Here is a 57671-nt window from a genome sequence, read left to right as displayed (position 1 = left end):
CCGCGGCGCAGACGCTCACGGCGCTGCGGGAAGCGCACGGCGAGGCACTTCCGCTCCGCGGCATCGACACGGTCACCGTGCCGGGCGGCGTGTGCGGTTGGAACTCGCTCCACGAGTACGGGGCGACCCGGCCCTGGGCCGATCACTTCGCGGCCGCGATCCGCCTCGCCGAGGACGGCTTCCCGAACTCGCGCTCGGTCGCGGCCGCCCTGGTCGACGATCGGGCGACGCTCGAGCAGGATCCCGGCGCGCGCGCCGTCTTCTACCCCGGCGGCGAGCCGATCGCCGAGGGCGCGCCGCTCGTGCAGCCGGCGCTCGCCCGCACGCTGCGCCGCCTCGCCGCGGGCGGCTCCGGCGAGTTCTACGCGGGGGAGACTGCGGAGCGCTGGATCGCGGGCCTGCAGCGCCTGGGATCGAAGATCACCCTCCAGGACGCCGCCGACTACGAGGCCTACTGGGCCGAACCGCTTGAGGGCGAGTACGCCGGCCTCCGCGTGCTCACGGGGCCGCCGAACACCTCGGGCTTCATGCTCTTGCGCGCGCTCGAGGCGGTCGCCGCGGGCATCGAGGATCCCCTCGGCGCCGGGGCGGGCGCGCTCGCGAGCGCGTTCCACGACGCGAACGCGATCCGCGCGAGCCACCTCGCCGACCCGCGCTTCGGCGGCGCGACGGGCGCGGAGCTCGTTGGCATGGCGGCGCCCGCGTCGCCCGTTCCCGGGGCGGCGAAGGCGAGCGGCGACACGGTCGGCTTCGCCGCGGTGAGCGACGACGGCTGGGCGGTCTCCTGCATCAACTCCGTCTACTGGAGCTTCGGCGCGCACATCCTGGAGCCCGAGACCGGCATCCTGTTCCAGAACCGGGGCACCTCGTTCTCGCTCGACCCCGCGTCACCGAACGCCTTCGCCCCGGGCAAGCGCCCGCGCCACACGCTCATGCCCGTGCTCGTGCTGCGCGGCGACGAGCTGGCCTGGGTGCCCGCGACGATGGGCGGAGCCGCCCAGCCGCAGATCCACACCCAGCTGCTGCTCCGCTCGCTCGCGGGGGCCTCCCCGCACGAGGCCACCCACGCGCCGCGCTGGATGGTCGAGGAGTGGCGCGGCATCGGCCCCGTCTCGGTTATGGCGGAGTCGGACGTGCCCGCGGCCACGCGCGCCGCCCTCGCCGCCTCAGGCTTCGCCGTCACCGAGGTGCCCCCGCGCACGGAGGACCTCGGCCACTCGAACGTGATCCGCGTGACGCCGGACGGCTACGAGGCCGCGAGCGATCCGCGCTCCGACGGTTCCGCGATCGTCGTGCCGGCGCCGGGCTGAGCGAGCAGGCCGTCCGGCCTGCAGCACCCCACCGCACCCCGCACACGCTCTCCCAGAATCGACGCTCCATGACTCAGACTCCCCGCTCCAGCTTCATCGTCCTCGCCCTGCTCGGCGCCCTCACCGGACTCCTCTCCGGCGTCTTCGGGATCGGCGGCGGCGTGGTGCTCGTCCCGATGCTCGTGATGTTCCTCGGCTTCCAGCAGCGCCTCGCGGCCGGCACCTCGGTCGCCGCGATCCTGCCGGCCGCGGTCGTGGGCGGAATCGGCTACGCGGTGCAGGGGAACGTCGACTGGATCACCGCGATCGCGCTCGCGGCCGGGGTGATCGTGGGCGCGCAGATCGGCAGCTACCTGCTCTCGCGGGTGCCCACTGGCTTCCTGCGCTGGCTCTTCATGGGCTTCCTCGCCGCGGTCGTCGTGAGCCTGTGGTTCGTCGTGCCGCAGCGCGATGCCGAGATCGAGAAGAGCACGCTCATCATCGTGCTGCTCGTCGTCACGGGCCTCGTCACGGGCGTGCTCTCCGGGCTGCTCGGCGTCGGCGGCGGCGTGGTGGTCGTCCCGGTGCTCATGTTCTTCTTCGGGGCGAGCGACCTCATCGCGAAGGGCACCTCGCTCATCATGCTCATCCCCGGCTCGATCTCGGGCACGATCGGCAACGCGCGCCGCCGCAACGTCGACCTCCGGGCCGCCGCCATCCTCGGCATCGCGGCGAGCGTGCTCTCGCCGCTCGGCTCCGTGATCGCGACGCACATCCCGCCGTTCTGGTCGAACGTCGCGTTCTCGCTGCTCCTTGCCTTCGTGCTCGGGCAGATGCTCTGGAAGACGATCAAGAAGTAACCGGTCGCGGGGCCGGGGCGCTCAGCCCCGGCTGAGGAGCCGGCCGCCGCGCTTGCGCGCCTCGACGATGAGGTCGGTGCGCAGATGCGTGACGTCGCTCGACCACACGGGGTGCGCGAGGAGGGCGTAGAGCTCGGCGTGCGTGGCCGCCGTGAGGTTCAGCACGAGCTGGTAGTCGCCCGTGATCGCGGCGGCGTAGCGCACCTCGGGCCACGCACTGAGCTGCTGCCCGAGCGCCTCCACGCGGTGCGGGGGCACCTGCACCCAGAGCATCGACTCGACGGGGTAGCCGACGAGCGAGGGCTCGACGAGCGCTCGGATCGAGCACTGGCCCGATCCGAGCAGCCACTCGAGCCGGCGGGCCACCGAGGTCTCGCTCATCTTCGTGCGGCGGGCGAGCGCCTCGAGGCTCACGCGGCCGTCCTCCCGCAGCGCGCGCAGGATCTCGTCGTCCTTCGGCCCGCGGCTCTCGGGGAGGGTCCACTCCGTGCGGTCGTGTCCCGTGCGCGCGAGGAGCGTCTGCTCCTCGGCTGGTGTGAGCGCGCCGCTGCGCCAGCCGCGGATCGTCTTGAAGTACTTCAGCACGGGGAACGCCGCGAAGCTCCGCAGCCCGGCCGTCGCGGGGAGCTGGAGCGTGAGGAGCTCCCGGAGGTTGTCGTGGTAGCCGATCTCGGCAACGACCTCCGCCCGTCCCGTCGTGAGGTAGCAGAACGTTACGTCGTGTCGCTGCGCGAGCGCCTCGCTGCTGAGGAGCGCGGTGCCCGCGGTGCTCTCGCACGCGAGGATCATCTGGTGCTCGTAGTGCGTCACGGCGGCGACGACGACACGGCCGCTCTCCAGGAGATCCGAGCCGTGCCGCGCCACCGTGCGCTCGGGCTCGCCGAGCGCCTCAGCGATCTTCCGCCAGGAGGCCCGGCCGTCCACCTGGAGCGCGGCCACGATGCGCTGCTGCAGCGGATTGAGCCCGGGTGTGGCCATCTCGCAGTCCTCCTCGACCGGTCGTGCTCGGATCCGAGCAGCAGTAGTCTAGCGACGCTGCGCGACGTCCTCGGGGCGGAGCTTCGCGAAGCCCGTGGCCTGCTCGTACGCGGCCGCCCACTGCAGCAGCTGCGGGTCGCGGTAGTGATTCGCGGCGAGCTGCCACCCGACGGGAAGGCCCGCGGAGGTGAAGCCGCCGGGCATCGCGAGCACGGGCAGGCTCGTCGCCGACAGCACGCACGCGGAGCGCATCCAGTCGAGGTAGGTCTCGGCCGCGACGCCCGCGATCGTCTCGGGCCAGCGCCAGCTCGCATCGAACGGGAGCACCTGCGCCGCGGGGCTGAGGAAGGCGTCGAAGCGCGAGAAGAACGCCTGCACGGCGGCCTCCAGCCGGGTCCGGGCGGCCTGCGCCGAGATGAGCTCGGCGGCGCTCAGCCGCTGCCCGGTCTCCACGTTCCAGATCACCTCGGGCTTGATCACGTCGCGGTGCTCGGCGAGGAGCGGCCCGATCCCGGTCGCGAAATCGTAGGCGCGGGTCACCTGGAAGACCTCGTCGGCGTCTGAGAAGTCGATGCTCGCCTCCTCGAGGATCGCGCCGGCCTCCTCGAACACGCGCAGCTGTCCGCGCAGCACGTCGACGATCTCGGGCTCGACGGGCATGCCGATCCCGAAGTCGAAGCTGTAGCCGATGCGCACCCCGCGCAGATCGGGGAGCGGCGTGCCGAAGTCTGACGGCGTAAGTGGGCTCGGGTTCGGCAGCGCCGTCGGCCCCGTGCTCGCGCGCATGAAGAGCGCCAGGTCCTCCACGCTGCGCGCCATCGGGCCGGAGCGCGCGAGCCAGGTGTAGGCGTTCGTCGCGCCCTCCATCGGGATCACCCCGTAGGAGGGGCGCAGCCCGTAGACGTTGCAGAACGACGCCGGGATGCGGAGGGAACCGCCCATGTCCGAGCCGTCGCCGAACGCCTGGATGCGCGACGCCACGACCGCGGCGACGCCGCCCGAGGAACCGCCCGCCGAGCGATCCGGCGCGTAGGGGTTCGTGGTCGTGCCGAACAGATCGTTGAAGGTGTGCGATCCCGCGCCGAACTCGGGCACGTTCGTCTTCCCCGTGCGGATCGCCCCCGCTGCCGAGAGCCGCGCGATCTGCAGATCGTCGCGCTCGGGGGTGTGGTGCTCGAGCGCGAGGGAGCCCTGCGTGGAGCGCAGGCCGGCCGTGTTGAAGGTGTCCTTGTGTGTCATCGGGAGGCCGTGCAGGATCCCCGTCGGCTCCCCGCGCGCGGTGCGCTCGTCGGCCGCGGCCGCGAGCTCGGTAGCCCGCTCGAAATCGGTCGTGATCACGGCGTTCACGGGCGCGTTGCGCTGCTCGATCGCGGTGATGTGGCTCGCAAGCGCCTCCCGGGCGGAGAGATCGCGGCGGCGGATGAGGTGGGTGACCTCGACCGCGCTCAGGTTCTGGATGTCCATCGGTATCGGGTGCCTTTCGCCGTTGAAATGCGGATGCCCCCACCCTGCCGGAACTCGCACCGCCCACGAAGCGGAAAGCCGGGAAACCGCCGGAACGGGGGGACTCGCCACATCCGTGGCCGATTCGCCCAGGCTCTTGTCGGCGGGCAGGCTTCTCCCGCAGGGTGATCGGAAGATTTCTCGTCTTGATCGCATGAGATGCAAAGGAGCACAACATGCCGACAGCTGCGCCGTACCGATTTGCGGACCCCGGATCCACCGACATCTGGGCGATCGCGAACTCGCCGATCCTCTGGGTGTTCGCCCTCGGGGTCTTCGGGGTGATCTTCGTCCAGACCTTCCTTTACATCCGCGCCGCCCGCACGGCGGCCGCGGGGATTGACATGCCGCTCAAGGAGATCCGCGAGTCGTACCGGGCCGGCGCGGTCGCGTCGATCGGGCCCTCGCTCGCCGTCGTGCTCGTCGCGATCGCGCTGCTCGCGCTCTTCGGCACCCCCGCCGTGCTCGTGCGGATCGGGCTCATCGGCTCGGCCGCGACCGAGACGGCCTCCGCCGGGATCGCCGCGACGAGCATGGGCGCCGAGCTCGGCGCGGACAGCTACACCCAGCAGGTGTTCGCCGTCGCCTTCATGGCGATGAGCCTCTCGGGCGGCATGTGGATGCTCTGCACGCTGCTCCTCACCCCGATCCTGAAGCGCGGCTCGCAGACCCTCGGCAAGCGCAACCCCGCCGTCATGGCGCTCATCCCCGCCGCCGCGCTGCTCGGCGCCTTCTCGATGCTCGCCGTCGCGGAGACGGGCAAGTCGTCCCTGCACCTGCTCCTTGTGCTCATCTCGGCCGGGGTGATGGCGCTCTGCCTGCTCATCGCGAAGCTGCTGCAGCTCAAGTGGCTGAAGGAGTGGGCGCTCGGCTTCTCGATCCTCGTCGCCCTCTTCGTCGCCTTCCTCCTCCACACCCCCGTCGCCGCCTAAGCACTCAGGAGCATCGCCATGGAACTCACCACCGCCGACGCCGCGATGGACCGATTCGATCGCCAGACGAGCCGTTACGGCTCGGCGACGATGGTCCTCGGCCTGCTGCTCTCGCTCGCCGGCCCCTTCTACCTGTTCTTCTTCACCGACCTCGAGCTCAGCTGGCCCATGGTGCTCACCGCGTTCGTCGCGGTGGCCGCGACTTTCGGCGTGTTCTGGATCGTCGAGCCCGTCACCTACTACCCGATCCTCGGCTCGGCCGCGATGTACCAGGCCTTCATGATCGGCAACATCTCGAACAAGCTGCTGCCCGCAGCGATCGTCGCGCAGTCGAGCATCGGCGCGAAGCCCGGATCCCGCCGCGGCGACCTCGCCTCGGTCATGGCGATCTGCGGCGCGGCGACGGTGCACCTCGTCAGCCTGCTCCTCTTCGTCGGCGTGCTCGGCAGCTGGCTCGTCTCCGTGATCCCCGCGGAGCTCATCGAGGTGGCGCGACTCTACATCCTCCCCTCGCTCATGGGCGCCGTGCTCGTGCAGGCCATCGTCTCGATGAAGCAGCTGCGCCCCACGATCATCGCGATCGCCCTGGCGCTCCTCATGCAGTTCGTCGTGGTCCCCGTCGCCCCCGCGCTCGGCATGTTCGCGACCGCGATCGTCGTGCTGCTCTCCATCGTCCTCTCGCTCGTAATCCGGGACCGCGCGAGCACCCCGCCGGCCGAGGACGAGGCCCTCGTCAACTAGCGCGGCGTCGCGCCATCGAAAGGACCGCACCATGCTGACCACCCACCTCACCGCCGCAGAGCGCGAGCACCTCCACGAGAGCTACCGCCACCTGCACCGCACCCCCGAACTGTCGATGCAGGAGCACCGCACGGCGGAGTTCATCGAGGCCCGCCTCGCCGAGCTCGGCATCGAGCACTTCCGCTGCGGCGGCACGGGCGTCGTCGGGATCCTCCGCAACGGCGACGGGCCCGTCGTCGGCTTCCGTGCCGACACCGACGGCCTGCCCATCCAGGAGGACACGGGCGCCGACTACGGCTCGACCGCGACGGGCACCCTCGACGACGGCACCGTCGTGCCCGTGATGCACGGCTGCGGGCACGACACGCACGTCGCCGCGGCGCTCGCCGCAGCCGCGCTCCTCGCCCGCCAGCCGGGGGAGTGGAGCGGCACCGTCGTCTGGGTGTTCCAGCCGGGGGAGGAGACCGCCGCGGGGGCCGCCGCGATGGTCGCCGACGGGATCTGGGAGCGCGCGCCCCGCCCCACCGTCGTGCTCGGGCAGCACGTCTTCCCCGCGGCCCCCGCGGGCAGCGTCGCCCTCGCGACGGGCCCCGCGATGGCGATGGCCGACGCACTGCGCATCACCGTGCACGGCAAGCAGTCGCACGGCTCGCAGCCGCAGGACTCGATCGATCCCATCGTGCTCGGCGCCCACATGGTCACCCGGCTGCAGACGATCGTCTCGCGCGAGCTGCCGCCGCAGTCGCCCGCCGTGGTCACCTGCGGCACCTTCCACGCTGGGCTGAAGGAGAACATCATCCCCGCGGCGGCCGAGTTCACCCTGAACATCCGCACCCTCGGCACGGACATCCGCGCGCACGTGCTCGGCGCGATCACGCGGATCGTCAACGCCGAGGCCGAGGCCTCGGGTGCCCCGCGGCCCACGATCGAGGAGATCTACCGCTTCCCGCAGCTCACGAACGACGAGCGGGAGTCGGAGGCCGTGCGCGCCGTGCTCGAACGCGAGCTCGGCGCGGGGAACGTGCTGCGGATCCCGCCCGCCATGGGGTCCGAGGACTTCGGCACCCTGCCCGACAGCATCGGGGTGCCCGGCGTCTACTGGTTCTTCGGCGGCTTCGCCGAGGGCACGGTCGATCCGCCGGTGAATCACTCGCCCCACTTCCTCCCCGACCTCGAGCCGACGCTCAGCACGGGAGTGAGCGCGGCCGTCGCCGCCATCGGGCACTACCTCGCGCCCCGCGCGTGATCGACATCGTCAGCAGGAAGGAAGGGTCGGAGCTATGAACCAGGGATCGTTGGATGGGATGCTCGTGGTGGATCTGTCGCGCGCGCTCGCGGGCCCGCACGCCGGGCAGATGCTGGGGGACCTCGGCGCACGGGTCATCAAGGTGGAGGCGCCGGCCGGCGGCGACGATACGCGCTCCTGGGGGCCGCCCTTCGTGACGGGCGCCGACGGCGCCGACTACTCCACCTACTTCCTCTCCTGCAACCGCAACAAGGAATCGATCGCCCTCGACCTGAAGAGCGACGACGGCCGCGCCGTGCTCACCGAGCTCCTCGCCCGCGCCGACGTGCTCATCGAGAACTTCCGCACCGGGGTGATGGACCGCCTCGGCTTCTCCACCGCCCGCCTTGCAGCGCTCAACCCGCGCCTCGTGCAGCTCTCCATCACGGGCTTCGGGCACGACGGCCCCGAGGGCGGCCGCGCGGGGTACGACCAGATCGTGCAGGGGGAGGCCGGACTCATGTCGCTCACGGGCTCCCGCCCCGACGACCCGCAGCGGGTCGGCACGCCGATCGCCGACCTGCTCGGCGGGATCCACGGCGTCGTCGGCGTGCTCGCCGCCCTCGTCGAGCGGGCCCGCACGGGCGTCGGCCGCGTGGTGCGCACCTCGCTGCTCTCCTCGGTGATCGGCGTCCACGCGTTCCAGGGCACGCGCGCGACGGTCGCCGGCGAGCGGCCGCTCGCACAGGGTAACCACCACCCCTCGATCGCACCCTACGGGCTCTTCCACTGCCGCGACGGCGCGGTGCAGATGAGCGTCGGCAGCGAGCGCCTCTGGCAGGCATTCTGCGCCGAGTTCGGGATCGCCGCCGATGCTCCGGGCTTCGGCTCGAACGCGGAGCGGGTCGCCGCGCGCGCGGAGACGATCCGCACCGTCGAGGCCGCCTTCGCGGACAGCGACACGGAGCCGCTCCTCGCCCGGCTCGCGGCCGCGGGGATCCCCGCGGGCCGCGTGCGGAGCCTGCCCGAGGTGTACGCGTGGGATCAGGTGCGCTCGCAGGGGCTCGTCGTCGAGGTGGACCACGCCGCGCTCGGCGCGATCTCGCTGCCCGGGCCGGCGCTGCGCTTCTTCGATGTCGACGGCGACGGCGAGACGGAGCGCGCCCGCACGGCGCACACCGCCCCGCCCACGCTCGACCAGCACGGCGATGAGATCCGCGCCTGGCTCGCGGAGACCGCCGACCGAGCGCCCGCCGACCGAGCCCCCGCCGACCGGGCGCCCGCAGCGACGGGGGCGAGCGCGTGAGCGCCGAGCGGCGCTCCGCGCGCGAGCTGATCGAGCTCATCGCGGATCCGGGAAGCTACGTCAGCTGGGACACCCCGCCCGAGCAGCCGGAGCTCGGCGATGCGTACCGCGCCGAGCTCGCGGCCGCCGCGGAGCGGAGCGGGGCCGACGAGTCGATCCTCACGGGCGAGGCGCTCGTCGACGGGCGCCGCGTCGCACTCATCGCCTGTGAGTTCCGCTTCCTCGCGGGCTCCGTGGGCACCGCGGCCGCCGAGCGCTTCGTGCGCGCCCTGGAGCGGGCGACGGCCGAGCGGCTTCCCGTGCTGGCCTCGCCCGCATCGGGCGGCACCCGGATGCAGGAGGGCACGGTCGCCTTCGTCGCGATGGTGAAGATCGCCGCCGCGGTGGCCGCGCACAAGGCGGCGTGCTTGCCGTATCTCGTCTACCTGCGCCACCCCTCGACGGGCGGAGCCCTCGCCTCCTTCGGCTCACTCGGCCAGGTCACGGTCGCGGAGCCCGGGGCGCTCGTCGGCTTCCTGGGCCCGCGCGTCTACGAGGCGCTCACGGGGGAGGCGTTCCCCTCGGGCGTGCAGGCCGCGGAGAATCTCGCGCGCCTCGGGCTCATCGACGGCGTGCTCCCCGCGCGGGAGCTCCGCGACGTGGTGAGCCGCACGCTGCGGCTCCTCGAGCGGCCCACGCATCAGGAGCTCGTCGAGCTCGCGGAGACGCCGGGCGCCGCGCACGAGCTTGCGCAGGGGTCCGCAGACGCCTGGGCCTCGATCACCCGCACGCGCGATCCGCGCCGCCCCGGCCTCCGCGAGCTGCTCCGCACGGCCGCGACCGATGTCGTGCCGCTCTCGGGCACGGGACAGGGGGAGCGCGATCCCGGGCTCACGCTCTGCCTCGCGCGCTTCGGCGGCGTTCCCGCCGTCGTCGTGGGCCAGGACCGGCGCTCCCAGCGCACGCGCGCCCCGCTCGGCCCCGGGGCGCTGCGCGCCGCCCGCCGCGCGATGCGCCTCGCCGACGAGCTCCAGCTGCCGCTCATCACCGTGATCGACACGCCCGGCGCCGCGCTCTCGCAGGCGGCCGAGGAGGGCGGGCTCGCCGCCGAGATCGCGCACTGCCTCGCGGACCTCGCGAAGCACCGCGGGCCCACGCTCTCGATCCTGCTCGGCGAGGGCACGGGCGGCGGCGCGCTTGCGCTGCTCCCCGCGGACCGCACGCTCGCGGCGGAGCACGCCTGGCTCTCGCCGCTCCCGCCCGAGGGGGCCTCGGCCATCGTGCACCGGGACACGGCGCACGCGCCAGAGCTCGCGGCGCAGCAGGGCGTCGAGACCGGCAACCTCGTCGCGCACGGCATCGTGGACCGCGTGATCGCGGAGCACCCGGACGCGGCGGACGAGCCGGAGGCCTTCAGCCGCCGGATGGGCGACGCGATCGCGCAGGAGCTCGCGGGCCTGCAACTCCAGAACGAGGAGCACCGCCGGCTGCGCCGCCACGACCGCTACCGCCGCCTCGGGGCGTAGGGGAGGGAGCTCAGAACACCTGGGGTGCCGAGCGGGTGCCGAGCGGGGCTTCGAAGCGGGGCCGGTCGAGCCAGCGGCGGAGTTTGAGTCCCGCATGGAGCTCAAGCCGCACGAGCGGGTCCAGCGGATCCGCATCGATAATCGCGGCGATGCGCTGGAGATGGTTGTAGACGCTGGTGCGGTGCATGTGCAGTGCGTCCGCGACCCGCTGCATGGTGCCGGGAGAGTCGTAGACGCGTTCCAAGATCCGCAGCCGTTCCTCACCCTCGGGTGCGCTGGCGATGCGCTGGATCCGCTCGGGCACATGCGCCGTCACCGCGTGCGCGAGGAGCCGGTAGATGCCCACGTGGTCGAAGCGGTGCGTGGTGAGCGCGGGGTCGACGACGGACGCCTGGAGCGCCGTGACGGCCTGGCGGTAGGCCGGGCGCAGCTCCGAGGCTTCGCTGATGGGCGCGCTCACACCGTAGGCGACCTCGCGTTCCTGCCGCGCGGAGGTGCGCAGCTCGAGGGCGATGGACAGTCGCTCGGCGAACGGCTCGATGAGGCTCCGGTTCGGAATGAGGAACACGCCGTGCTGATCGGTGCTGAAACCGACGACCTCCGGGCCTTCGAGCGGAGAGGCCGCCGCGTGGACGGCCCGGGCAGCATCCTGCAGCGCGTGCGCGTAGGCCAGTGCGGGAAGGGTCTCAGCGTTCTTCTGCGCCGCGGCGCTCGAGAATACGATCAGGTGCGTGTCGTGATCGGGGCGCATGCGCTCGGCGAGCTCTTCATGGACGACGTCGCCCTGCCCGCTCACCAGATCCTGGAAGTCCCGATTCGCCGCCGAGGCGATTCCGCTCGGCGTGCCGAGTGCGAGGAGTACCCGTTCGGCGAGCCGCTCCGTCTCGCTGTGCCGCTGCTCCAGCTCGGCGAGCAGTGGCTCCAACGCGTCCTCGGCGCTGTTCGCCTGCACCCAGAGGTAGCCGACGCGCACCCCGCGCACGAGCAGCGGGATGCAGATCCGGGGCAGCAGGCCGTTCTCGGGATCGCCTGGCACGGTAAAGGGCCGCGTGCGCGTGCTGATGCCGTGCTTCGATTCCCAGATCTTTGCGTGGGAGGGCACTGACTTCGAGAGCACGGCGTCGATTCGCACGCGATCCGTGGTCGGCACGATCGTGCTGTACGCCACGACGCGACCCGCGACGTCGTCGAGCGAGACGTTTCTGCCGGTGCTCTCGGATACGAGGGAGACGACTTCGTCCAGTTCCCGCTGCTGCACGGCTGAGGCCCTTTCGTTGGGGAGGTGGTGGGGCACAGGCGGACCCCGTCCCATGCTTCGACAATTGTCGAACTTCCGGTGGTGAATCGTCAACACTTCTCGTGCGTTTCGCCGCGGCAACTTCCCTAATCTCAGAGGCGAACGGCCGCGACAGGACTCTGCAGGCCCAATTTTCAATGACGAAAGCGAGCACATCGTGGCAGGACAGCTGGGCTTCATCGGCCTCGGAAATATCGGCAGTCGGGTGGTTCCGCACCTGCTCGCGGCGGGGCATGGCGTGGCCGTGTCTGACCTCAACGCCGAAGCCGTTGCGGCGCTCGTCGCGCAGGGCGCGACCGCCGCGGAGTCCGCCGCGGAGGCAGCAGCGCAGGCGGAGATCGTGTTCCTGAGCCTGCCGTCGCCCGCGATCGTCCGCGCGGTCGTTGCGGGTGAGCGCGGCGTGCTGCAGGGTGCGCGTCCCGGCACCATCATCATTGATCACAGCACGATCGACCCCGAGACTTCTCGCGAACTCGCTGCGCGTGCCGCGGAGGCAGGAGTCACCTACCTCGATGCGCCGGTGAGCGGTGGAGTGCAGGGGGCTGAAGCGGGAACGCTTGCGGTGATGGCGGGAGGGAACGCCGAGGCGTTCGAGCGCGCGCGCCCGGTGATCGAGGCGTACGCGAGCAATGTGTTTCTGGTGGGGGAGACCGGGAGCGGCCAAGCGATCAAGCTCGCGAATAACATCATCACGGCGATCAACATCGCCGCGCTCGGCGAAGGCCTGAGCGCGGCGGTAGCGGCGGGCGTGGAACTCGATACGGCCGCCCGGGTCCTCTCGACCAGCTCGGCGAACAGCCACGTGCTGTCGAGCTACTTCCCCCGCACGCTCTTCACGGAGGACCGTCCCACTGGGTTCGCGCTCGACTTCATGCTGAAGGACATCAAGCTCTTCCTCACCTCTGCGGCGCGCACCGAATTGCCCACCCCCGTCTCGAACGTGGTGGGCGACCTCTTCCGCATCGGTCATCGCGACGGTCGTGGGGCGAAGGACTTCACCAGCGTGGTCGAGTTCTACGAGGACTTCACCGGCACTCGACTCCAGACGAAGGAAGCAGGCATCGCATGATTGTTCGGACCGCACTCGACGCGGACACCACGACCGCACCCGAGGTTCCGCAGCTGATCGGCGGTGAGTGGCGCGCGGCGCAGAGCGGCGCGTGGACCGCGGTCGAGAACCCGGGTCGCAAGCAGACTCTCGCCTTCGTCCCCGCCTCCGACGAGCGCGATGTCGACGCCGCGGTGAGCGCGGCGCAGGCGGCGTTCGCGACGTGGGGGCGCCTGCCCGCTCGCGATCGGGGCCGGATGCTGCTCGCGATCGGCGACCGGATCGCTGAGCAGCAGGAGGAGCTCGCGCGCCTCATCGCCTCGGAGACGGGCAACGCGCTGCGCACGCAGGCGCGAGGTGAGGCCGCCTCGGGCGCAGACATCTTCCGCTTCTACGGCGAAGTCGCCTCCCAGCAGAAGGGTGAGACTCTGCCGTTTGGGGACGGACTGCTGAGCTACACGGTGCGCGAACCGATCGGGGTGGTGGGCGGGATCGTGCCCTGGAACGCTCCGGTGACGCTGTCCTCGCTGAAGATCGCGATGGCCCTGATGACGGGCAACACGCTCGTCCTCAAGGCCGCGGACCTCGCGCCGCTCGCCGTGCTCCGCGTCGCGGAGTGGGCGAACGAGATCCTGCCCCCGGGAGTGCTCAACGTGCTGACGGGTTCCGGCAGCGTTGCGGGCGCGGCGCTCGCCCGCCATCCACGGGTCGCCAAGCTCACCTTCACCGGCTCCACCGGAGTCGGCAAGGACATCATCTCCGCCGCGGCAGACCGGATCGCCCCCGTGACGCTCGAGCTGGGTGGGAAGTCGCCCGCGATCGTGTTCCCCGACTCGAATGATGCCGAGACCGTGCAGCACGTCATCAATGCCATGCGCTTCACCCGTCAGGGGCAGTCGTGCACGGCGGGCTCGCGGCTGTACGTGCACGAGAGCATCATCGAGGACTTCGTGCCGAAGCTCGTCGAAGCCCTCGGGAAGCTGCGCGTCGGCGATCCGCTCGACGAGGCTTCGGACATCGGCGCGATCGTGAACGCGCACCAGCACGCTACCGTCCTGTCCTACATCGCCGGAGCGGTTGAAGCCGGCGGCGAGCTCGCCACCGGCGGAACGGCAAACCCCGCCGACCGGGAGGGGTATTACGTGGCCCCGACCGTGATCCTCGGGGCTCAGGCGGACTGGGCCGTCACCCGCGAGGAAGTCTTCGGACCCGTGCTGGTGGTCATTCCCTGGTCCGACGAGGAGCAGGTGATCGAGTGGGCGAACGACAGCGACTACGGTCTCGCCGGCTACGTGTTCACCCGCGACGTCTCGACAGCGCTCCGCACCGCCAACCGGCTCGAGGCCGGGTGGATCCAGGTGAACCGCGGCGGCGGGCAGCTGCCTGGAATGTCGTACGGCGGGAACAAGCAGAGCGGGCTCGGTCGGGAATACTCGGTCGATGGTGCGCTCGAGAGCTTCACCAACGTGAAGAACATCACTATCGCCATCTCGGCGTAGGCACCCGGCACGCTGCACCCGCACGTGCCACTCCGGTGGATCGGGCCCCACGGGCCCGATCCACCGGCACTGAGCAGCGCTGCTCAGCCCACGGTATGCAGGCGTTACAAGGAGGAAACGTGTTCGCAGACATTCGCACCGAGAACTCGACGGGGAGAATCTCATCATGACAGTCATCGATTGGGTCATCGTGGCCTGCTACCTGGTGATCATCGTGCTCATCGGGCTCGCCGGCTTGAAGAAGGTCAAGACCGGCCGCGACTTCGCCGTCGCAGGGTCTTCGCTTCCGGTCGGTATCGTGACCGCGACGCTCGCGGCGAGTTACATCGGCGGGTCCTTCGCCATCGGCGCCGCGGGGGCAACGTTCCGCGAGGGATACACCTACTTCTTCGCGCTGCTCGGATTCCCGCTCGCGACGATCGCGGTCGGCATCTGGGTCGCTCCGCGCCTGCGCCGCTACGCCGCCGAAACCGTCGGGGACGTGATGGAGCACCACTACGGCGTGGTGGCCCGGGTCTTCACCGGACTCATTTCGATGGTGGTCTGCGCAGCGATCCTCGGCGCGCAGATCCGCGCTCTCGGAACCATCCTCGAGGTGTTCACCGGAATCGACTTCACGGTCGGCGCGATCGTGCTCACGCTCATCGTCATCGTCTATTCGACCGCGGGCGGGCTCTGGTCCGACGTCCGAGCCGATGTGATCCACTTCGCCGTGCTCGCCGTCGCGATCCCCATCGCGATCCTGGTCGCGATCCGCAGCGTCGGCACCCCCGCGGAGATCGTCGCGAGTGTGCCGCCGGAGTTCTTCACGATCACCGGCGACAAGCCCATCGGGTTCTTCATCAGCCTGTTCATCGGCTTCGTCTTCGGCGAGACGCTTATCCAGCCCTACTCCCAGCGCGCCTTCGCCGGAGCGAACACGAAGACCGTGCGCAAGGCGTTCATCTACGCGGGCATCTTCGGCATCGTGTTCCTCTTCACGACCTCCTCGGGCGGAATCCTCGCGCGGGCCCTCGACCCCACGATCCCCTCCGACGCGGCCATGCCCGAGCTCATCAACCGCGTGATTCCTGCGGGCTTCACCGGCCTGCTCGTCGCTGGATTCATTGCCATCATCATGTCGAGCGCGTCCTCATTCCTGAATTCGACCACGGTCGTTGTGGTGCGCGATCTCTGGACTCTCGGCGGGCGGCGGAAGATCGAGGATCACACGCGCCTCCGTTTCCAGCGGGTCATGAATCTCGTGATCGGGGTGATCGCCCTCGTGGTCGGCCTTTCGTTCCCGAACATCATCGACATCCTGATGGTGTACTTCTCGACCTGGGCTCCCACGGTCATCGTGCCGCTGCTGCTCGGCGTGCTCTTCGACGTGCGGCACCGGCTCGCCGGCCCCATCGCCATGGTGGCCGGCCTGCTGTCGACCTGGCTCTGGAACGGCCCGCTCGGCGAGCCGTTCGGCATCCTCGGCCTCGCCGTCGGCCTCGTGACGAACCTCATCGTGTTCTTCCTGGTGGTGGCGCTTACGCCGAAGACCGGGATGGCCCCACGCGGCTTCGACATCGTCGCGCCCGACACCGCCGCGGTCGAGACCGTGTGGGATGAGACGAGCGGTGTCAGCGACGACTCGGACGCTGCGGGAGACGCAGCGCCTGCGACAGCAACGAAGGAAGGATAAATCATGTACGGAGTCATCCTCTACGGCGGCGTGATCCTCGCGATCGTCGTCGGTCTCGCGGTCACCGCCATGGGCCTTCCGCCCACTCTGCGCGACCTGCGTGACGCCTTCCGCGGCGAGTAGCCCCGCGGCACCGGGCGGCCACGCCCCTGTTCAGAAGAAGAGGAGAACCGTTGTGAGCGCACTGCTCGACACCCCCTTGATCCCCTGGGGAACAGCTCCCGTGCAGCGGCGCGCTGCGGAACTCGTGGCCGCTCACGCGGAGGCGGATGCGGACGCGGTGACGGGCGCCGTCACGGCCGCACAGGACGCGCAGCTGCGGCTCAGCGGCGGGGGCGGCTTGAACTTGTACGCGGGGAGCAACGTGCTGTCTCCCCGCGTGCGGGCCGCCCACACTGCGGATCTCGCCTCCCGCCCGGCGATCGGCTGGCCCGGAGAGAAGATCCAGCCCGCGCTCGGTCCCATCGAGGAACTCGAGGTGATCGTCGCGCAGCAGCTGCGGAACGGCTTCGGCGGACGATTCGCGGACGGACGATTCGTCACCGCAACGCTCGCGAATCTCGCCGCATACGCCGCCCTTGCCGCGCCCGGCGACACGATCGCGACCTTGCCGCCGAGCGCGGGGAGCCACACCAGTCACCTTGCAGACGGGACCGCCGGAGTCCGCGGCCTGCGGGGGAGCTTCCTCCCCGTCGACTCGCGAAGCGGTGAGATCCTCGATGCGGAACTCGTCGACTTCGTGCGCGATGTGCGCCCGCGGATCATTCTCGTCGGCGGGAGCGTGATCCAGTTCCCGACACGGATCGGGCCGTTGCGCGACGCCGCGGATCGCGTCGGAGCCCGGCTGATCTTCGACGCTTCCCATGTGGCGGGGCTGATCGCGGCGGGCGAGTTCCCGAACCCGCTCGCAGAGGGCGCGGATCTGCTCACCTTCTCCACCTACAAGACCCTGGCCGGGCCAGCGGGCGGGGCCGCGGTGACGAATGAGCCCGAAGTGGCGGAGCGCATGGGCGAAGCACTCGCGCCCGTGCTCTCATCGAACTACGATCCGGCGCGGCTCGGTCCGCTTGCGATCGCGACCGCGGAGGCCGTCGAACAGCGGCCGGCCTGGGCGAAGCGCACGATTGAACTTGCCGTGGCGCTGGGCGAGCGGCTCCACGCGCACGGGCTCACGCTCCTCGGGGCGGATCGCGGGATCACCGCGACCCACCAAGTCGTGGTCGACGCCGCCCCCTGGGGCGGAGGAGCCCGGGCGATGCGGGCACTCGAGGCCGGCGGAGTCTTCGTCGGCGCGTGCCGGCTGCCGCACCAGAGCGTGGGCGAGGAAGCCGGCGGGATCCGGCTCGGAACCCAGGAGATCGTGCGGCTCGGCGCGGGGTTCGAGCACGCCGAACCGATCGCAGCGCTCATCGCCGCGCTGCTGCGCGGGGACTTCGCTGACGCCGAGCGCTCGCGCGAGATCCGGCGCAGTTTCGGTTCCGACCTGTGGGGGAGGCCAGCCCCGTGCCCCTAGTCGCGGGGCAGCAGCTCCGCGACGGAGCCGAGCACCTCGTCCGGGCGGAAGGGGAAGCGCTCGATCTCGGAGCGGTCCGAGATGCCCGTCATCACGAGCACGGTGTGGAGGCCCGCCTCCATGCCGGCCACCACGTCGGTGTCCATGCGATCGCCGATCATGCCCGTGTTGTGCGAGTGCGCGCCGATTTTGTTGAGCGCCGAGCGGAACATCATCGGGTTCGGCTTGCCCACGATGTACGGCTCCATGCCCGTCGCCTTCGTGATGAGCGCGTTGATCGCGCCCGTCGCGGGGAGCGGGCCCTCGGGGCTCGGGCCGGTGGCGTCCGGGTTCGTCGAGATGAAGCGCGCGCCGCGGCTGATCAGCCGGATCGCCTTCGTGATGGCCTCGAACGAGTAGTTGCGGGTCTCGCCCACCACGACGAAGTCGGGATCCGACTCGGTCATCACGTAGCCCGCGTCGTGGAGCGCGGTGAGGATCCCGGCCTCGCCGATCACGAAGGCCGAGCCGCCGGGCTTCTGCTGCTTCAGGAAGGCGGCCGTCGCGAGCGCGCTCGTCCAGATCCGGTCCTCGGGGACGTCGATGCCGGAGGCCGCGAGGCGGGCGCTCAGATCGCGGGCCGTGAAGATCGAGTTGTTCGTGAGCACGAGGTAGGGCATCTCCTCCTCGCGCCAGTGCTCGAGCAGCTCGGCCGCTCCGGGGATCGCCCGGTTCTCGTGGACCAGGACACCGTCCATGTCCGTGAGCCAGCACTCGATATCGCTCCGACGGGGGTGGATCGCACGCTCGGTCATGGCAACAGGATAGACCGCGCCCATGAACGGGCGGTGAAGTTGGCACCCCACCGGCCACCCCACCCGCCGCCCCGCTCACCCACGGCCCCCTCGCCGGTCCGCCCCCGGATCGGGGTCACTCCGGCACTGTGTTGCGGACCCGCCCACCCGCAACACGGTGCCGGAGTGACCCCGAATCGGAGGAGTGGGTGGGGGAGGGGTGGCACACTGGGGGCATGCACGAACGCGCTGGCACCCCCGCACGCCCCGAAGACCTCGTCGACGTCGACGCCCTGCTCCTGGCCTACGCCGAGACGAGCCCCGACCTCGCGAATCCCGCCCAGCGCGTGGTGTTCGGCACCTCGGGGCACCGCGGCTCGGCGTTCACCGGTGCGTTCACCGACGCGCACATCGCGGCGATCAGCGCCGCCATCGCCGAGTACCGTGCGGCGCAGGGCATCGCCGGCCCGCTCTTCATCGGCGCGGACACCCACCCGCTCTCCGCGCCGGCCGAGCGCACGGCCGTCGAGGTGCTCCTCGCCGCGGGTGTCGACGCGCGCCCCTCCGCGGGCACGGGCGACGCCTGGTTTGTGCCCACCCCGGCGCTCAGCCACGCGATCCTCAGCTACAACCGTGGCCGCGCGGCCGACGACCCGGGCCGGGCCGACGGGATCGTCGTCACTCCGAGCCACAACCCGCCCGCAGACGGCGGCTTCAAGTACAACCCGCCGCACGGCGGCCCCGCGGACAGCGACGCGACGAACTGGATCGCGGCCCGCGCGAACGAGCTCCTCGCCGCGGGCGTCGCCGCGATCCCGCGCGCCGACGCCGACGCCCGCGCGGCCGCGCCGCACTTCGACTTCCTGGGCGCCTACGTCGACGCGCTCCCCGAGGCGATCGACCTCGCCGCGATCCGGGAGGCCGGCGTCTCGTTCGGCGCGCACCCGCTCGGCGGCGCGAGCGTCGCCTACTGGGCCGCGATCCGAGAGCGGCACGCGATCCCCCTCACGGTGCTCGGCCCGGGCGTCGACCCGCAGTGGGGGTTCATGCACCTCGACTGGGACGGCAAGGTCCGCATGGATCCGTCCTCCGCGCACGTGATGCGCACGGTCGACGCGTTCCGCAGCGAGTTCTCGCTCATCACGGGGAACGACGCGGACGCGGATCGGCACGGCATCGTCACGGCCGACGGCCTGATGAACCCGAACCACTTCCTCGCGGTCGCGATCGACTACCTGCTCACGCACCGGCCCGAGTGGCCGGCTGCGGCGGGCATCGGCAAGACGCTCGTCTCCTCGGGGATGATCGACCGCGTCGTCGCGGGCCACGGCCGCGCACTGCTCGAGGTGCCCGTCGGTTTCAAGTGGTTCGTGCCGGGGCTCTTCGACGGCTCGGTCGTGTTCGGCGGCGAGGAGAGCGCGGGCGCCTCCTTCCAGCGCTTCGACGGGAGCGCCTGGAGCACCGACAAGGACGGGATCCTGCTCGCGCTGCTCGCCGCGGAGATCCAGGCGGTCACGGGGCAGTCGCCCGCCGAGCGCTACCGCGAGCTCGTCGCGCAGTACGGGGAGCCGGCCTACGCGCGCATCGATGCGGCGGCGACGCCCGAGCAGAAGGCCGCGCTCGGGGCGCTTGCGCCGAGCGACGTGACCGACACCGAGCTCGCGGGGGATCCGATCACCGCGATCCTCACCCGCGCGCCCGGCAACGACGCGGCGATCGGCGGGCTCAAGGTGCAGACCGACCACGCCTGGTTCGCGGCCCGGCCCTCGGGCACGGAGGACGTCATGAAGATCTACGCGGAGTCGTTCCGCGGGCCGGAGCATCTCGCCCGGGTGCAGGAGGCCGCGCAGGCGCTCGTCGCCCGCGTGCTCCGCGCCGAGTGAGAGCGGGAGCCGGGAGCCAGGGGTCGGGAGCCGGGAGCGGCATCGGCCCGGCGCCTCGCGCGCGGTAGCCTAGGGGGCATGTCAGAGACCTCCGCATCCGCCCGCCGCTACTCCTACCTGGGGCCGGCCGGGACGTTTACGGAGGCCGCGCTCAAGCAGGTGCCCGAGGCCGCCGGCCAGGAGTGGCACCCCGTCGACAACCTCGGCGAGGCGCTCGGCGACGTCGTCTCGGGCCGCAGTGATGCCGCGATGATCGCGATCGAGAACTCGATCGACGGTGGCGTGACCGTCGCGCAGGATCTGCTCGCCACGATCCCGGGCCTCCGCATCGTCGGCGAGTACCTCGTGCCCGTGCGCTTCGTGCTCGTCGCGCGCCCCGGCACGACGCTCGACGAGGTCGCCGTCGTCTCCGGCCACCCGGTCGCGTACGGGCAGTGCCGGGCCTGGCTCGACGCGCACGCCCCGCAGCACCGCCACCTCATCGCCACCTCGAACGTGCAGGCGGCGGCCGATCTCTTCGACCCCGAGAAGGGGATCGACGCCGCGATCGCGCCGCCCGGGATCGAGGCGCACTACGACGTCGAGGTGCTTGCCGAGGGGATCGCCGAGAACCCCGACGCGGTGACGCGCTTCGTGCTCGTGAGCCGCACGGTTCCCGTGGGGGAGCCGAGCGGCGCCGACAAGACCTCGCTCATCGTCGAGCTCCCCGAGGACCGATCCGGCGCGCTCCTCGACCTACTCGAGCAGTTCGCCACCCGCGGGGTGAACCTCACCCTGCTCGCCTCCCGGCCGATCGGGGACCGGATGGGCCGCTACCGCTTCGTCATCGACGCGGAGGGGCACGTGAAGGATGCCCGCGTGGCCGATGCGCTGCTCGGCGTGAAGCGCTTCAGCCCGAACGTCGTCTTCCTCGGCTCGTACCCGCGCGCCGACCGGATCGCGGCCACCACGCGCGCCGCACACGACGACGACGCCTTCCGCGACGCCCGCGACTGGCTGCGCGGGGTCATCGAGGGCACCGCCGACGGCGAGAACTGAGTCGGCGGAGCTGAGCCGGCGGGGCTGAGCCGGCGGGGCTGATCCGGAAGGACTGATCCGGCGAGGGAGCCCCGGAGGGGCGGCCGTTCAGGACTGAGCGCGCCACTCCGGGAGCACCCGCACCACGAGCGCGCCGGGATCGACGACGCCGCTCACCGCGAGCGCGAGCCCGAAGTCGTCGCCGTCGAGCTGCACGGGCTCCGGCTCGGACACCGACAGCGCGTAGCGCCGCACCTGCGAGTAGTTCACCGCCTTCGTGTCGTTCACGAGGTCGATGATCCGGCGTCCCGCCCGCGTCTTCCTGAGCACCCCGTTCTCCCAGCCGATCTTGTTCCAGATCCGCAGCCACGAGAACGCGCCCAGGGGGCGGAGCGCCACGATGTCGAGCATCCCGTCGTCGAGCTTTGCGTCCGGGATGAGGAGCACCCCGCCCGGCATGAGCCCGCAGTTGCCGATCATCACGGTGTAGACCGAGAGCGGCTTGAGCGGCGAATTGTCGATCGAGTAGTGGATGTGCAGCGGGCCGTCACGCAGCATCGTGCGCACCCCGGCGTCCACATACGCGAGCCAGCCGAGCCGCTTCTTCAGGGTCGCCCGCGTCGCGGAGATCGCGCGCGCATCGAGCCCCATGCCCGCGAGCACGAGGAAGAGGTGCTCGTCCTCCGACTCGTCCGCGCGGGTGATCGTGAGGATCCCCACGTCCACCGCGCGATTGTCGCCCGTGAAGGCCGCGCGCACCGCCTCGTCGAGCCGGTTGAGCGGCACGCCCAGGTTCCTGGCGAGCAGGTTGCCGGTGCCCTGCGGGATGATCACGAGCGGGATCCCGGTGCCCCGCAGCGCCTCCGAGACGGCGCGGATCGTGCCGTCCCCACCGCTCGCGAGCACCACGCTCGCGCCGTTCGCGATCGCCGCGCGCGTGGCCGCTACCCCGGCGTCGGCCTCCTCCGTCTCGTACCAGCGCGTCGGCGCCCAGCTGAAGCGGTGCTCCTGCTCGCGCACGGCGCTCCGCAGCCCGGCGACGTCGGTCTTGAGCGGGTGGTAGACGACGGCCGCGCTCGGCTGAGGTCGCGCAGGGGAGTCGATCATGGGACCAGCGTAGTGCCCGGTCCCCGCCCACCCAGCTCGGCACGGGTAAGCTGGGCGGTGTGATCGATCCAGTACTCCTCCGCACCGATCCCGAGGCCGTCAAGCGTTCGCAGCGCGCGCGTGGAAACGACGAGGGGGTGGTCGACGAAGCGCTCGCCGCAGACGCCGCTCGTCGATCCGCGCTCACCGAGTTCGAGACGCTCCGCGCCGAACAGAAGGAGTTCGGCGGGAAGGTGAAAGCCGCCTCCAAGGAGGAGAAGCCCGCGCTCATCGCACAGGCGCAGGAGCTCGCCGCCGGCGTGAAGGCCGCCGAGGCGCGCGCCAAGGAAGCCGAGACCGCATTCGCCGCGCTCGCCTCTCGCATCGAGAACCTCGTGATCGACGGCGTCCCCGCGGGCGGCGAGGAGAACTTCGTCACCCTCCGCGAGGTCGGTACGAAGCCCGAGTTCGACTTCCCCGCGCGCGACCACCTCGAGCTCGGCGAGATGCTCGGCGCGATCGACATGGAGCGCGGCGCGAAGGTCTCCGGCGCGCGCTTCTACTTCCTCCGCGGCGTCGGCGCGCGCCTCGAGCTCGCACTCATGAACCTCGCGCTCGACCGGGCCCTCGCGCACGGCTTCACGCCCCTCATCACCCCGACGCTCGTGAAGCCCGAGATCATGCAGGGCACCGGATTCCTCGGCGAGCACGCCGACGAGGTCTACCACCTCCCCGCGCAGGACCTGTTCCTCACCGGCACGAGCGAGGTCGCGCTCGCCGGGTACCACGCCGACGAGATCGTGGATCTCGGGGGCGGCGCCATCCGCTACGCCGGCTGGTCGACGTGCTACCGCAGCGAGGCCGGATCGCACGGCAAGGACACCCGCGGGATCCTGCGCGTGCACCAGTTCAACAAGCTCGAGATGTTCGTCTACACCGACCCGGCCGACGCCGAGGCGGAGCACGACCGCCTCGTCGGCTGGCAGGAGGAGATGCTCCAGTCGCTCGGCCTCCACTACCGCGTGATCGATGTCGCGGCCGGTGACCTCGGGTCGAGCGCCGCCCGCAAGTTCGACATCGAGGCCTGGGTGCCCACGCAGGACGCGTACCGCGAGCTCACCTCGACCTCGAACTGCACGACGTACCAGTCGCGCCGCCTCGCCACCCGCTTCCGCACCGAGAGCGGCAAGACGGCCCCCGTCGCCACGCTCAACGGCACGCTCGCCACGACGCGCTGGCTCGTCGCGATCCTCGAGACCCACCAGCGCGCCGACGGCAGCGTCACCGTTCCTGAGGCGCTCCGTCCCTACCTCGGCGGCCTCGAGGTGCTGAGCCCGATCGCCGAAGGATAATTCATGACGACCCCCGCACTGCAGGCCGTGACCGCCGCCGACCGGCACCTCATCGCGCTCGACCTGGACGGAACCGTGCTGAGCCACGGCTTCGGTGAGGGGGCCGGTGACGATCCGAGCGGCGGGCACATCGATCCCGATCTCGCCGCCGCGATCCGCGCGCTCGACGCCGCCGGGCACGCCGTGATCGTCTCGACGGGCCGCTCCGTCGACGCCACGCTGCCGATCGTGGAGCGGCTCGGGATCCGCCCCGAGTGGATCGTCGCGGCGAACGGCGCGGTCACGCTGAAGCGGGACCCGCTCGCGCACCGCGCGTACCGGCGCGAGCGCGTCGAGGCGTTCGATCCGAGCGAGGCGCTGCAGAAGATTCGTACGCAGCTCGTCACGGCGCGCTTCGCGGTCGAGCTGGCCGACGGGGGCTTCCTCTACACGGAGCAGATCCCCACGGGCACGCTCCCCGCGGATCAGCGCCAGGTGCCGTTCGACGAGCTCCTCGGCGTGCAGGCCTCCCGCGTGGTCGTCGTGTCGCCCGATCATCGGCTCGAGGAGTTCGTCGGCGCCGTGCGCTCGCTCGGCCTCACCCACGTCTCCTACGCCGTCGGCACGACCTCCTGGCTCGACATCGCCCCCGACGGGGTGACGAAGGCGAGCGCCCTCGAAGTGGTGCGCGAGCACCTCGACATCCCGCGCTCGCGCGTGTTCGCGGCGGGCGACGGGCGCAACGACATCGACATGCTCGCCTGGGCCGCGCGCCGCGGCGACGGGGTCGCGATGGGGCAGGCGGTGCCCGATGTGCAGCGGGTCGCCTCGCGCGTGACCGGCACGATCGAGGAGAACGGCCTGCTCACGGCGCTGCGTGAGCGCTTCCCCCAGCTCGGCTGAGCGGAGCGGCGGGCCGCGTGCCCGGTCTCTGAGCCGTGCCCGTCCGTTGGTCCCGGTGCGGTTTGCTAGGCTCGTCGGCGGAGGGTTGTCCGAGCGGCCGAAGGAACTTGTCTTGAAAACAAGCAGGCGGTAACCCCGTCTCAGGGGTTCAAATCCCCTACCCTCCGCTCAGCGCTCAGCCCCCTACTCCGGTAGGGGGCTGAGCTGTTCTCGGTCGCGGAGTCGCGGCGGCCGGCCTCGGGGTGACCGGCCTCGGGGAGTCAGCTGAGCGGGTGCGGCACCATCCCGCCCTCGGCGACCTCGTCCTCCTCGGGCTTCGGATCCCGCGCATCGGCGTAGGCGAAGCCGAGCGACGCGATCGCCAGGGCGAAGGCGATGATCCCGAGCGGGTTGCACAGCGCGATCGACATCTCGACCGAGAACGCGGACCCCGATGCGAGGCCGAGGATCGACTGGAGCGTGCCGTCGGCGGAATCCGGAACCGTGAGGCCGAAGCCGATCGCGCACAGCCAGGCCAGCACGAGGGAGACGATCGTGCTGCGGCTCGTGCGCTTGCCGCGCTCGCGCGTCACCGTGAGGCGGCGGGCGAGCCAGAGCTGCAGGATCACGAAGACGAGTCCGATGGTCGGCACGTACCACCAGGACAGCGTGCCGCCGATCCCGAACAGCCACCGCCCGAGCGACATCCACAGGGCCAGGATGATTCCGACGATGGCAACGACGCGGCTGTTCACGCGCTCCTCTTTCCGTTGTAATTCTGCGCCGACATGCCCGGCGCGCATCACCTAGCCAAGCAGATTTCGCATCGGGATGCGAAAGGTGTTATTCTCAAACGGTTGTCGCCGCGAGGTGGCTTCGCCCCGATAGCTCAGTGGTAGAGCACTTCCATGGTAAGGAAGGGGTCCCCAGTTCAATCCTGGGTCGGGGCTCTGACTCTCTGGCTCGCACCTTGTGCGGGCCAGTTTGGCTGAGTAGCTCAGCTGGTTAGAGCGCACGACTCATAATCGTGAGGTCGCGGGATCGAGCCCCGCCTCAGCTACAGAGAGTCACTCAAAACCCCCGGTTCGCCCGGGGGTTTTGTTGTTCTGCGGATGCCTCCGCGCGCCTTAGGATAGCGCTTGAATGCGCTGTTTCGGGGGAGCGGGGAGTCACGCAATGGGGAGCACCATCAGGCAGGTTGTCGCCGGAGTCACGCTGGGCGCGCTCTGCGTGCTCGGCGTGCCGGGGGCCGGGGTCGCGGCACCCGCCCAGGCGATCACCGACGCCCCCGCTGCCCCTGCCGCTGCCCCCGGCCCCGGTGCCGAGGGCGGGCTCGCCGGCGGCGACACGGTGGAGTTCCCGCTGCCCGCGGCGGAGCCCATCACGCTCGCGGGGGTCGGTGCGGGCAACCATGCTTCACTCGGCCTCGCGGATGACGGCACGCTCTACGGCTGGGGTTCGAACGCCTACGGGGTGATCGGGGACGGGAGCGGGCTGAACGCCACGCGGCCCGTGCGAGTGCACACCCCGGAGCATGCCTCCATCGCGTCGGTCGCCGTCGGGACCTTCACCGCGTACGCGGTGGACGCGGACGGTCGGGGGTACTCGTGGGGCGACGGTGAGAGCGGTCTGCTGGGGGCGGGCGCCATCCCGGGACGCGACACCCCGGGACTGATCGACATGCCCGACGGAGTGCGCCTCACCCGGGTGGTCGCGGGAGAGGAGAACGGCTTCGCCCTCGACGTGGACGGGCGCGCCTGGGCCTGGGGATCCGGCCTCGACGGGCAACTCGGGAACGGCTCCTTGACCTATGAGCAGCGCACGCCCGTGCCGGTGACGATGCCCGACGGCACGGCGTTCCGCACGGTGAGTGCGCTGGGAACGCACGCACTCGCGATTGGCGAGAACGGCGTCGCCTACGCCTGGGGGCGCGCGGACAGCCTGCTCGGCGATGGCAGCCGGACGGACCAGAAGCGGCAGCCCACGCGCATCGCCACCCCGCGGAACGTGGCCTACGTCGATGTGGCCGCGGGCTGGGATTTCTCGATCGCCGTCGGCGACAACGGCAAGCTGTACGCCTGGGGATGGAACTACCTGGGTGCGCTCGGCACGGGCACCGAACAGGACTCGCGCGTGCCGGTGCAGCTGCCGACGCCCGATGGGGTGCGATTCACCGAGGTGGTGAGCGGCGGGAAGCACTCGCTCGCGCGCACCGAGGACGGGGAGATCTACGCCTGGGGAGCGAACACCTACGGCGCGATCGGCAACGGCACCACCTCAACCGAGGGCCAGCTCTCGCCCGCGCTCGTGAGTGCGCCGGGCGTCGTGTTCACGAGCCTCGCCGCGGGCAACGGCACCTCTTTCGCCACGGCGAGCGACGGGACGACGTACAGCTGGGGGTTGAACGACTACACCCAGCTCGGTGACGGCACGGTGGTGAACAGCACGGTGCCGACTCCCGTGCTGCAGCCCGAGACCGCGGTGACCGCCGTGACTTTCGGGGGCGTGCTGAGCCCCACGGTCACCCCCGACGATGCGGCGGGAGTCGTGCGTGCGGTCACGCCCGCGGGCGCCGCCTACGGTGCGGTCGACGTGGCGCTCGCGTGGACCTTCGGGCGGGACCCCCAGCAGGACATCACGCTTCCCGCGGCGTTCGCCTACGTCGATCCGCCCCTCATCAGCGAGCACCCCGCGACGCAGTCCGCGGCGCTCGGCGAGACGGCCGAGTTCGCGGTCGCCTTCACCGGGGCGCCCGAGCCGGAGATCGCCTGGCAGGAGTCGCGCGACGGCGGCGCGAACTGGTCGGAGGTCGGCGCGGATGCGAGCACGGCGACCGGAGCGGGCCGTTCGACGCTGCACGTGCCGGTGACCGCCGAGCGGCAGGGCGCGCAGTTCCGGGCGGTGCTCGAGAACCGCCTCGGCACGGCGGAGAGCGGGGCCGCGGCACTCGGGATCCCGGAGCACGCCGTGACGTTCGACGCGGGCACAGGCGATCCGGCGAGCGAGGTGCGGGTGCTCGCGGGCGGGACGGCGAGCGCGCCCGATCCCGCTCCGATCCGCGTGGGCGCGCGGTTCCTGGGGTGGCGGATCGTGGGTGAGAGCGCCGCGTACGACTTCGCGCAGCCCGTGCGGGGCCCGCTCGCGCTCGAGGCGATGTGGGAGACGATCGTCTACACGGTGACGTTTGATTCCCGCGGCGGGGCGCCCGTCGGCTCCGAGCGCGTCGACCATGGCGAGCGACTGGTGCTGCCCGCCACCCCGACGCGGGCGGGATACACGTTCACGGGCTGGTTCACCGATGCGACGCTGCGCGAACGCTTCGACGCAGGCGCGGGGATCACGGCCGACCTCACGCTGTTCGCCGGGTGGGAGCGGGCGAGCTCCCCGACGGAGCCGGGGACGGAGCCGGGGACCGATCCAGGGACAGAGCCGGGAACGGGCCCGGGAACGGGTCCGGGGACCGGGCCGGGAACGGGTGGGACCGGCGCGGGCACCGGCGCGGGCACCGCCCTCGCGGTGTCGGGCAGCGGGGCCGGGCTCGGCTGGGGCGCCGCCGCGCTCGGCACCGCGCTCGCGCTCCTGGGCGGGATCCTGGCGCTCGGGAGACGCCGCGGAGTCGGCGCCGAGGCCGAGTCGCGCTCAGGGACCGGCTGCTAGGATCCGCAGCTGTGACGAGCACACGCGGGGGTGAGGGCGAGGGGACGATCTCCGACGCCGTCCTCTGCGATGCCATCCGCGAGGGCGAGGCGTGGCCGCTCGCAGTGCTCTGGGAGCGGCACCACGCCGTCGCGCTCGCGTGGGCGCGCGGCAAGGATCCGGATCAGGCCGAGGACGCCGTCTCGGAGGCGTTCGACGCGGTGTACCGCGCGCTCCTCTCGGGCGGCGGGCCGACCGAGGCGTTCCGCGCCTACCTGTTCCGCACCGTGTCCCGGCAGCTCTCGCGCGGCTGGACGGAGTCGAGCCGCACTCTCGGGGTCGACGATTTCGACGAGGTGATCGATGGGGCGCTGCCCGCCGTCGGCCAGCTGATCTCGGAGCGCGAGGAGCAGGAGGCGGCTGCCGCCGCGCTCGAGGACCTGCCGCTGCGTTGGAAACGGGTGATCCTCGAGGTGGACGTGGGTGGCCGCTCGGTGCAGGAGGTCGCCGCGGAGCTCGAGCTCTCGCCCAACTCGACCTCGGTGCTCCTGAAGCGTGCGCGGGAGGGCCTCAAGAAATCGTGGCTGAAGCGCATGCACCCGACGCGCGATCTCTCGGGGGAGTGCGCGGCGTGCGTGGCGAAGTTCAGCGAGATCCGGTGGGGGAAGCGCAACGGGCGCAGCCGCGGGCAGGCGGAGAAGCATCTCGAGGGGTGCCAGGCCTGCCGCTCGCGCTGGAAGCGGTTCTCCGAGCAGGCGGCGGTGATCGGCATGGTCAGCGCGGGCGTGCTCGCGACGAGCCCGGGCTGGCGGCGGCATGCGACGGCCACCACGGCGGTCGCGGCCGCGTCGATCGGCCTCGTCGCGGTGACGGCGGGGATCGCGGCGCCCATGCTGCTGGCGGCGCCGGCGCACGCGCCCGCTCCGCTCCCGGTTCCGGCCGAGGCCGCACCGGCGGAACCTCACCGCTCGGGCGCCGAGCGCGGCGAGCGGCCCGGAGCTTCGGCGGACGAGGACGCCCCGGCGTTGCCCGGTGCCCCCGAAACCGGCGTGATCCGTCCCGGCGGGGAGGGCGCCGAGTCCGGCTCGAGCACCGGAACCCCGCGCGTCACGAGGCTGACGCCCGACGGTGCGGAGTTCGCGAATCAGGCCCACGTCAACGTCAACGATCTCGACCTGGACGGCGACGGGACGCCGGGGGCACTCACGCCGGAGGTGTGGTCGCGCTGGGGGGAGCTCCTCGCGGTGAAGGTCGACGCGGCGGCTCCCGAGACGGGGCTCGCCGGTGCGCGTTTCCGGCTCTGGGTGAGCGAGCTCCCGAGCGACTGCGTCGACGCGCCGGGCCTCGTCGAGGTCACGGCGCCCGATGGCGGGCCGTACGAGGTGGAGTCGGAGCCCGGCGGGCTCGTCCGCGTGCCCGGCGTCTGGGTCGGCGACGACGAGACCGGCGGCGGCACGATGTCGAACGGGCTGACGCAGCGCTGCTACGTGCTCGAGGAGATCGCGGCGCCCGAGGGGTACGCGCTGCCGGATCCCGCCTCGGCGCGCACCGAGGTGATCGCCCGATCGGTTCCGGATCCCGCGGCGGCCGCGCCCGTCGTCGTCCCCAACACGAAGCTGGCAGAGGGGTGGCTTGCCCGCACGGGCGGGGCCTGGGGCGTGCTCGCGGGCGGGGGTCTCGCGCTCGCCGGGGTCGCAACCGGAACCGTCATACTGCTGCGTCAGCGGCGTCGGAATCGTGCGTCGGAGTCGACTCACGCAACGGAAAAAGAATTTTTCACGAATCGCGTCACATAAGTTTCTTCTTGCGCTCTCTTCCCGTGAGAGGCAATCACCGAAATGATTGCACTGGGGTTTTCATCAGTTTTCTTGGGGGAATGAAACATGGCCGCAAAGCGGCGCGCCACAGGGCGCAAGAGTGTGCTGACGGGCATCGTTGCCGCGGTCATGAGCGCGCTGGTACTGATCACCGGGGTGGGGACCCCGGCCATCGCAGCAGCCGACGACATCTCGGTGTCGATCCGCCCGGATCGCACCACGATCCTCTCGGGGGAGACCATCTCGTTCGAGGTCTCGTTCCAGTGCGGCAGCACGAACAACGCGAGCTGCGACAACGGTCGGGTCGAGATGTCGATCCCGGTCGGGCAGCCGGATCCGCTGGAGTTCGAGGTCTCGAGCTACACGGCGGCGAAGATCGACGGCGTGGATTCGCCCGCGCGCATCGAGGGCACCGGGGCGGACCGCAAGATCGTCTGGGATCTCCCCGCAACGATGACGAGCGGCCAGTCGGGCACGGCGTCGGTCGTGCTGAAGACGCAGAACTACGTCACGCCGAACGGCACCACCCTCGCTCCGGTTGCGACGTTCTCCGCCGGCCAGCAGGGCGTCTCCGCGACCTCGGTCCCCGTGACGATCACCTCCCAGCAGGACCTGAAGCTCGTCAAGACGAAGTACGCACCGACGGATGCCCGCCCCTATGTCGGCAGCGACGTCACCTACCTGATCCGCACCGGCTATTCCTCGCAGTGGAACGCGGCGGGCGGCTACGACTTCTACGGCAACGTGTGCAACGTCAACGGCATCTGGGGGCTGCAGGGCCAGACCGTGGTCGACACCCTCCCGCCGGGCACGGTATTCCGCAGCGCGAACGCCGGTGGCGTGTACGACGCGGCGACGCACACCGTGACGTGGACGCTCGGCGACTCGTTCAAGGTGGAGAACGGGCAGCCGAAGTGCGACGCCTCCTCCTTCGCCAAGGAGCTCCTGGTCACCGTCAACTACCCCGCAGCGACCTTCACCGACGGCGCGAACCAGGACGAGATCTACACGAACACGGCCAAGACCAGCGCGACGCCCTGGCTCCGCAACGACGCCGTGGAGGCTGAGGACTCCGAGCCCCTGCAACTCCGCGTCGGTGCCGACGGCAAGTTCACGGTGCAGAAGGGCATCTCGTACACCGCGGCGAACGGCAACAGCCGCCAGTTCTGGCGCGGCGCGAAGAGCTCCGGCGGCGACTGGGTGCGCGGCTACCTCCACACGTTCAGCGTCGAGGGCACGGGCAACGCGACGGGCACCTGGTCGCTCGCGGACACGCTGCCCTGCGGCTGGACCTCGCCGAGCGATCCGAACCGCACCGACTGCGCAACGCCGGCCTACACGGACATCGCGTTCGGGTCGAACGGCAGCATGTCCGAGCTCACGGTGCACTGGACCACGAACCAGGGCCGCACCGGCGTCTGCACGATCCCCGAGGGCTTCACCGCGGGTGACAGCACCGTGCGCACCTGCGCGGGACTCAGCAGCAACCAGCCGATCCCGATGGGCTCCGGCGAGTGGATCACGAAGTTCACGCTCGACGAGAACCCCATGAAGGCGGGCACCAAGGGGAAGCTGTTCCTGTTCGGCACCGTGAGCACGGACATCCCGCTCGACAACTCGCAGGCGGTCGCCGACGGCGAGTACCAGCCCCACTTCTTCACGAACACGAGCACGGGCGCGACGACCCCGATGGTCGGGGTGACCCCGGCATCCGAGCACCCGCTCTGGGTGACGGTCGAGAACTGCACGAGCGACAACACCGTGCGCTGGAACGGCGGCGAGATGTCGACGAACGGCGCGCTCGTCGACAGCGACCGGGAAGGCCGCTGCGGCTACACCCGGATCGCCCGCGACATCGTGAACATCTACGCCGAGAAGCGCGTCTACAACCCCGAGATCGCCCTCACCGACGGGCAGAAGAGCGCGCAGGCGGCGCTGCGCCCCGGCGATCCCGCCCGGGTCGAGGTCCTCACCGAGCGCGACGACTGGGATGGCCAGCGGTGGAGCGGGAAGCGCTACACCTTCACCCCGACCGTCACCGAGATCCTGCCCACGAATCTGCAGCTCGACACGAAGGATCCGGCGCACCCCGTGATGCTGAGCTTCTCCGGGCAGCCGAACTCCGAGGCGCAGGTGATCGCGAAGCTCGGCGAGCCGCGCTTCACCGTGAGCGAGGTCGTGGTCGACGGCGTCACCCGCACGAAGGTCGTCATCGACTTCCCGAACGTCCCCGCGGACGGCGGCCTCGACATCAAGCAGCAGATCACCGTGGGCTTCGACGCCCGCGTGCGCGACAGCAGCCCCATGGCCACCACGAAGAACAACATCCTCGTGCAGGCGGCCGAGTCGGCCGACGGCTTCCTCGTGTGCGCCTCGCCGAGCCGCTACGCCGACTCCACGAAGCTCGGCGGCGCGAACACCTGGGGCGACGTCGACTTCAAGACCGGCGTGCAGGGCCCCGACGCGACGAGCGGGTGCCGCGCGGAGAAGCTGTACTCGGTGCTCGAGGGCCCGAGCATGTCGGCGCTGAAGAGCGTGCAGGGTGCGAACGACGCGGACTTCGTGCCGGCTCCCGGCGTGGGCTCGACCGACCTCGGCGGCGCGGCCGAGTACCGCATCGCGGTGCGCAACAGCGGCAACGTCGACATGCGGAACTTCGTGGCCTACGACCTGCTGCCCCGCGTGGGCGACCACGGCGTGCGTCCCGGAGCGGACGCCCGCGGCTCGGAGTTCAACGTGTACGCGACCGGTCCCGTGACCGGGCTCCCCGCCGACGCGGTGGTGCAGTACTCGACCTCGACGAATCCCTGCCGGGGCGAGCTCGCCGGCAACGGCGGCGGTGCGCTCACGAGCGCTCCCGCGGGCTGCGTGAACGACTGGAGCGCGGCTCTGCCGAGCGACTGGTCGAAGATTACGGGGATCCGGATCGACTTCGGCGCTCGCGTCTGGAAGCCGGGCGACGCCTTCACCGGCGTGTTCCCCGCGCAGGCCGACGGGGGAGACCTCACCGGGATCGCCTGGAACAACGTCGCGATTGCCGCGAACCGCAACTCCGACGGCTCGCCGATCCTCCCCACCGAGGCCGCCAAGGTCGGGCTGCAGCTCGCCCCGGACCTCAGCTGGCGCAAGGTCGACGGCGCGAACACGCAGCACCTGCTCGCGGGCTCTGAGTGGACCCTCACCCCCGTGGTTCCCGCGGGCGGCACGATGCCCGCGGGCGCCTGGCCCCGCACGATCGCCGACTGCACCTCCGGCACGTGCTCTGGCGAGGACCGCGACGCGGCTCCCGGGCGCTTCACCCTGGCGGGCATCCCGTGGGGGAGCTATGACCTCACGGAAACGAAGGCGCCGAACGGCTACGTCATCGCGAAGGATCCGATCCGCGTCGTGATCGGCCCGGGCAAGCTCGACCCCGCCACCTGGACCTACGAACTCGGAGACGTGGTGAACTTCCTCCCCGGCGTCGACGTGAGCTGGGAGAAGGTCGACCCCGAGGGCGACCGGCTCGCGGGATCCGCGTGGGAGCTCATCCCCGTCGACGCCGCCGGCGTCGCGATCCCTGGCGGCACGACGATCCCCGTGACGGACTGCGTCGCGGACGCGGCCGAGGACTGCGCGGGCCACGACACGGACCCGGTCGCCGGCACGTTCCGCCTGACGGACATCCCGCCGGGGACGTACCACCTCGTCGAGACCCAGGCGCCGCCGGGCTTCGTGAAACTCGCCGATCCGGTCGCCGTGACCGTTGGCAGCGACGGCCCCGTCTCGGTCGGCCCGATCACGAACCACCAGGTCGCGGTGCCCGCGCTGCCGCTCACCGGCGGCCTGGGATCCTTCCTCTTCCTGCTCGGCGGCGGCGCCTTCCTCGCGCTCACCGCACTCCTGGTCGCACGATCCGTGCGCACCCGGAACGCGCGCTGACTCACCCAGACCCACACACCTTCGCGCCCCCGCACCTCCGCGGCCGCGCGATCCCAACCTGCCGAACATCGGTAGCTCAGAAAGGAATACCCATGTCTCAGAACACTGCTCCCCGCGCCCTGCGCCGCGGGCTCGCAGCCACGGCGGCGCTCGCCGTGGGTGCGCTGGGGTTGTTCGCCGGTGGTTCGGCCGCGTACGCGGAGAACATCGACACCACGGCCGACGGCTCCCTCACCGTGCACAAGTTCGAGAACCCGGGCGGCGGCACGATGAACCCGGACGGCACGGGCACCGCGCCCTCGTCCGCGCCCATCGACGGCGTTGTCTTCGAGTACTGCACGATCACGGGCATCGACCTCTTCGACGGGACGAACGCGGGCTGGGACACCGTCCGCGCGGTCACCGAGGCGCAGCTGATCGGGGCCCGCACGGGCACCGCGCTCGGCGCGCACACGCTCTCGGGCTGCACCGAGCTCCCCGCGACCGTCGACGGCGTCGCGCAGAGCGGGCGCATGCCCCTCGGCGCATATGTCGTGCGCGAGAAGTCGGCTCCCGCGAGCGTGACGAAGAAGTCCGAGCCGTTCATCGTCACCATCCCCACCCCGGGCGTCAACCAGGGCGAGGGCGACGGCACGTGGGTGTACGACGTGAACCTGTACCCGAAGAACGACGTGGGCGACAAGCCGCACAAGACGATCCAGGACCAGCCGGTCAACGGCTTCGTGCTCGGCTCCGAGGTGAGCTACTCGATCTCGCAGCAGGCTCCGGCCGTGACGGGCGACACCTACACGAAGTTCACCATCACGGATACGCTCGACGCCCGCCTGACCGGCGCGAAGACGCCCGTCGTCTCGGTGAACGGCACCCCGCTCGCCGCGGGCGACTACACCGCGCAGTGGACCACGGCCGGCTCGCCCGTGCAGTCGACGCTGACGGTGCAGCTCACGGGCGCGCTCGCGAAGCTCGTCGCGGGCGACCTCGTGCAGGTCGACTTCCAGGCCACCGTGACGGCATTGGGAAACGGTGAGATCGCCAACCAGGGGCTCGTCAACGTGAACGACCTCGACCTGGACGGCGACGGCACCCCCGGCACCCCCACCGAGCAGGTCTGGACCCGCTGGGGCCAGGTCAAGATGAAGAAGGTCGACGCCGACGCGACCGGCACGGGCCTCGCCGGCGCGAAGTTCCGCGTGTGGATGAGCCAGAAGGCGGCCGACTGCCGTCTCGACACCGACCTCGTGGCCGTGACCGGCACCGACGGCAGCGAGCTGGTCGCCACCTCGGGCGCCGACGGCTCGATCGTGATCCCCGGGCTCTGGATCGGCGATGACGAGCTCGCCGGCGGCACGATGACCAACGGCCTCACCGAGCGCTGCTACGTGCTCGAGGAGATCGCGGCGCCGAACGGCTTCGTGCTCCCGACGGGCGACAACGCCAAGACGCAGGTCATCGTCACCCCGGGCGAGGTCACGACCGTTCCCGTCAGCAACGAGATCCCCAACCGCCAGCAGGGCGTCCCCGAGCTGCCCCTCACGGGCGCGGCCGGCCAGACCCTGATGATCGCGGGCGGGCTCGCGCTCGCCGGCGTCGCGGTGGGCTCCGTGCTGATCGCACGCCGACGCCAGCGCAGCGAGGCGTAACCCAAGCGGCGCGTTCGCGCCATCCACGGTCGGTGCGCGAGGGCGGCGTCCCCACGCCCCTCGCGCATCGACCCCCACTCCCGAAGGAGCGCACATGAGTCGTCACGCCGCACCGAGCCCGGTCATCCCCGCCGGAGCCGACGGCGTGCGCAGCGCTCGCCGGGGGGAGGGCCGCCGCTCGGACGGCGCCGCACCGCAGCGGCGCCGGCCGAGCGCCATGACCTGGGTCACGGTGGTCTGCTGGCTGCTCGGCGTCGGCATCATGCTGTACCCGAGCACGGCGGCCTGGTTCTCCCAGAAGAATCAATCCTCGCTCGTGGGGCTGTACGGCAGCGAGGTCGCCGATTCGGATCCGGACGCGGCGACGCAGGTGCGCGACGCGATGCGCTACAACGAAGCGCTCTCCTCGGGGGCGCTCGTCGCGGCCGGGGCGAACGTCGCCGTGGGCGCGGGCGAGGTCACGGGCGACGGCGGCGCCTACCGGGATCAGCTCGTCACCCCGAGCGGCGTGATGGCGCGCCTGCGCATCCCGGCGATCGACCTCGATCTCCCCATCTTCCACGGCACCGACGAGGAGACCCTGCTGCGCGGGCTCGGGCACCTCGAGGGCACGTCGCTCCCCGTCGGCGGCGAGAGTACCCGCTCCGTGATCACGGGGCACCGCGGCCTCGCGAGTTCGCGAATGTTCACGGACCTCGACCGGGTCGCCGTCGGCGACACGTTCACACTCGAGACCTTCGGCGAGGTCGCGAGCTACCGGGTGCGCGACGTGCTCGTCGTCGAGCCGGATCAGACCGAGACGCTGCACCAGGAGGCCGGCGAGGACCTCGTCACCCTGATCACGTGCACGCCGCTCGGCGTGAACACGCACCGGATCCTCGTCACGGGGGAGCGCGTGCTCCCCACGCCGGATCGCGACCGCTCCGCCGCGGGCGCGGTGTCCGAGGTGCCGGGCTTCCCCTGGTGGAGCGTGGGCCTCGGCGGCGCGATCGTGCTCGCGGGCGGCTACGTCGTCTGGAGCACCCGGGCGCCGCGGCGGAGCCGCGCGGACACGGCGGGAGCCGCTCCCCAGCCCGGTCGCTGAGTGGGCCGAGCGCGGCGGTGAGTGCGCCGTAGACTGCGGAGGGCGTCGCAGGGGCGTTGCGCGTTGGAGATCCACGGGGTTCGGGGGTCGATCCAGGAGGCCACGATGCGCAAGATCACCTACCAGCCGCGCCCGAGCACGGTGCAGACCGTGCGCCGATACGTCGCCTCGGGCTACGACGTCGAGCTGCTCTCCCCGCGGGGGAACGGCGGCTCCCGGTTCCTGCGCGAGCTCCTCGACGAGCTGCAGGAGTCCGGCCAGCACGGTCTCCTCCTCCCCGCGCTCGGCGATGAGCGACCGTTGCCGAGCGCCCTCGTCACCGCGCTGCACGAGCGGGATCGGGCACTGCCGGCCGCGGGCGCGGTGGGCCCCGTCGAGCTCGCTGGCCACATCGAGCGCGCGTTTGGGGGCCGCTCCCTCACCCTCCTCGCCGACGGCCCGCAGGCGCTCACCCCGCTGCTCCTCGCGGCGGTCGCGCACCTGCGCGGCTCGGCGCCGGTCTCGCTCGTCGTGCTCACCGATCGGGAGACCACGCTGATCGAGCGCGCACCGCGCGCCGTGAGCGTGCCGCTGCCGCTCCTCCTCCTCGAAGAGGTCGGCGCCGTGCTCCACGGGGCGGCCGGAGCGCCGATCGAGGCATCGGCCCTCGGCCGGATCTACGCGAAGTCGGGCGGGCTGGTGAAACTCGCGGTGGCGCTCGCCGAGGTCGCCCGGATCGAGGGACGGCTGCGGAGGGAGGGCGAGTGGTGGGTCGCCGCGGGCGAACTGTGGAGTCCGCGCCTCGCGCCGATGGTGCGCGGCGCGGCGGCGGCGGCGATTACCGACGGCGCCGACGACACGGAGGCGCTCACCGCGCTGGCCGCCGCGGGCGTCGCGACCGCGGACGAGGCCGCTGAGCTCGTCGGAGAGCCCGCGCTCACGCGATTGGAGCGTGCGGGGCTCGTCTCGGTCGACAGCTCGGGGGCGCAGCGCTGGGTCTCGGTGACGCCGCCGGTCCTGGGGGAGCACCTGCGGGGGAGCCGGCGCCCCGCAGCTGCGGCGCCGGAGCCCGTCGTGTGGGAGGATCCCGAGCCGGTGCACCCCTTCCCCGAACTGCGCTTCGAGCGCACGAGCCCGATCCTGCTGCGCCGCATCAGCGAGCGCCGGGCGAGCGAGTTCCGCGCCGCGACGAATGCGTGGGCGCAGCACCGCAGTGCGGTGAGCGGCCTCCGGCTCGTCGAGGGGCTCGCGGCCCAGCGCGCGGAACCCGCAGCGATCCGGGCGGCGATCGTGGCCGCCGCCCGTGCTCCGGTGCCCCGGGGCCCCGGAGAGCGGGGGGCCGAGCACGCGGCGCGCGCTCGGCTGCGGGTGTGGGAGGCGCGGCTCGTCGCGGCGGAGGACGAGGGGCTCGTGCCGGCGATCGCCCTGCTGGAGCGCGCCGAGCAGGAGGCCACGGGGCCGGACGCGCGGGGCCTGCTCGCGGCGGGGCGCATCGGGATCCTGGCGGATCGGGGCACGCTCTCCGAGCGGGCCGAGGCCCAGCTCGCCGCCTGCCGGGCCGCGGCCACGCCCGCCGTGCGGGGAGAACTGCAGCTCGCGCTCGCCGAGCTGCAGCTGCTCCGGGGGCACGTCGACGCCGCGGGCGAGACGCTCCGCACCGTGCCGCAGCCGCAGGAGGGCGAGTGGGCGCTCGCGCCCGAGGCGCAGGCGCTCTCCGCCCGGATCGCGCTGGAGCAGGGCGAGGGCGCCCGCGCCCAGCGGCTCGCGCTCACGGGCTTCACCGCGGCCCGCGACCGTCTGGACGAGGCGCGGATGCGCCTCTTCGGCGCGGTGCTCGGCTTCCTGCTCGTGGTGCGCGGGCAGTCCGTCGGGATCGCCCGACTCAGCGAGATGGGGGCCGCGCTCGGCGGGCCACCGCTCTCTCCCCGGGGCGCCGACCTCGGCATCCGGGTGTGCGGCATCGTCGCCGCGCTCGGGACGGCGGAGGAGCTGCGGCCGTTCGTGGCCGCGCTCGAGCGCCGCTCGCTCCCCGCCGCCGCACTCCCCGGGGCCGCTCCGGCGTGGGCCGCGGCTCAGCTCGCCGCGCGCGAGCACGATCGCGCGGAGGCCGCGAAGCTCTGCTGGGCCGAGGCGATCGAACTGCGCCGCCGCGGCGCCCTGCTGGCCGCGGCGCACGGCGCGCTCCGCGGCCTCGGGCACGAGTTCGACGAGCAGCGCGCGGCGACGCTCGAGGGGTGGCTGCGCGGGATCGGCAGCGTGCTGCTCGATGCGCGCTTCGCGGCCCTGCGTGCGTGCGCTCGGGAGGACGCGAACGCCGCGCTCGATGCGCTCCCCGGCGCGATCGCGACCGGGCAGTACGGCGTCGCGGGTGAGACGCTGCGAGCGCTCGCGCGCTTCCCGAGCGTGCGCGATGAGACCGAGCTCGCGGCGCGGGTCGCACGCGCGCGCCGCGACTTCGACGAGCTGCTGGCACGCGCGCCCGGCGGGATGCCGCCCGCCGGGCGCGGCCCGGCGCTCACCCCGCGCGAAGAGGAGGTGGCGCGGCTCGTTGCGGCGGGGCTCTCGAATCGTCAGATCCAGGAAGAGCTCGTGCTCAGCATCCGCACGGTCGAGAACCACGTGCACCGCCTCATGCGGAAGCTGAGGCTCGGCTCGCGCGCCGAGGTCGGCGATGCGGTGCACGAGTGGGGGCAGGGCTCCCCGGCTGAGTCGGCGCCGGTGAACGCTGAGGGCCGCGCGTGATGCACTCAGCGCGAGCGGGCCGCAGTGCTCAACTCAGCGGAGGCTGCACTCACTTTGCGTCTCGTGCCCGGCCGCGGTCCTACCGTGGTCCCTGAGACGCAGCCACGCACCGTACAGAGCCCGAGTCACCGGGTTCCAGGGGCGAAGGGAGGGGCAAGACCTCGGTCGAGTCCAGGCTCGCATCTCACGCTCCGGTGGAGCTCGCGGAACGACGGACGTGGGCAAAGCCGGGGTACGCTGTGGCCGGTCGAACCCCCATCCCCCCATCCCCCCGACCGGCCACAGCACACTCGGGAGCACTGCGCTGTGCTCCGGCGCGGTGCTCCCGGGACGCGCCGCCAGTGGGTTGACACCGCTGAGCGGGGCCGGTTAGCCTCGCGAGTGCAAGGCCTGACATCGAAGCCGCGCCGTGATCCCCAATTTCCCCCCGGCGCGATCTGCATATCTGTCGGTGGCAGGCCGGGTCTCCACGGATTCCGTCGCGAAGCCGGGGGACCCAGCACGCTCAGAATCGCGGGACCACGCGGGGATCAGGCCGCTGAGCGCGGCGGGCGCAGCGCGCCGAGCCCGATGAGCTCCCGCTCGAAGTGCGCGCGCAGCGCGGAGGCTTCCCAGGTCGACGTGGCGACGAGGCGCATCATGTCGTGCACCTCGGAGATCGCGGAGCAGCCCGCGCAGGCGGCGGCGCCGAGCTGCGAGGCGACGCCCTCGCCGTGCCGGCACCAGTCTCGGTAGGCGGCGATCAGCAGCTCTGCCGCGTGCTGGAGCAGCGGCTCGCCGGTCGGCGCAGGAACTCCCTCGGTCACACGTCCTCCCACTTCGCTGAGCGTCCCACACGTGAGTTCCCCACATTCAAGTTCGCGCGCATGACACTGTCAAGGGCAAGTCCCAGAAAAGGCTTGACGAACTCATCGCATCGGCGCGAAGCTGGCTCCGGAGGGGGTGGGCCCCGACTGCGCCATCGAGGGCGCGATCCGAGCCCGGGGGCCGCAGCGCGCCCGGGAACGGAACCGCGGCGGGCCCGCTGAAAGGGGCAGCGTGCGCCAGCGGAATCGGTACCGAGTCGGAGCAGGGTGGCTCGGCGCCGCCATCGTGATGGGCACGCTGGTCGCAGCGCCTCCCGCGTTCGCGGCCGACGCCACGGTCCACTCGGTCGACGAACTGCAGACGGCGGTGACCGGGCTCGGCGCCGGTCCCGCGACGATCACCCTGGCCGCCGATTTCGCGCCCGTCGCCGCGACGCCGACGATCCAGATCCCCGCCGACGTGGCACTCACGCTCGCGGGCGAGGGCACGGTCGTGTCGCTCGCACCCACCTCGACCGGGCGGCACCTCGAGTTCTCGGGCGCCGCGGGCGTCACGGTCGAGGTCACGGGGCTCACGTTCCAGGGGCCGAACGCCGCGGAGCCCGCGGGAGACCCCGGCGGCGTCACGGGCGGCGGCCTCGGCATCTCCGGAGCCGATCGCGTGACCGTGACCGGCTCCTCCTTCGCCGGAGTCGACGGCTCCAGCGCACTCTCGCTCGATCGGGTCGGCGAGCTCACGGTGAGCGGCTCGAGCTTCCTCGGCAACCGCTCGGGATCGAGCGCGGCTATCCGCCTCCCGGCCGGCATCGTCGCGTCGATCGAGGACAGCACGTTCCGGAAGAACTGGGGCACCCAGTCCGGCTACTCGGGCGGCGCGATCCTCGCGACCGGCGGCACCCAGCTCACGGTGAGCCGCTCCGTGTTCGCCGACAACCTGTCGACCACCCGCGGCGGCGCCATCGCGTTCCACCAGATGGGCTCCACGAATGTCACGGGCGTGCTGAACGTGCACGACAGCATCTTCGAGGGCAACCGCGTGCCGATCGCGTCGAACAACGCGTCGCTCAGCGATGGCGGCGCGATCTCGCTGTCGGAGCGCCCCATCGCGGGGGCGCAGAACAGCGCCACGCTCATCACGGGCAGCACGTTCGTGGGCAACTCCGCGGGCGACGAGGGCGGTGCGATCCTCGCACAGTCCGGCAACGGCTCCTCCGTGGAGATCCGCAACAGCACCTTCGCCGACAACGTCGCCGAGGGGCTCCAGACGCCCTACGACGACAACAGCGGCGGCGGCGCGATCGAGGCCTTCGGCACGCCGCTCACCGTGCTCAACAGCACCTTCGTCGGGAACCTCGCGCTGCAGGGCAACTCCTTCCTCAGCCAGCGCGGCGCGGCCATCTCGATGTACGGCGACTCGCAGTACCTGAAGGCGCAGCCGCTCACCGTCTCGCACACGCTCTTCCTCGGCAACGAGGTGCGCAACGGCAGCGGGAACCCCGTGAACAGCACCTCCGCCCAGGTCTCGGCGCGCGGTGGCCTGTTCCTCCCGGGCGAGGCCGCCGCAACGGACGGGATCGAGATCCCCGACAGTGAGACGACCGAGGCGCAGCCGGCCGAACCGGTGGCCGTGCCCTACGACGTCGACACCGTGCGCTCGCTCAACGTCGGCGTCGACAGCGGCGTCGCCCTCCCGGCGGGGCTCACGAAGACCGCCGCCTTCGGAACCGAGACCCCGCAGCTCGCGGACAACGGCAGCACAGTGCGGGCGGGCGTGGAGCAGCGCGTGGTGCAGACCGTGATGATCGCGCCGAACGACCGGGTCGACGGCACGACGGGAGATCTGCTCCTCGAGGGCGCCGCAGACAACCTCGGCGCGGCGGCGGACGGGATTACCGTCGATCAGCGCGCGTTCCCCGTCGACGGCGACGCCGGCGCCCTCCAGCAGGCGTTCGTGCGCTTCGACCCGAACGGCGGGGACTGGCCCGACGCCGTGGACGCGCCGTTCGATCCGACGCTCTGGCAGCAGCGCATCGTGCAGCGCGACGACGCCGTGCGCGTGTGGCACTTGGGCCCCGTGGGATCCGAGATCGATCCCGAGCCCGCACCGCCCGTCGCCCCGGCCGGAAAGGTCTTCGCCGGATGGAGCACCTCGGCCGACCCGGGCGCCGAGCTCCTCCCGGCTGGCTCGATCGCGATCCCCGCGGGCAACCTCAGGCTCTTCGCGCAGTGGCGCGATGCGCCCGCCGCCGAGGGGCAGGTCACGGTGCGCTACCTCGACGAGAACGGCGACGAGCTCACGGACGACGTGATCCTGAGCGGCCCCGTCGGCAGCGACTACACGGCTGAGCGGAAGAGCTTCACGGGCTACGACTTCGTGCGGGTCGAGGGCGCCGAGACGGGCGTGTTCGCGGCGGACGCCGCGACGGTCGTCTTCCACTACACGAGCCGCGACGTGCCGCCCGTCGAGACGGGCACGGTCGTTGCCAAGTACGAGACGGAGCAGGGCGCCGAACTGCGGGCGCCGATCCCGCAGTCGGGTCCCGTGGGGAGCGCGTACACCACGAAGCAGCTCGCGTTCGCCGGGTACGACTTCGTGAAGGTCACGGGCGCGCCAGCGGGCACGATCGCCGCGGCGCCCACGGTGGTCACCTACGTCTACCGGGCGCAGGACCCGATCGACCCGAAGCCGCCCGTCGATCCGAAGCCCCCGGTCGACCCCCAGGCGCCAAAGCCGGGCGGCCCGCTGGCCGAGACCGGCTCGGGCGTCGGCTGGTCGATCCTCGGCGCTGCGGGAGCCGCGCTCCTCGTGGCCGGCGGCGTCATCGTGCTCGGCCGGCGTCGCTTCGGTACCGGCGCAGGGGAGTAGCCCGCAGCCGGATCGCCGCGCTCAGCCCGCAGCAGGCGCGGCGATCCGCACGGAGGCGAGCTGCTCCGCGCGCGTGGGCGCCGCGTGCACCGTGACGAGCTCGTCGACCTCGGCGTGCCGGGCGAAGGCCGCGAGCTCCTCGCGCACGCGCTCGGGCCCGCCGATCGCGGTGTACTGGAGCATGCCGCGGATCTCGCGTCCGGCCGGGGTGTCGAGGAGTCCCGCCGCCTCATCGAGCGTGAGCGGCTCCTCCCGGCCGCGGGAGAGGAATGTGCGCACCCGGTGGAGCTCGGTGCGCGCGAAGATCGCCTCGGCCTCCGCGTCGCTCGCGGCCGCGACCACGTTGACGCCCGCGCTCACGAAGGGCTCCGGGTGCTCGGGGCTCGGCGTGTAGTTCGCGCGGTAGTGCTGCACCGCAGTGGTGAGGAGCTGCGGGGCGAAGTGCGAGGCGAACGAGTAGGGGAGCCCGAGCTGGGCGGCGAGCTGTGCACCGAAGAGCGAGGAGCCGAGGATCGTGAGCGGCACCCGCGTGCCGCGCCCCGGGTAGGCGTTCACGGCCGTGCGCGGCAGCTCGTCCGAGAGGTACCGCTGCAGCTCGATCACGTCGGCGGGGAAGCGCTCGGCCGCCTCGTGGGTGCGGCGGAGCGCGCGGAACGTCGCGCCGTCGCTCCCGGGCGCGCGCCCGAGGCCGAGGTGGATGCGGCCCGGGTGCAGCTCGGCGAGGGTGCCGAACTGCTCCGCGATGACGAGCGGGGAGTGGTTCGGCAGCATGACCCCGCCGGCACCGAGCCCGATACTGCGCGTGTGCGCGGCGATGTGCGCGATGAGCACGGCCGTCGCGCTCGACGCGATCGACGGCATGTTGTGGTGCTCGGCGTACCAGATGCGCGTGTAGCCGCTCGCCTCGGCGAGCTGCGCAACGTCGCGGGAGTGCGCGAACGCGTCGGCGATGCTCCCATCGGCTTCGACGGTGGCGAGATCCAGGATCGAGAGCGGGGGCAGCGTCGTCATGGTGGGTGCAACGCGGGCGGCAGAGCGGCTATTCCGGACACACGACGCGCGGCGGCCCGCCCCGAGGGGCCGACCGCCGCGCGTTGCGTGCGGAGCGGGCTACTTCTGCGCCGCGGAGTTCCAGGTCTTCCACTGGCCGCTGCGCTCGAACTCGAGGTCGAGCGGGATGTTGCTGCGGTCCCGGAGCAGGATCGAGGCCAGCAGGCCGAGACCCGTCATGACGAGCAGGTACGCGACGATCGCCCACGTGCTGCCGAAGGCCTGCAGCAGGAGCTGCGCGATCGTCGGGGCGAAGGCGCCGCCGATCACGCCGCCGAGCGCGTAGCTGATCGAGATGCCCGAGTAGCGGATCGAGGCGGGGAAGGTCTCGGCGAACCAGACGGCGGCGGGGCCGTAGGTGAGGCCGAGGCCGATCGCGAGGAGGCAGGTGCCGAGGAGGACGCCCAGCACGCCGCCCGTGAACACGAACTGGAAGAGCGGGATCACGCCTGCGGCCTGCACGATCCAGCCCACGATCATGATCGGCTTGCGGCCGTAGCGGTCCGAGAGCGGCCCCGAGAGGTAGGTGAAGATGGCCCACACGATCGCGGCGGTGAGCACGGCGAGCTGCACCTGCACCGGGTCGTAGCCGAGCCCGCCGTCGGCCGTGGGACGCGAGGCGAGACCCTGGACGTACCCGCCCGTCAGCATGTAGCCGACGGCGTTGTTGCCGGCGAAGAGCAGCGCGCTCAGGATCACGAGGGGGAGGTGCTGCTTGAAGATCTGGGCGATCGGCGCGGACTCCTGCTGCTTCGTCTCGGCGATCTCGGCGAACACGGGCGACTCGTTCACCGTGCGGCGGATGATGAAGCCGACCACGATGAGCACGACCGAGAACAGGAACGGCACGCGCCAGCCCCACTCCTCGAAGGCGTCGCCGGGCGCGACCACCCGCATGAGCGCGAGCATGGCCGAGGCGAGCAGCATGCCGAAGGGCACGCCGAGCTGCGGGAAGATGCCGAAGAGGCCGCGCTTGCCCTGGGGGGCGTGCTCGACCGACATGAGCACGGCGCCGCCCCACTCGCCGCCCGCGGAGAGGCCCTGGAGGATGCGGAAGAGGATGAGCAGGATCGGTGCGGCGATCCCGATCGACTGGTACGTCGGGAGCAGGCCGATGCCGACCGTCGCGATCCCCATGAGGAGCAGGGTGATCACGAGCATGGGCTGGCGGCCGAGGCGGTCGCCGAAGTGGCCCGCGAGGAACGCGCCGAGCGGGCGGAACAGGAAGGAGAGGCCGATCGTGACGAGCGAGAGGATCTGCATCATGCCCGGGCCTGCGGGCTCGAAGAACAGCTTCGCGAGCACGAGGTTCGCCGCGAACGCGTAGATGAAGAAGTCGTACCACTCGATGGTGGTGCCGATGATCGAGGCGGCGACGACCTTGCGCCGTTCCGCTGGGGTGCTCACCGGGGATACCGCGGTCTGTGCCATTATTTGACGCCCTTGTCCAACTATAGAAACTTCACTGTTGCTCAGCAGTGTACGGCACGCCGGACACGTTTTCGAACCGAGTGCGTGCGACTCCCCTCACATGGGTGGAGTTTCAGCGATACTGAGGTGTATGCAGCTTCCCCTGGGTACCCGACTCATCGAATTGGCCACCGCCGACCGCCTCGAAGACGTGCTGCGGCTCGACGCCTGGGCCTTCCCCAGCGAGATCGCCGTGAGCGACCTGCTCCCGCTCGCCTCGCCCATCCCGTGGGGCCGCACCTGGGCGGTGGCGACCGAGGCCGACGAGCTCGTCGCCATGTATGGCGCATACTCGCTCGCGCGGTTCCCGGTTCCGGGCGCGCGCGTGGCCGGCGCCTGGCTCACCTGGGTGGGCGTGCACCCCGGCCACCGGCGGCAGGGCATCCTGCGCACGCTGATCGGCCACCACTTCGCCGACTGCCGCGCGCGCGGCGAGGCGATCTCCGGCCTGAACGCGGCCGAAGCGGCGATCTATGGACGCTTCGGCTACGGTCGCGCCTCCGAGCAGGTCTCGCTCACGGTGCCGCGCGGCGCCGCGCTGCGGGAGGTGCCGGGGAGCGAGGAGCTCGCGATCGAACTCCGCGAGTGGGATGCCGAGCGCGACGGCCCCGTGATCGCGGAGCTCCACGCGGCCTACGCCGACGCGCCGGCTGGCCTCGGGCGCCCGGGCTGGGTGACGTGGGAGACGCCCGAGCTGCGCGCGTACACCGCGCAGGACGCGCCTCCGCTCCGCGGCGGACTCGAGGCCCAGCGCCTGCTGCTCGTGCGCGACGCGGCGGGTGCCGTGCGCGGCTACGCGCGCTTCCGGCGGAAGGCCGAGTGGCAGCGCAACGTGCCGGACGGAACCGTGCAGCTCCGCGACTGCGTCGGCCTCGACGCCGCCGCGAGCCGCCGTCTGTGGTCGGTGCTGCTCGACCTCGACCTGATGGCGCGCGTCGTCGCGGGCCCGCTTCCGAGCGACGACCCGATCACGCAGCTTCTCGTGGACGCCCGGGCCGCGACGCCCACCACCGAGGACCTGCAGTGGATCCGGATCATCGATCTGCCGCGCGCGCTCGCCGAGCGGCGCTACGCCGCCCCGGTCGACGTCGTGCTGGAGGTGAGCGACGAGCTCCTGCCGGAGAACGCCGGGCGCTGGCGCGTCGTCGCCGACGGCTTCGGGCACGCCGAAGTGACGCGCAGCGAGGCGGCTGCGGAGATCTCGCTCGACATCCGCGAACTCGGCGCAGTCCACCTCGGCTCGACCTCGCTCGGCGCGCTCGCGCAGGCGGGGCTTGTGTCCGGTGCCCCCGAGGCGATCGCGCGCGCGGCCGCGGCGTGGTCGTGGCCCGTCGCGGCCGGCGCCAGCTGGGTGTTCTGACCGGGCTGGTGCGGCTCGCCGCGGGGCCGGTCCGCCCTGGCTCCGGCAGTGGGTACACGAGGGCCGGGGGTGCATCGCGCTGCTGCGCACCCCCGGCCCTCGTGTGCACCCGATCGCTCGGGCGGCGCTACTCCGCGTCGACGATCGAGAGCAGCGTGTGGCCGCTCGGCACCGTCTGGCCGACGGGGGCATCGACGCCCGCGACGACGCCCGAGCGGTGCGCGTAGATCGACTGCTCCATCTTCATCGCCTCGAGCACCACGACGAGGTCGCCCTCGGCGACGGTCTGCCCGTCCTCGACGGCGATCTTCACGACCGTGGCCTGCATCGGCGCGGCGACGCCGGTGCCCGCCGCGGTGGCGACCCCCGCGCCCTTCGCGCGCTTCGGCGCCGGGCCGCGCGTGACGTCCTGATCGACGAGGGGCAGGAGCGTCGCGGGCATGGTGACCTCGACGCGGCGGCCCTCGACCTCGACGACGACGGTGTGGCGCTTCGCGTCCTGCGCGATCGGCGGCACCTCGCCCTCCCACGGCTCGATGTCGTTCTCGAACTCGGTCTCGATCCAGAGCGTGTAGACGCCGAACTTCCCGTCCGGGGCCGTGAACGCGGGATCGCTAACGATCTTGCGGTGGAACGGGAGCACGGTGGGCAGGCCCTGCACCTCGAACTCGGCGAGCGCGCGGCGGGAGCGCTCGAGCGCCTCCTCGCGGGTCGCGCCCGTGACGATGAGCTTGCCGAGCATCGAGTCGAACGCGCCCGAGACGACGTCGCCCGAGGTGACGCCCGTGTCGACGCGCACGCCGGGGCCCGAGGCGGGCTTGAAGAGCGTCACCGGGCCGGGGGCGGGGAGGAAGCCGTTGCCGGGATCCTCGCCGTTCAGGCGGAACTCGAAGGAGTGGCCGTGGGGCGTGGGGTCGTCGTAGTCGATCTCGCCGCCCTCGGCGATGCGGAACTGCTCGCGGACGAGGTCGATGCCCGTGACCTCCTCGGAGACCGGGTGCTCGACCTGGAGGCGGGTGTTCACCTCGAGGAACGACACGGTGCCGTCCTTCGCGACGAGGAACTCGCACGTGCCGGCGCCGACGTAGCCGACCTCCTTGAGGATGGCCTTCGACGCGGAGACGAGCTTCTCGTTCTGCTCGTCCGTGAGGAACGGCGCGGGCGCCTCCTCGACGAGCTTCTGGTGGCGGCGCTGCAGCGAGCAGTCGCGCGTCGACACGACGACGACGTTGCCGTGCTGGTCGGCGAGGCACTGGGTCTCGACGTGGCGGGGCTTCTCGAGGTACTTCTCGACGAAGCACTCGCCGCGGCCGAAGGCGGCGACGGCCTCGCGGGTGGCCGACTCGAAGAGCTCCGGGATCTCGTCGCGCTCGTACGCGACCTTCAGGCCGCGGCCGCCGCCGCCGAACGCCGCCTTGATGGCGATGGGCAGGCCGACCTCGTCGGCGAAGGCGACGACCTCGGAGGCGTCGGCGACGGGATCGCTCGTGCCCGCGGCGAGCGGGGCGCCCACCTTCTCGGCGACGTGGCGGGCGGAGACCTTGTCGCCGAGGCGCTCGATGGCCTCGGGGCCGGGGCCGATCCAGGTGAGCCCCGCGGCGATGACGGCGCGGGCGAAGTCGGCGTTCTCGGCGAGGAAGCCGTAGCCCGGGTGCACCGCGTCGGCGCCCGAGCGGCGGGCGACGCCGAGGATCTTGTCGATCACGAGGTAGGTCTCGGCACTCGTGGTGCCGCCGAGCGCGTAGGCCTCGTCGGCGAGCTGCGCGTGCAGCGCATCGCGATCCTGATCGGCGTAGACGGCGACGGAGGCGATGCCGCTGTCTGCGGCGGCGCGGATGATGCGGACGGCGATCTCGCCACGGTTGGCGATCAGCACTTTACGAATGCGGGACATGGGCTCCAGCCTATTGGAGGAGGCGGTCGCTTCCTTGGATATATGGCACAAACCTTTCGGAATTCCGTTGCGGAAGCGGACAGGCCCAGCGTGTCGGCGGGGCTGCCCACGGGTATTCCACACTGGGTCCACAGACAGTACGCTGAAGGCGTGCGGACGGCGCCTCGCGCCGCCGCCGTCCTCGACGCCGCGAACAGATGGAGACCCCATGGCACAGAACGCTGATCTCGATTCCCTGCTCCAGAACATCCCGCTCGGCGAGCTCGCCGCCAAGTTCGGCGTCGACGAGGACACGATCGGCGCTGCGGTGAAGCAGGCGCTGCCCGGCCTCATCGGCGGCATGGCGGTCAACGCGAGCGACGCCGAGGGCGCCGCCAAGCTCGAGAGCGCCGTCGCGGGCCACCGCCCCGCGGCCGGCACCGTCGAGCTGAACGCGATCGACACCGCCGACGGCGAGAAGATCGTGAAGCACGTGCTCGGCGACAAGCAGGGCGAGGTGGCCCAGGCGCTCGGCCAGCAGGCGGGCGACAATGCGATCGCGAACCTGATCCCGCAGCTCCTCCCCGTGCTGGCACCCCTCGTGATGCAGTTCCTCGCCGGCAAGATGGGCGGCCAGCAGGGCACCGTCGCCGCGCAGAACGGCGGCGGCGGCCTCGGCGGAGTGCTGGGCGACCTGCTCGGCGGCCTCGTCGGCGGCGGCCAGCAGCAGAGCGGCCAGGCCGCGGGCGGCGGCCTCGGCGACCTGCTCGGCGGTCTCCTCGGTGGCGGCAGCGGCGGCGGCACGCAGAGCGGCGGCGGCCTCGGCGATCTGCTGGGCGGTCTCCTCGGCGGCAAGAAGTAGCGCGGCCCCGCGCGACGGAGCGCCCCGGGATCCCATCGGATCCCGGGGCGCTCCCGCGTGCGGCACCGCGGCGTCTTCCCCCGGACGCCGCAGCGCCACCTCGCCGTGAGCCCGCGACTGTACACTGGCCGGGTGGTGAATCCTGAAATCCAAGGGCGGGTCTACCCGCCGACCGCGCCGTACCTCGTGGGCCGCGAGAAGATCCGCGAGTTCGCACGCGCCGTGCTGAGCGAGTCCCCCGTCCACTTCGACCCCGAGGCCGCGCGGCTCGCCGGGCACGCCGACGTCGTCGCGCCGCCCACGTTCCCCGTGGTGGTCCAGGAGGCGACGCTCGCGCAGCTCCTCGCCGACCCCGAGGCGGGGGTGGACTTCTCCCGAGTGGTGCACGGCGATCAGCGCTTCACGTACTCCCGCCCGCTCGTCGCGGGCGACGAAGTCACCGCGACGCTCACGATCACCGCGGTCAAGCAGCTCGGCGGCCACTCGATGGTCACCGCATCGAGCGCGATGACCGACGCGGACGGCGAGCACGTCGTCACCGCGATCTCGACGCTCGTGGTGCGCGCGCCCGAGCCCGATGAGGCCGCAGGCCCCGGAGAGGGGGACGCCGCGTGAGCGCCGCACCCGTGTTCGCCGAGCTCACCGTGGGCGACGTGGTCGCCGAACGCGAGCTGAGCCTCACCCGCGACCGCCTCGTGCGCTACGCGGGCGCCTCGGGCGACTTCAACCCGATCCACTACCGCGACGACGTGGCCCGCTCCGTCGGCCTCCCCGGCGTGCTGGCGCACGGCATGCTCACGATGGGCGCTGCGGGCGCGGTTGCGGCCGACTGGCTCGGCGCGGCCGGCTGGGTGCAGGACTTCCAGTCGCGCTTCACCCGTCCCGTTCCCGTGGACGCCGAGGCCGGCGCCGTCGTGACCGTCACCGCGACGATCGGCGCGCTCGATGCCGAGGCGCGCACCGCGCGGATCGACCTCAAGGTCGTCTTCGACGGCGCGACCGTCCTGGGCAAGGCCCAGCTCGTGGCGGCGTTCGCGTGATCCCTGCCGCGGCTGCGCCCGAGGTGGGCGACGGCACCCCGCTCGCCGAGCTCACGACCATGCGGGTCGGCGGCCCGGCCGAGCGGATCCTCGTCGCCGCCGACCGCGAGGAGCTGATCGCGCACGCGTTCGAGCTCTGGCGCGACGGCGCACCGTGGCTGCTGCTCGGCGGCGGGTCGAACACCGTCGTGCACGACGACGGGTTCCCCGGCCCGGTCCTGCTCGTGCGCACGCGCGGCATCGCGGAGATCCCGGATCCCGAACTCCCGGAGACCCGGATCCGGATCCGCGTCGCCGCAGGAGAGGACTGGGACGGGCTCGTCGCGACCGCCGTCGACCGCGGCTGGGCGGGCATCGAGGCGCTCTCGGGGATCCCCGGCCTCGCCGGGGCCGCCCCCGTGCAGAACATCGGAGCGTACGGGCAGGAGCTCGCCGATGTGCTCCACTCGATCGAGTTCCTCGATTCCGGATCGCGCGAGCCGCGCACGATGACGGCCGCCGAGCTCGAACTGGGCTACCGCGACTCCGTGATCAAGCGCGGGCTCGAGGGGGTCGTCGTGTCGATCGACCTCGTGCTCGAGCGCGCCGCAGGCCCCGCGGCCGCGGCCCCGCGCGGGCGCCACGGCCACCCCGAAACGGATCCCGGCGCCCCCGAAGCCCCCGTCCGCTACGCGCAGCTCGCGACCGCCCTCGGCGTCGAGCCGGGCGCGCGCGTACCGATCCGCGTGCTGCGCGACTCGGTGCTGCGGCTCCGCGCGGCGAAGGGCATGGTGCTCGACGCGGCGGACCACGACTCGTGGAGCTCGGGATCCTTCTTCACCAACCCGATCGTCACCGAGCGCTTCGCCCGCACGCTGCCCGAGGACGCCCCGCGCTTCCCCGTGAGCGCCGCCGAGCCCGCGGACACCGTCGTGAGCTTCGAGGACCTCGCGGCCGGGGCGCAGATCGCCGCCCCGCAGCCCGCTCCCGAGCGCATGGTGAAGCTCTCCGCGGCCTGGCTGATCGAGCACGCCGGCGTTCCGAAGGGCTTCCGCCTGCCCGGCTCGGGCGCCGCGATCTCCTCGAAGCACACGCTCGCCATCACGAACCGCGGCGGGGCGACGGCCGCGCAGGTGGCCGAGCTCGGGCGCTTCATCGTGCAGCGCGTGCAGCAGGAGTTCGGCGTCATCCTCGTCCCCGAGCCGAACCTCTACGGGCTCGAGCTCTAGCGCAGCGCATGCGGATCCAGATCGTGGGGGCGGGCCGCATGGGCGCGGCGCTGTCGGTCGGGCTGCGCGCCGATCCCGGGCTCGAGATCGACGGCCCGCTCGGGCGCGGGGCCACGGGCGCCGGGGCCGACGTCGTGCTGCTCGCGGTGCCCGATGCAGCGATTGCGGACGCCGCTTCTGGGATCCTCCCCGGCCCGATCGTGGGCCACCTCTCCGGGATGACGGGCCTCGCCCCGCTCGCCCCGCACGAGGCCTTCAGCCTCCACCCGCTGCTCAGCGTGACCGGCCCGGACACCCGCTTCGCCGGAGCGCACGCCGCCATCGACGGCAGCAGCGCGCGGGCTCGCGGCGTCGCCGAGCGTCTCGCCGACGTGCTCGGGCTCACGGCCTTCCGCGTGGCCGAGGGGGACCGCGCCGCCTACCACGCGGCGGCCTCCCTCGCCGCGAACGCGCTCGTCGCACTCGAGTGGACCGCGGAGCGGCTCGCGGCCACTGCCGGGGTGCCACGTGCGGCCCTCGCGCCGCTCGCCCGCGCGGCACTCGAGAACTGGGCCGATCGCGGGGCCCCGGCCGCGCTCACCGGTCCGATCGCGCGCGGCGACGAGAGCACGGTCGCGCGGCAGCGCGCGGCGGTCGCCGAGCGGCTGCCCGCCGAGCTCGCGCTTTTCGACGCGCTCGCCGACACGACGCGGGCGCTCGCGGCGGCGCGCCGGGGGCGCACCGCCGGTGCGCCCCCGGCACCTGCTCCGACAGCGGTCAGCCCTGCGTCGCCCGAGGCCTTTGCGCCGCCCGCGCCCCCAACTTCGCCCGAGGCCTGTGCCTCCCCCGACATCCCCGAGGAGTCCCGATGAGGATCATCCGCACCATCGCCGAGCTGCGCTCCGAGCTCGATGCCCGCCGCGCGGAGGGCGCGATCCGGCACGGCTTCGTGCCGACCATGGGCGCGCTCCACGAGGGCCACCTGTCGCTCGTGCGCGCGGCGCGGGCGGAGAGCGACGTGGTCGTGCTCTCGATCTTCGTGAACCCCACGCAGTTCACCGAGGCCGCCGACCTCGACGGGTACCCGCGACAGGAGGCGGCCGACGCCGCGCTCGCCGAGGCCGCCGGGGTCGACCTGATCTTCGCGCCCGAGGCCGCCGAGCTCTACCCCGCAGGGTTCGCCACGACCGTGCACCTCGCCGGTCCGCTCACCGAGACCCTCGAGGGCGCCAAGCGCGGGGCCGCCCACTTCGACGGCGTCGCGACGGTCGTGGCCAAGCTGCTCCTCGCCGTGCGCCCCGAGGCCGCGTACTTCGGGCAGAAGGACGCGCAGCAGCTCCTCGTCGTGCGGCGCATGGTGACGGACCTCGGGATCCCCACCCGCATCGTCGCCTGCCCCACCTCCCGCGACGCCGACGGGCTCGCCCGCTCGAGCCGGAACGTGCGACTGAGCGCGGCGGAGCGGGAGCAGGCGCTCGCGATCCCGCGCGCGCTCGACGCCGTGACGGAGGCCGTCGCCCGCGGTGAGACGCGGGTCTCGGCACTCGCACGTGCGGCGGACGCGATCCTCGACGCCGCGGGGATCCGCCCGGAGTACCTCGCGTTCGTCACCCCCGACCACCTCGCCCCCGTGGGCGAGGTGACGGGCCCCGTGCTCTGCGCGATCGCCGCGCGGGTGGGCGCCGTGCGCCTCATCGACAACACCGAGCTGGTGCCCGCCTCGCCGCGCACCGCTGACACGAAGGAGTGACCCGTGCCGAAGATCACGATTCCCCGCCTGCACGAGATGCGCGCCGCGGGCGAGCCCATCGTCATGGTGACGGCCTACGACTACCCGGGAGCGCGCGCCGCCGAGCGCGCGGGCGTCGACATGGTGCTCGTCGGCGATTCCGGGGCGCAGGTCGTGCTCGGCCACGACTCGACGGTCGCCATCACGACCGATGAGCTGCTCGTCCTCGCGGGCGCCGTGCGGCGCGGCACCGAGACCGCGTTCGTCGTGTGCGACGTGGCGTTCGGCACCACCGAGCTCTCGGACGAGCAGGCCGTCGCCACCGCGATCCGCTTCGTCAAGGAGGCGGGCGCGGACGCCGTGAAGCTCGAGGGCGGCAGCCCGGAGCGGCTGAGCCGGATCCGCGCGATCGTCGCGGCCGGGATCCCCGTCGTGGGGCACATCGGGCTCACCCCGCAGACGGCCACCGCGCTCGGCGGGCTCCGCGCCCAGGGCCGCACCACCGAGAGCGCGGAGCGGCTCGTCCGCGAGGCGATCGGCGTCGCCGCGGCGGGCGCGTGCTGCCTCGTGGTCGAGGCGGTGCCGTCCGAGATCACGGAGGTGCTGCGCGAGGCGGTGAGCATCCCGCTGATCGGGATCGGTGCCGGCCCGGCCGACGGCCAGGTGCTCGTGCTCCACGACCTGCTCGGCGTCACCGAGGGGCGCACGGCCAAGTTCGTGAAGGCCTACGGCACGATCGGCGCCGACACGACGGCCGCGATCGCCGCCTACGCGGGGGAGGTGCGGTCGGCCGCGTTCCCCGGGCCCGAGCACGGCTACGCCGCGAGCCCGGAGGCCGTCGCGGCCGCCCGCGCGGCTCTCGCCGGGCGGTAGCCTGCCCGCCCGCCCGCTCCCGCCCCGCTCCCCAAATCGGGGCGACTTTGATCCGCTATTCGCCCCCGATACCGGATCAAACTCGACCGGATTTGGGGAGCGGGGTGGAGCGGGGCGCGGGCGGAGCGGGGAGCGGGCGCGGTTGGAACGGGCGCGGGCCCGGGCGCGGAGCGGGGCGCGGGTCTACCCGCGCCGCCCCACGCAGTCGAGGCCGCCGCGCAGGTCGCGGATCAGGTCGTCCGCCGATTCCAGCCCGATCGAGAGGCGCAGCAGCCCGGGCGTGATGCCCAGCCGCTCGTTCAGCTCGGGCGCGAACGTCGCGTGCGTCGAGCTCAGCGGGTGGATGATCATCGAGCGGGTGTCGCCGATGCCGGTCATGCGCGAGAACACGCGCAGCCCGTCGACGAACGCGCGCGCCCCGTCGACGCCCCCGCGCACGGTCACCCCGAACACGGAGCCCGTGCGGCCGGCGTAGTCGCGCTCCGCGATCGCGTGCAGCGGGTTCGACGGCAGCCCGGCGTAGTCGACGGACTCCACCTCGGGCTGCTCCGCGAGCCACGCCGCGATCCGCAGCGAGGAGTCGACGTGGCGCCCCATGCGCAGGGACAGCGTCTCCATGCCCTGGTGCAGCAGGAAGCCCGTGAAGGGCGAGAGCGAGGGGCCGATGTCGTTCACGACAGCCTCGCGCACGGCGCGCGCGTAGGCGCGATCGCCGAAGCGGTCGAGGAGCGAGCCGAGCCCGGGGCGCGGCGCCGCGGTGACGAGCGGGAAGCTCCGGCCGGCCCGATCGGCGGCCTCCCAGTCGAAGGTGCCGCCGTCCACGATGGCCCCGCCGACGGCCGCGCCGTGCCCCGTGAGGAACTTCGTCGTGGAGTGCACCACGATGCTGGCGCCGTGCTCGAAGGGACGGATCAGCGCGGGGGTGCCCACGGTGTTGTCGACCACGAGGGGGAGGTTGTGGCGCGCCGCGACCGCGGCGATCCTGCGCAGATCGGTGACGTCGTTGCGCGGGTTCGGGATCGTCTCGGTGTAGATCGCCTTCGTGGAGGGACGGATCGCGCGCTCCCACTCGGCGTCGTCGTCGGCGTCCCAGACGTAGTCGACCTCGATCCCGAAGCGCTTGAAGCTGCGGCCGAAGAGGATCCGGGTGCCGCCGTAGATCGACGCGGTGGAGACGATGTGGTCGCCCGCCTGCGCGATCGCGAACAGCGCTGAGGAGATCGCGGCCTGCCCGCTCGAGACGGCCACCGCAGCCGTGCCGCCCTCGAGCGACGCGAGCCGGTCCTCGGCGACGGCGTTCGTCGGGTTGCCCTGGCGCGAGTAGATGGGCGCGGGCTCGCCGACACCGAGCGGATCCTCGGCAGCGCCGTCGACGCCAGCCGCGACGCCAGCCGCGGGGTCTGCGCCGCGCGTGAGGCCGATGCCGCCGCGCCAGAGCTCGCGCCCCGCGAAGCGATCGACCTGATCGTCGAAGCTGTCGAAGACGTAGCCGGCGGACAGTGCGATGGGCGGCACCCGGAGCCCCGAGTTCCGGTCCGGGTACGCGCCGGCGTGCACCTGCCGCGTGTCGAAGTCGAAGCCCGCCCAGTCGGTGACGGGTGCGGCCGGGGCCCTGGTCTCATGCTCGGTGCTCATGCCCGCCCTTCCTGTTCTGCTGCTGCGTGCCGCGGGAGGATCGCCGCGATGCGGGTGACGGCCTCGCGGATCGTGTCGGGGGCGCACGCGAGGTTGAGGCGCACGTGCCCCGCCCCGCCCGCGCCGAAGAACGCGCCATCGTTGAGGGCGACGCGTGCGTCGTCGAGGATCCGCCGGTAGGGATCGTCGCCGAGCCCGGCGCCGCGGAAGTCGAGCCAGGCGAGATAGCCCGCCCGCGCGGGAGTGAGGCGCACCCCGGGCAGGCGCTCCGCGACGAGCTCGGCGAGCAGCGCCTGGTTCGCCTCGATCTGGGCGATCGCGCGGCCGAGCCAGGCCTCGCCCGCGGTGAACGCGGCGACCCCTGCGTGGAGGCCGAGGATGCTGGCGCGCGTCACGGTCTCGGGCGGCAGCAAACGGAGTGCCTCCTCGCTCCGCTCGTCCGCGGCAACGATCACGGAGCACTTCGCGCCCGCGAGGTTCCAGCCCTTGCTGGCGGACGTGGTGGTCACGGCGAGGGCGCCCGCCGCGGCCGCGAGCGGGGCGAACGGCGTGAAGGTCTCGCCGGCGTGGGTGAGCGGTGCGTGGATCTCGTCGGACACGACCCAGACGCTGTGCTCGGCGGCGAGGCGGGCGAGCTCGGCGAGCTCTTCCTCCCGGTGGACGAGGCCGTGCGGGTTGTGCGGGTTGCAGAGCAGGAAGGCGTCGGCGCCCGCGACGAAGGCGCGCTCGATCGCTGAGAGGTCGAGGCGCAGCCCCGAGTCTCCCGGCGCCGCCGCGAGCGGCACCTCGACGATCTCGTACGGGAGCTCCTCGAGCATCTCGAAGAAGCCGGGGTACACGGGTGTGGGCACCACGATCCGGCCGCTCGGCGCCGGTCCGCCCGCCGCCTCCTGCCGCCGCCGCAGCTCACCCTCGACGCGGAGCGACTCGACGACACCCGTGGCCACGTCGGTCGCGAGGAACACGCGCGAGTGCGGGATCTCCCAGCCCCACGCGCGGCTCGCGAAGCCCGCAAAGGCGGGGGCGAGCGGCCCGGGACCGTCGAGGTAGCCCGTGTCGGACGCGGCGATCCGGCCGATCAGGGCGTCCCGGATCTCGGGCGCGAGCGCGAAGTCCATCTCGGCGACGAACAGCGGGAGCACGTCGGCGGGGAAGCGGGTCCACTTGAGGCTGGTGCGCTCGGCGCGCAGCCGCGCCGGGGCGAGCTCCGCGAAGGGCACACCGGCGGGATCCACCTCGGAGGGGTGCGAACAGTCGGCCTCAGTCATGCGCCCATGCTCCCTCGCGCGGGAGCGGAGCGCGAGCCCGGCGGTAAAGCGGCGTCACACTCGTGCGCGGGATCCGGATCCCGAGCGCCGGGTCGGATCCGGCACGAACCGGGCTCAGCTCGCGCTCAGCCCGCGCTCGTCACCGGCTCAGCCCGCGCTCGTCCCGCCCGCTCGTTCCCGATCCCCGCCCCGTACGACGAGGCGCACCGCTCCCGAGACGAACGCCTCGAGCGGCCCCCGCCTGCCGAGCGCGGCGAGCAGCGCGCCGATCGCGAGGACGCCCGCGAGCTGCAGCGCGAACGCCCCGAGTCCCGCGGCCCACCAGGGCAGCCCGTCGCCGAAGAACGCCGCGGGATCCGCGAGCGCCGGCTCGAGCAGCAGGCCCGTCGCGACGATGTGCAGCGTGTACACCGTGAGCGGTGCGGCCCCCGCTGCGCGCACGGCCCCGAGCACGGCTCCGGGCGGCCGCGTGCCCGGGCGCCCGCCCGTC

43 protein-coding genes and 3 tRNA genes (2 of these 46 cut by a window edge) are annotated in these 57671 nt (G+C 72.3%); 33 read left to right on the top strand and 13 right to left on the bottom strand.

What is annotated here, in order from left to right; all coding sequences use genetic code 11:
- Positions 1-1310 carry the 3' portion of a gamma-glutamyltransferase family protein gene (locus U874_RS0110200; protein ID WP_029988196.1) on the top strand. It extends 235 nt beyond the left edge of the window, so the window shows 1310 of its 1545 coding nt (coding positions 236-1545); its start codon lies off the left edge, out of view; it ends in the stop codon at positions 1308-1310.
- Positions 1311-1378: 68 nt separating this feature from the next.
- Positions 1379-2149: a sulfite exporter TauE/SafE family protein gene (locus U874_RS0110195; protein WP_025134438.1), complete on the top strand. Its 771-nt coding sequence runs from the start codon at positions 1379-1381 to the stop codon at positions 2147-2149.
- A gap of 21 nt (positions 2150-2170) precedes the next feature.
- Here U874_RS0110195 and U874_RS0110190 read toward each other — a convergent pair whose 3' ends face one another.
- On the bottom strand, positions 2171-3127 hold the full coding sequence (locus U874_RS0110190) for an Lrp/AsnC family transcriptional regulator (protein ID WP_025134437.1): 957 nt from the start codon (positions 3125-3127) through the stop codon (positions 2171-2173).
- A gap of 48 nt (positions 3128-3175) precedes the next feature.
- Positions 3176-4597, bottom strand: a complete 1422-nt coding sequence (locus U874_RS0110185) for an amidase family protein (RefSeq protein ID WP_025134436.1) — start codon at positions 4595-4597, stop codon at positions 3176-3178.
- A 209-nt stretch (positions 4598-4806) separates the two neighbouring features.
- On the opposite strand from U874_RS0110185, the gene U874_RS0110180 reads away from it, so the two are divergent.
- From U874_RS0110180 to U874_RS0110160, 5 genes are read left to right on the top strand one after another with little or no spacing between them, the layout of a single operon-like run.
- A complete protein-coding gene (locus tag U874_RS0110180; protein ID WP_025134435.1) occupies positions 4807-5562 on the top strand; it encodes a DUF5058 family protein in 756 nt (251 codons plus the stop codon).
- Positions 5563-5580: 18 nt separating this feature from the next.
- On the top strand, positions 5581-6303 hold the full coding sequence (locus U874_RS0110175) for a hypothetical protein (protein ID WP_036058080.1): 723 nt from the start codon (positions 5581-5583) through the stop codon (positions 6301-6303).
- A 31-nt stretch (positions 6304-6334) separates the two neighbouring features.
- Positions 6335-7549: an amidohydrolase gene (locus U874_RS0110170; protein WP_025134433.1), complete on the top strand. Its 1215-nt coding sequence runs from the start codon at positions 6335-6337 to the stop codon at positions 7547-7549.
- Positions 7550-7583: 34 nt separating this feature from the next.
- Positions 7584-8834 carry a CaiB/BaiF CoA-transferase family protein gene (locus tag U874_RS0110165; protein ID WP_025134432.1) on the top strand — a complete coding sequence of 417 codons (1251 nt, stop codon included), beginning with the start codon at positions 7584-7586 and terminating at the stop codon, positions 8832-8834.
- A complete protein-coding gene (locus U874_RS0110160; RefSeq protein WP_025134431.1) occupies positions 8831-10339 on the top strand; it encodes a carboxyl transferase domain-containing protein in 1509 nt (502 codons plus the stop codon). Before U874_RS0110165 ends, U874_RS0110160 begins: the two co-directional genes overlap by 4 nt.
- A 10-nt stretch (positions 10340-10349) precedes the next feature.
- On the opposite strand, the gene U874_RS0110155 is transcribed toward U874_RS0110160, so the two are convergent.
- Complete coding sequence (locus tag U874_RS0110155) at positions 10350-11597, bottom strand: CdaR family transcriptional regulator (protein ID WP_025134430.1); 1248 nt, start codon at positions 11595-11597, stop codon at positions 10350-10352.
- A gap of 196 nt (positions 11598-11793) precedes the next feature.
- Here U874_RS0110155 and U874_RS0110150 point away from each other — a divergent pair, with 196 nt between their 5' ends.
- The 4 genes from U874_RS0110150 to U874_RS0110130 all read left to right on the top strand — a co-directional run bounded on the left by U874_RS0110150 (position 11794) and on the right by U874_RS0110130 (position 17371).
- Positions 11794-12705, top strand: coding sequence for an NAD(P)-dependent oxidoreductase (locus tag U874_RS0110150; RefSeq protein ID WP_025134429.1), 912 nt, complete (start codon positions 11794-11796; stop codon positions 12703-12705).
- Positions 12702-14183 carry an aldehyde dehydrogenase family protein gene (locus tag U874_RS0110145; protein WP_025134428.1) on the top strand — a complete coding sequence of 494 codons (1482 nt, stop codon included), beginning with the start codon at positions 12702-12704 and terminating at the stop codon, positions 14181-14183. Before U874_RS0110150 ends, U874_RS0110145 begins: the two co-directional genes overlap by 4 nt.
- A gap of 166 nt (positions 14184-14349) precedes the next feature.
- A complete protein-coding gene (locus U874_RS0110140) occupies positions 14350-15858 on the top strand; it encodes a sodium:solute symporter (protein ID WP_025134427.1) in 1509 nt (502 codons plus the stop codon).
- 175 nt (positions 15859-16033) lie between these two features.
- Positions 16034-17371 carry a DegT/DnrJ/EryC1/StrS family aminotransferase gene (locus tag U874_RS0110130; protein WP_051582874.1) on the top strand — a complete coding sequence of 446 codons (1338 nt, stop codon included), beginning with the start codon at positions 16034-16036 and terminating at the stop codon, positions 17369-17371.
- Here the strand turns inward: U874_RS0110130 and U874_RS0110125 are convergent.
- Positions 17368-18165 (bottom strand): HAD-IIA family hydrolase, encoded by a 798-nt coding sequence (locus tag U874_RS0110125; protein ID WP_025134425.1) that lies wholly within the window; start codon positions 18163-18165, stop codon positions 17368-17370. The genes U874_RS0110130 and U874_RS0110125 overlap by 4 nt on opposite strands.
- 215 nt (positions 18166-18380) lie before the next feature.
- Here U874_RS0110125 and pgm point away from each other — a divergent pair, with 215 nt between their 5' ends.
- Positions 18381-20027, top strand: a complete 1647-nt coding sequence (pgm, locus tag U874_RS0110120; protein ID WP_025134424.1) for a phosphoglucomutase (alpha-D-glucose-1,6-bisphosphate-dependent) — start codon at positions 18381-18383, stop codon at positions 20025-20027.
- A 78-nt stretch (positions 20028-20105) separates the two neighbouring features.
- Positions 20106-21065 (top strand): prephenate dehydratase, encoded by a 960-nt coding sequence (gene pheA / locus U874_RS0110115; RefSeq protein WP_025134423.1) that lies wholly within the window; start codon positions 20106-20108, stop codon positions 21063-21065.
- Positions 21066-21152: 87 nt separating this feature from the next.
- Here the strand turns inward: pheA and U874_RS0110110 are convergent, their stop codons facing one another.
- Positions 21153-22151 (bottom strand): diacylglycerol kinase family protein, encoded by a 999-nt coding sequence (locus U874_RS0110110; protein ID WP_029988188.1) that lies wholly within the window; start codon positions 22149-22151, stop codon positions 21153-21155.
- 59 nt (positions 22152-22210) lie between these two features.
- Here U874_RS0110110 and serS point away from each other — a divergent pair, with 59 nt between their 5' ends.
- From serS to U874_RS0110095, 3 genes are all read left to right on the top strand, one after another.
- On the top strand, positions 22211-23482 hold the full coding sequence (gene serS / locus U874_RS0110105) for a serine--tRNA ligase (RefSeq protein WP_025134421.1): 1272 nt from the start codon (positions 22211-22213) through the stop codon (positions 23480-23482).
- 3 nt (positions 23483-23485) lie between these two features.
- Entirely contained in the window at positions 23486-24364 is an 879-nt protein-coding gene (locus U874_RS0110100; protein ID WP_025134420.1) for an HAD family hydrolase, read from the top strand.
- 79 nt (positions 24365-24443) lie between these two features.
- Positions 24444-24531: transfer RNA gene (locus tag U874_RS0110095), tRNA-Ser, on the top strand.
- Positions 24532-24624: 93 nt separating this feature from the next.
- On the opposite strand, the gene U874_RS0110090 is transcribed toward U874_RS0110095, so the two are convergent.
- A complete protein-coding gene (locus U874_RS0110090; RefSeq protein WP_025134419.1) occupies positions 24625-25098 on the bottom strand; it encodes a hypothetical protein in 474 nt (157 codons plus the stop codon).
- A gap of 123 nt (positions 25099-25221) precedes the next feature.
- On the opposite strand from U874_RS0110090, the gene U874_RS0110085 reads away from it, so the two are divergent.
- The 8 genes from U874_RS0110085 to U874_RS14345 all read left to right on the top strand — a co-directional run bounded on the left by U874_RS0110085 (position 25222) and on the right by U874_RS14345 (position 39162).
- A tRNA-Thr gene (locus U874_RS0110085) sits at positions 25222-25293 on the top strand.
- A 36-nt stretch (positions 25294-25329) separates the two neighbouring features.
- Positions 25330-25403, top strand: a tRNA-Met gene (locus U874_RS0110080).
- 116 nt (positions 25404-25519) lie between these two features.
- Positions 25520-28000 (top strand): InlB B-repeat-containing protein, encoded by a 2481-nt coding sequence (locus tag U874_RS14815; RefSeq protein WP_025134418.1) that lies wholly within the window; start codon positions 25520-25522, stop codon positions 27998-28000.
- Between the two features lie 11 nt (positions 28001-28011).
- Entirely contained in the window at positions 28012-29775 is a 1764-nt protein-coding gene (locus U874_RS0110065) for a sigma-70 family RNA polymerase sigma factor (RefSeq protein WP_025134417.1), read from the top strand.
- 87 nt (positions 29776-29862) lie between these two features.
- Positions 29863-33717, top strand: a complete 3855-nt coding sequence (locus tag U874_RS0110060) for a collagen binding domain-containing protein (RefSeq protein ID WP_025134416.1) — start codon at positions 29863-29865, stop codon at positions 33715-33717.
- Positions 33718-33809: 92 nt separating this feature from the next.
- Positions 33810-35357 (top strand): SpaH/EbpB family LPXTG-anchored major pilin, encoded by a 1548-nt coding sequence (locus U874_RS0110055; protein ID WP_025134415.1) that lies wholly within the window; start codon positions 33810-33812, stop codon positions 35355-35357.
- A 94-nt stretch (positions 35358-35451) separates the two neighbouring features.
- Complete coding sequence (locus U874_RS0110050) at positions 35452-36441, top strand: class C sortase (protein WP_025134414.1); 990 nt, start codon at positions 35452-35454, stop codon at positions 36439-36441.
- A gap of 105 nt (positions 36442-36546) precedes the next feature.
- Positions 36547-39162, top strand: a complete 2616-nt coding sequence (locus U874_RS14345; protein ID WP_025134413.1) for a helix-turn-helix transcriptional regulator — start codon at positions 36547-36549, stop codon at positions 39160-39162.
- Between the two features lie 530 nt (positions 39163-39692).
- Here U874_RS14345 and U874_RS0110040 read toward each other — a convergent pair.
- Positions 39693-39968: a hypothetical protein gene (locus tag U874_RS0110040; protein WP_025134412.1), complete on the bottom strand. Its 276-nt coding sequence runs from the start codon at positions 39966-39968 to the stop codon at positions 39693-39695.
- Positions 39969-40200: 232 nt separating this feature from the next.
- Here U874_RS0110040 and U874_RS14340 point away from each other — a divergent pair, with 232 nt between their 5' ends.
- Positions 40201-42834, top strand: a complete 2634-nt coding sequence (locus U874_RS14340; protein ID WP_157834248.1) for a MucBP domain-containing protein — start codon at positions 40201-40203, stop codon at positions 42832-42834.
- 21 nt (positions 42835-42855) lie between these two features.
- On the opposite strand, the gene U874_RS0110030 is transcribed toward U874_RS14340, so the two are convergent.
- Together U874_RS0110030 and U874_RS0110025 are read right to left on the bottom strand one after the other, a co-directional pair.
- On the bottom strand, positions 42856-43845 hold the full coding sequence (locus U874_RS0110030) for an LLM class flavin-dependent oxidoreductase (protein WP_025134410.1): 990 nt from the start codon (positions 43843-43845) through the stop codon (positions 42856-42858).
- Positions 43846-43944: 99 nt separating this feature from the next.
- Complete coding sequence (locus tag U874_RS0110025) at positions 43945-45315, bottom strand: MFS transporter (RefSeq protein ID WP_025134409.1); 1371 nt, start codon at positions 45313-45315, stop codon at positions 43945-43947.
- 130 nt (positions 45316-45445) lie between these two features.
- Between U874_RS0110025 and eis the strand changes: the two genes are divergently transcribed.
- Positions 45446-46714, top strand: coding sequence for an enhanced intracellular survival protein Eis (eis, locus tag U874_RS0110020; protein ID WP_025134408.1), 1269 nt, complete (start codon positions 45446-45448; stop codon positions 46712-46714).
- 127 nt (positions 46715-46841) lie between these two features.
- On the opposite strand, the gene U874_RS0110015 is transcribed toward eis, so the two are convergent.
- The gene (locus U874_RS0110015; RefSeq protein ID WP_025134407.1) at positions 46842-48608 is read right to left on the bottom strand and encodes a biotin carboxylase N-terminal domain-containing protein; all 1767 of its coding nucleotides are present in this window, start codon (positions 48606-48608) and stop codon (positions 46842-46844) included.
- Positions 48609-48816: 208 nt separating this feature from the next.
- Here U874_RS0110015 and U874_RS0110010 point away from each other — a divergent pair, with 208 nt between their 5' ends.
- The 7 genes from U874_RS0110010 to panB all read left to right on the top strand — a co-directional run bounded on the left by U874_RS0110010 (position 48817) and on the right by panB (position 54278).
- Positions 48817-49449 carry a DUF937 domain-containing protein gene (locus tag U874_RS0110010; RefSeq protein ID WP_025134406.1) on the top strand — a complete coding sequence of 211 codons (633 nt, stop codon included), beginning with the start codon at positions 48817-48819 and terminating at the stop codon, positions 49447-49449.
- Positions 49450-49581: 132 nt separating this feature from the next.
- Entirely contained in the window at positions 49582-50064 is a 483-nt protein-coding gene (locus U874_RS0110005) for a MaoC family dehydratase N-terminal domain-containing protein (protein ID WP_025134405.1), read from the top strand.
- Positions 50061-50489 carry a MaoC/PaaZ C-terminal domain-containing protein gene (locus U874_RS0110000; RefSeq protein WP_025134404.1) on the top strand — a complete coding sequence of 143 codons (429 nt, stop codon included), beginning with the start codon at positions 50061-50063 and terminating at the stop codon, positions 50487-50489. The genes U874_RS0110005 and U874_RS0110000 overlap by 4 nt, the downstream gene beginning before the upstream one ends.
- A 59-nt stretch (positions 50490-50548) precedes the next feature.
- Complete coding sequence (locus tag U874_RS0109995; protein ID WP_232755912.1) at positions 50549-51697, top strand: UDP-N-acetylmuramate dehydrogenase; 1149 nt, start codon at positions 50549-50551, stop codon at positions 51695-51697.
- A gap of 8 nt (positions 51698-51705) precedes the next feature.
- Positions 51706-52548 carry a DUF2520 domain-containing protein gene (locus tag U874_RS0109990; RefSeq protein WP_025134402.1) on the top strand — a complete coding sequence of 281 codons (843 nt, stop codon included), beginning with the start codon at positions 51706-51708 and terminating at the stop codon, positions 52546-52548.
- On the top strand, positions 52545-53426 hold the full coding sequence (panC, locus tag U874_RS0109985) for a pantoate--beta-alanine ligase (protein WP_025134401.1): 882 nt from the start codon (positions 52545-52547) through the stop codon (positions 53424-53426). Before U874_RS0109990 ends, panC begins: the two co-directional genes overlap by 4 nt.
- Positions 53427-53429: 3 nt before the next feature.
- On the top strand, positions 53430-54278 hold the full coding sequence (gene panB, locus U874_RS0109980; protein ID WP_025134400.1) for a 3-methyl-2-oxobutanoate hydroxymethyltransferase: 849 nt from the start codon (positions 53430-53432) through the stop codon (positions 54276-54278).
- Between the two features lie 183 nt (positions 54279-54461).
- Here panB and U874_RS0109975 read toward each other — a convergent pair whose 3' ends face one another.
- From U874_RS0109975 to U874_RS0109965, 3 genes are all read right to left on the bottom strand, one after another.
- Complete coding sequence (locus U874_RS0109975; RefSeq protein ID WP_025134399.1) at positions 54462-55913, bottom strand: O-acetylhomoserine aminocarboxypropyltransferase/cysteine synthase family protein; 1452 nt, start codon at positions 55911-55913, stop codon at positions 54462-54464.
- Complete coding sequence (locus tag U874_RS0109970) at positions 55910-57181, bottom strand: MalY/PatB family protein (RefSeq protein ID WP_029988176.1); 1272 nt, start codon at positions 57179-57181, stop codon at positions 55910-55912. Before U874_RS0109970 ends, U874_RS0109975 begins: the two co-directional genes overlap by 4 nt.
- Before the next feature lie 147 nt (positions 57182-57328).
- Positions 57329-57671 carry the end of a heparan-alpha-glucosaminide N-acetyltransferase domain-containing protein gene (locus tag U874_RS0109965; RefSeq protein ID WP_025134397.1) on the bottom strand. Its footprint extends 989 nt past the window's final position, so 343 of the gene's 1332 nt are visible here — the last part of the coding sequence; its start codon lies off the right edge, out of view; its stop codon occupies positions 57329-57331.

It is taken from the genome of Leucobacter sp. PH1c (assembly GCF_000633415.1).
Taxonomy (GTDB): Bacteria; Actinomycetota; Actinomycetes; order Actinomycetales; family Microbacteriaceae; genus Leucobacter.
Note: the sequence above shows the minus strand (reverse complement) of the source record. Positions and strands in the feature narration are given on the sequence as shown.

Coding starts and splice junctions, on each gene's coding strand:
- U874_RS0110050 (WP_025134414.1), top strand. CDS start 35,452: ATGAGTCGTCACGCCGCACCGAGCCCGGTCATCCCCGCCGGAGCCGAC.
- U874_RS0110125 (WP_025134425.1), bottom strand. CDS start 18,165: ATGACCGAGCGTGCGATCCACCCCCGTCGGAGCGATATCGAGTGCTGG.
- U874_RS0110195 (WP_025134438.1), top strand. CDS start 1,379: ATGACTCAGACTCCCCGCTCCAGCTTCATCGTCCTCGCCCTGCTCGGC.
- U874_RS0110010 (WP_025134406.1), top strand. CDS start 48,817: ATGGCACAGAACGCTGATCTCGATTCCCTGCTCCAGAACATCCCGCTC.
- U874_RS0110055 (WP_025134415.1), top strand. CDS start 33,810: ATGTCTCAGAACACTGCTCCCCGCGCCCTGCGCCGCGGGCTCGCAGCC.
- U874_RS0110165 (WP_025134432.1), top strand. CDS start 7,584: ATGAACCAGGGATCGTTGGATGGGATGCTCGTGGTGGATCTGTCGCGC.
- U874_RS0109995 (WP_232755912.1), top strand. CDS start 50,549: ATGCGGGTCGGCGGCCCGGCCGAGCGGATCCTCGTCGCCGCCGACCGC.
- U874_RS0110060 (WP_025134416.1), top strand. CDS start 29,863: ATGGCCGCAAAGCGGCGCGCCACAGGGCGCAAGAGTGTGCTGACGGGC.
- eis (WP_025134408.1), top strand. CDS start 45,446: ATGCAGCTTCCCCTGGGTACCCGACTCATCGAATTGGCCACCGCCGAC.
- U874_RS0110100 (WP_025134420.1), top strand. CDS start 23,486: ATGACGACCCCCGCACTGCAGGCCGTGACCGCCGCCGACCGGCACCTC.
- U874_RS0110180 (WP_025134435.1), top strand. CDS start 4,807: ATGCCGACAGCTGCGCCGTACCGATTTGCGGACCCCGGATCCACCGAC.
- pgm (WP_025134424.1), top strand. CDS start 18,381: ATGCACGAACGCGCTGGCACCCCCGCACGCCCCGAAGACCTCGTCGAC.
- U874_RS0110015 (WP_025134407.1), bottom strand. CDS start 48,608: ATGTCCCGCATTCGTAAAGTGCTGATCGCCAACCGTGGCGAGATCGCC.
- U874_RS14345 (WP_025134413.1), top strand. CDS start 36,547: ATGCGCAAGATCACCTACCAGCCGCGCCCGAGCACGGTGCAGACCGTG.
- U874_RS0110025 (WP_025134409.1), bottom strand. CDS start 45,315: ATGGCACAGACCGCGGTATCCCCGGTGAGCACCCCAGCGGAACGGCGC.
- U874_RS0110110 (WP_029988188.1), bottom strand. CDS start 22,151: ATGATCGACTCCCCTGCGCGACCTCAGCCGAGCGCGGCCGTCGTCTAC.
- U874_RS0110145 (WP_025134428.1), top strand. CDS start 12,702: ATGATTGTTCGGACCGCACTCGACGCGGACACCACGACCGCACCCGAG.
- U874_RS0110175 (WP_036058080.1), top strand. CDS start 5,581: ATGGAACTCACCACCGCCGACGCCGCGATGGACCGATTCGATCGCCAG.
- pheA (WP_025134423.1), top strand. CDS start 20,106: ATGTCAGAGACCTCCGCATCCGCCCGCCGCTACTCCTACCTGGGGCCG.
- U874_RS0110170 (WP_025134433.1), top strand. CDS start 6,335: ATGCTGACCACCCACCTCACCGCCGCAGAGCGCGAGCACCTCCACGAG.
- U874_RS0110030 (WP_025134410.1), bottom strand. CDS start 43,845: ATGACGACGCTGCCCCCGCTCTCGATCCTGGATCTCGCCACCGTCGAA.
- U874_RS0110140 (WP_025134427.1), top strand. CDS start 14,350: ATGACAGTCATCGATTGGGTCATCGTGGCCTGCTACCTGGTGATCATC.
- U874_RS0109990 (WP_025134402.1), top strand. CDS start 51,706: ATGCGGATCCAGATCGTGGGGGCGGGCCGCATGGGCGCGGCGCTGTCG.
- U874_RS0109975 (WP_025134399.1), bottom strand. CDS start 55,913: ATGAGCACCGAGCATGAGACCAGGGCCCCGGCCGCACCCGTCACCGAC.
- U874_RS14815 (WP_025134418.1), top strand. CDS start 25,520: ATGGGGAGCACCATCAGGCAGGTTGTCGCCGGAGTCACGCTGGGCGCG.
- panC (WP_025134401.1), top strand. CDS start 52,545: ATGAGGATCATCCGCACCATCGCCGAGCTGCGCTCCGAGCTCGATGCC.
- U874_RS0110190 (WP_025134437.1), bottom strand. CDS start 3,127: ATGGCCACACCCGGGCTCAATCCGCTGCAGCAGCGCATCGTGGCCGCG.
- U874_RS0109970 (WP_029988176.1), bottom strand. CDS start 57,181: ATGACTGAGGCCGACTGTTCGCACCCCTCCGAGGTGGATCCCGCCGGT.